This is a genomic window from Olivibacter sp. SDN3, assembly GCF_014334135.1.
In the GTDB taxonomy this organism is placed as follows: domain Bacteria; phylum Bacteroidota; class Bacteroidia; order Sphingobacteriales; family Sphingobacteriaceae; genus Olivibacter.
The window spans coordinates 5,190,433-5,248,103 of record NZ_CP060497.1 but is presented as its reverse complement, the minus strand read 5'-3'; the positions used below and the strand labels follow the sequence as shown (position 1 = coordinate 5,248,103).

Sequence of the window (57,671 nt, the reverse complement as noted above, 5' to 3'; positions counted from 1 at the left end):
TTCCGTATTTTCCACCTACCTCTAATTTACTATCCTTATTGAACGGATGGGTATAATCTATTTTAGCGGTTTGTATGTCGATAATAGAGGGCATATCGTTTAAGATAAATTCCGGATCGCGTAATTCATTGCCCGCTGCATTGTAAAAATAGTTATCATAATAGTGTACTGTTTTGTCGTTGAAGCGTGATATGTCAATTTCAGCAGCTAGCTTTCTACCATTAGTATCAATGTTAAAGGTATTGTTTAAATTAAACGATAGGTTATTGTACCGGTTAGTTCCACTATTATCGGTTATCAAAGAGGAATCAATCGGTCCGTTTAAGCCCGAGATGAGATTTGCGCTTTGCAGATCGTCTTTACCATCCAGGAAAAAACCAGAAGCCAGCGCGCTGATCGTATTTCGTTCACTGGTTTGATAATCGATACCCATACGTGCGTTATGGCTAGCTCTTCGATTATCCCAGTGTAAAGCCTGATCAAATACTCTTACTCCCGATTCCTGACCGATTGTTCTATAAAGATCTAGATCTCTAATGAAACGGTTGTTGGTGTATCCGTAAGAAGCGAAAAGATTGACCTTGCCTGTTTTATGATTGACTTGTAAGGACTGGTTGCTTTTATGCGTTTGTCCGTAGCCACCACTGAGGTTGACGGTACCATTGGTACCTTCCATTTTGTTTTTTTTGAGTTTAATATTAATGATGCCAGCTGTACCTGCCGCATCGTATTTGGCCGATGGGTTGGTGTTTAGTTCGATTGATTGTATATTGCTGCCATCCATGGAACGGAGTAAATTGGCTAGTTGCTCGGCGGAGAGATAAGTTTGTTTACCATCGATCATCACAATTACCCCTTGCCTACCCATTAAGCTAATGTTTCCATCTCGGTCAACCGTTACCCCGGGCGACCGTTGTAAAATATCCAATGCGGTGTTGCCAGCCGCTAAGGCGGAATTCTCGACGTTGACAACCAGTGCACCATCTTTCCGTTCAACAGGAGGAAGTTGAGCGGTTACGGTAACTTCACCGAGAGACTGTGCTTCCATGCTTAAGACCAAATCTGGTGCAGCTACTTGTTTTTGTTCTTTAGCAACCTCAATGTTTTGATAATTTTTACGGTATCCCATCATAGAAGCCATCAGGATATACTTGCCTTCTTTTTCTGCAGAAAGGGAATATAAACCCTTCTCATCTGCATATGCTGAACGGATATAGGAGGAGTCGGTTGCCTTTAATAAGGAAACGGTGGCGAAATCTATTGGATGTGACGTTTCGTCTTTTACTGTTCCGTTAATGGTTGCTGTTGTTTCCTGTGCAACTGTAGGACTGATGAAGAAAAGTAGAATACTGAACAGGCAACAGAAACCGGTAATTAAAGGATGTTTTGAGCAAATGGTAGGGCTTATTGTATGAATGGCTTTCATGATTTATATGTTTGTTTATAGCTCAAAGGTATTGCTAGCAAAACATCTACAGAATACGGTTTAGGTAAACTTGGTAGACTTCTCGGTAAACACAGCTTTTTTCTAGGTAAACGTTGTCCTTAATCATTATAATTAAGAGATGCCGCCTTTTACACAATGTTGCATGGTAAATACAAAAAAATCTCCAATGAGAATGGAGATAGTCAGTCTTCCAACTTGGTCTCTCTGAGACGTAAGGAATTGATTATAACCGATACGGAGCTGAAACTCATAGCTAATGCAGCGATCATGGGAGAAAGTAAGAGTCCAAACGATGGATACAGGATGCCGGCAGCTATCGGAATACCCAATACGTTATAGGCAAGTGCAAAGAACAGATTTTCTTTTATATTACGCATCACTTTAGTGCTCAATAATCGTGCTTTGACAATACCGATAAGATTTCCTTTTACTAGGGTTATTGCAGCGCTTTCAATAGCTACATCTGTTCCTGTGCCCATAGCGATGCCCACATCGGCTTGAGATAATGCTGGAGCATCGTTTATACCGTCTCCAGCCATAGCTACTTTTTTTCCTGTTTCCTGTAGACGTATAATCTCATTTAGCTTATCTTCCGGGAGCATCTGAGCTTTATACCCATCCAGATTTAGAGTTTTAGTTACCGATTTGGCGGTGTCTTCATTATCTCCGGTAAACATGAATACTTTTAAACCTTCTTGCTGTAATCTTTCTATAGCACTTTTGCTTGATTGCTTGATTTTATCTGAAATGACGATAAAACCAACAGCTTGGTTTTCAATGGCAAAATAGGAAACGGTTTTACCGGCTTTTTGTTCCTCTTCGACCTGTTTACGAAGGTTCGGCAACAATTTAGCCTTTACTTGTGTCATTAATTGTTCATTTCCTAAAGCAAGTGCCGTATCTTCTAATGTGCCTGTTACTCCTTTCCCGATAACAGCTTCAAAATTAGCAACAGGTTTTAGAACGATATTTCTTTCCTTACCGTAGCGCACCGTAGCCTGCGACAGGGGATGTTCACTATGGTTGTTCAAGGAAACAATACGTTGTAAAATGTCATTTTCCGAAAAATTTGCATCTACACTTATTACTTTTTCTACAGAAGGTTTTCCCTCTGTAATCGTACCTGTTTTGTCAATAACAATGACATCCACAGTATTCATTTTTTCCAGAGATGTGGCATTTTTTATAAGTACACCAGCCTGCGCTCCTTTTCCTACACCAACCATCACAGACATGGGAGTGGCCAGTCCTAGGGCACAGGGACAAGCTATTATCAATACGGCGATAGCGTTTACAAATGCATATACGTAGGAGGGGTCTGGCCCGTATACTCCCCATATTATAAATGTTAGGAGAGCGATCAATACAACAATAGGCACAAAGTACCCCGAAATTTTATCGGCCAGCTTTTGAATGGGTGCCTTAGAGCGACTGGCAACATTCACCATCTCGATGATCCGGGAGAGGAGGGTTTCCGATCCGACTTTTTCGGCAATCATGATGAATGATTTATTACCGTTAATAGTACCAGAGCTAACTTTATCACCCGCTTTTTTATCAATAGGAATGGGTTCGCCCGTAATCATCGACTCGTCAATATTAGCTGAACCTTCCTTAATACTACCATCGACGGGTATTTTTTCGCCGGGTTTTACCCGTAGCAAATCGTTTTCCTGTATGTCATCAACAGTTACTTCCCTTTCTTCACCATTAATAATTTTAGTGGCTTTATTTGGAGCCAACTTCAATAGTTCTTTTATAGCACTATTGGTTTTTCCGTGTGCACGTGCTTCTAAGAGTTGACCAAGCAGTACTAATGTGAGTATGACAGTAGCAGCTTCAAAATAGACGTATACTGTACCATGATGCGTTTTAAATTGGTCAGGAAATATATTGGGGAAAAACAAGGCAATCATACTAAAGAGCCACGCCATGCCAGCTCCCATTCCAATAAGTGTAAACATATTGAGATTCCAGCTTACGATTGAATGCCACGCCCGCTCAAAAAACATCCAAGTTGCATAAAAAATTACAGGTAAAGAAAGAATCAATTGCACCCAGTTCCAATAGTAGAGGTCCATTATATTAAATAAAGGGTTACCATGGATCATCTCTGACATAGCGATAATGAAAATGGGAACGGTGAAAATGGCAGCAATTTTAAATTTTCGAGTTAATAAGCTATAGTTTTTATCATCTTCTTCCTCTCCGTGAATGGGTACCAAGTCCATCCCACAAATCGGACATGCACCAGGTTGATCTCGCATGATTTCCGGATGCATGGGGCAAGTATATGAAGCGTCTTTTTGTACTGAAGGTTGTTGCACTAAATGCATACCGCAAACTGGGCAGTTTCCCGGTTTATCATATGTTTTTTCTCCTTCACAGTGCATCGGACAATAGTATTTACCGTCAGTTTTCTTTGAACTATTGTTGACAGGTCCCTCTTGTTTTTTATGTGATTGCTCTTTCTTATGGGAGCTTTTTTCATGGTGCGAGGGATGCGTCTCGATATTTGTTATAGTGTAATCACCTGCCTCAGATAAAACGTGTTGTAACTTTTGCAGGGAAACGTGTTGTTTCATGGTAATTTTTGCTTCGGGCGGGACCAACGTAACCACAGCAGAAATTTCTGGTATCCTATTTAATGCATTTTCAACTTTAATACGACAGCCATCACAGCTCATTCCTGTTATTTGATAAGTATGTATCATAAAGCCTAAATTTTCACATATAAGGATACTATACAAAGGTACTGTAACTTAAGCTTTTGTCGTCATATAATTTAGGGTATTCGTTATAATATTTATGGAACTGTTGAACGGTTCTGTTTTTTTACGTTTCTCCTTTACTTATTGGTGTGGTTGTTTTAGTGTTGTTTTTGAAATAATTGATTAAAAAATTATAATCGAGGTCTGTTCCGTTTGTTTTGATCAGTTGTATAATTTTTGGCTTAAGATCATTTAAGTGGAGAACAATCTGTTTTCTACAGAAACTTTCAAGGTCAGCCAATTCAGTTTCTCTATCACGTTCAAACTTAGAACTGTCTAAATCATTTTCTTTTAGCCATTGGCTGCGAAACTTTTGATATGTAGACGACTCGAGATCCATACGGGCGTACTCATCAAATTGTTCTTCCTCTTCAGCGATACACGTTGCTGCTAGATAAAGGTATTCGTCTTGTAAAAGCGCATCACAATAATTCTTGAATCCTGCTTCTTTATAGGAAACACCAATACTATCAAGTATATATTTTCTTATTCTTTTGATTGAATCTTTTTTGTCTTGTATATAAGTCGCTCTACGTATAGAATCATCTGTGGACGAAGCATGTTCTGTAGTGTTATTTTGGCACGACATCGCTAATACAAATATGGTTAGGTATAACAAGGATTTCAACATATTTCTCTCCGCTTTTTCTTTTAAAATGTTTCTTGAAGAATAAAAATAGTATTTTTCACCGGTATGCATGGCTTAATAGATGCCATCTCTCTGATCATTAAGAATAGTTCAAGGTTTTTATTGCGGACGCAGTAGGAGTTATCATAAAAATAACCGAGAGATAGGCGTGAACATCGACAATACGGTGCAGGGAAAATATTGGACGAAATAAAACTAAGAAAGTTTTGACATGTTCTGGTATTTATTTCTAAAATACCAAGCAGAAAATGCTGTTAATAAAATACCGAAGGTGGATAATATCAGAATACTATTGGAAAAAAAAGTTACCCAGTTAAGTTGAAGATGAAAAATCTCTTTTGAGAACAACACGCCTACACTGCCAGTGTATCCAAATGAGTCAGCCAGGTAGATTAAGAAGCCTACGTTTCCTGTATATTTAAAAGTGGCAATCAATCGTTCAAAGAAAATAGCATTGAATGGAATGTAAACCATATATAAACCTAAACCGGTATAGATCATCCACCATAAAGGTGATAGGTAAGTGTATAAATAGGCTACAGTTGCTAATCCAGCCAACAGGAAACCAATAGCTATTAAGAAATGCGTAACGATCAGTGCTCGATAGTTATTTCGAATCATTACCATACTACCTATAATGATTAGAATGATAAGCGTTATTGGTGTTTCTGTTTTGGAGAAAATCGCTGGCTGGTCAAAATATCCCAATTCTTTCCACATCTCGGCACCAAAATTATCACGTATGTCTCTGAAAATGGTGGCAAATGTATAAATGATAATACAAGCGGTAAGACCGGGATAAAAAGATCGTAGAAAAGTCTTACGTTGGGCGGCACTCATGGGTTTACGTTCCGTTCTGTCAGTAATGTCGTCAGCGTCTGGTGGAGGAATTTTTTCCATCAGATAAACAAAGGTAATAAGGGGAACAGCAAATAAAAGTCCCGTATAAAAAGGTACCCAAAATTGAGATAGGTGAAACTTTAACATTAGCCAACCACCCGCAGAACGAGCAAATCCTGAAGCAAAAATAAAACTAACGGCAAGAGCCGCACCAATAAAGTCTGTTCCTCTACGCCCTTCGATATATGAGAACACAACTCCCCATAACATACCTAATGGAAAACCATTTACAAAAAGAAAAACAATATTATAAGGTAGTGGTACAATGGCGAAGCATAACCAGCTAAGCCAAGCAATACCAGTTAGTATTAGTATGATGGTGCCCCTGCCGGTACGCTTCAGTTCAGAAATATACTTTACGCCATAAAACTTGGCAAGCATATAGCCTATCACTTGGCTGATAACCAATATGGTTTTATAGCTGTAACCAGCAACTGTAATGCCGTCAAATGTAGCAACAGTGAAAGATTTACGAAAGCCAAAAATCATGGTATAGGCAAGAAACACAATCACGGCCGCATAAATACTGGTTTGCCATTTGCTTCTAAGCATCGTTTATTCCAAATATTTATTGAAGATAAGCATTGGGATGGTCGGCTGAAAAGTGAGGTCTTCTGACAGACTGGACAAGAAAATCTTTTGAAAGAGGGAGCGGTGCTGGTCTGTAAATAAAATCAACATAGACGGCTTTTGTAATGCTATTTGTTTCTTCAAGTGATCAATCATTGGTGATACAATATCTTTTTCTTTGATCTGAAAATCCACTTTATAATTTACGGTTTCTTGCAGCATTTTGATAGTCTCTTCGTCAGGGGCTTGGGCTTGTAGGGACACCAGATGCAAGGCTTCTACCTTTGCTTGGAGTGGTTTGGCAAAAGCGACTACTTGTTTAATTTCATCTGAATAATTCTTAAGATCAGTAGCATATAAGAGTAAATTTATCGGTTGAGGTTGGTAGTTGGCAGGTGCAATTAAAATGGGAATCGGAGATTTTGAGATTAAATGGCTCGCAATGGTTCCCAAAAATTTCCCAAGACCACTGGCGCCGATGGTACTGATACAGATATAGGAGATGTCTTCTTGCTCCTCGCAATAATGCAAAAGGGAACTGTCTGCTTTTGCTCCTTCTATAACAACGTAATCTTCTTCCTGAAATGGTGCTATCTTCATCTCCTTATAAACTTCGGCCACAAATTGTTTTAATTTTTCAATTAGGTCATCATAAACGGCCTTATCTTTTTTCGGAGGTTTGCTAATCTTGGCAATTAACGGAGAAACGTATATAAACCGTAGTTTAAAATCAGTTAATTGCGCCAAATATATGGATAGGCGAATTCCTCCTTTGGAATTTTCAGAAAAATCTGTTGTAGCCAAGAGTGTTTTCATGTGATAAATATTAATATAAATCTTACCATTTATTTATTCAGCCATTTTCCAATGGAGTGAAATACTGCTTTCAAATAGATTTTTTATTGCACGCTATAACAAACTTAGATAAAATGCTTGACATTCACGAACACCGATAAAAACAAGATGGATAAACGCTGCGACTGTGTAAACGACTGGTTCAGTTCCCCGATGAAGGTGCGCTTAACTTTCGCATAATCGTTTTCTCTATTTCGATAATGATAAAAACTGCAATTCCTAGAATATAAGGATATACCCAGTCTGAAACTGCCAAGGGTACTGTTCCAAATATCCGATTCATAAAGGGCGAATACGTTATAAAAAATTGGAAAATAAATAACAATATGCCAACTATATATAATGCTTTATTAGTGAAAAACCAACGATTGATGGCGAAACCTCTAATGCTTCTACAATTGAACAGGTGGAACAATTGGGTTATGACAATGGTTTGCAGCGTAATCGTGCGAACAAGATCTTCGCTAAACCCTTTATTCAGCAGGATGACACTTAACCATAGCGTACCTCCGCCGATAAGGACTGATACCAATAATATGCGCCAGATGAAATAATTGCTGAGCAGTGGGGTGTTTACGGGGCGAGGAGATCTTTTCATCGTGCCTTTTTCTATATTTTCAAAAGCTAATGCCAGGGATACCGTTACAGAGGTTACCATATTAACCCAAAGGATCTGTACAGGTATGAGCGGCATCATGGTTCCGAATATAATGCTAGCCATGATCAGAAAACTTTCGGCGCCGTTGGTCGGTAGTACGAACAAAATGGTTTTCTTTAAATTGTCGTAAACCCTGCGACCTTCTTTTACAGCAGATACAATTGTACTGAAGTTGTCGTCAGCTAATACCATTTCTGAGGCATCTTTTGTAACCTCAGTGCCTTTGATTCCCATAGCAATGCCGACGTTTGCTTTCTTTAAAGCGGGTGCATCATTTACGCCGTCACCGGTCATTGCACAAATAAGGTTACTTGCCTGTAAAGCGTTCACTAGGCGAAGTTTATGTTCAGGGCTCGTCCGGGCAAAGATGTTATATTGTAATGCCGCTTTTTTGAGCGCTTCATCGTCCATTTGCTCGAGATCCTTGCCCTCGAGGGCATGCGCTCCGTCGCCAATACCCATGGTTTTGCCAATTGCCTTTGCGGTTTCTACGTGGTCTCCGGTAATCATTTTTACGGTAATGCCAGCCTCTTTGCATATTTTTATAGCATCAATAGCTTCTTCTCTTGGGGGATCGATGATGCCAGCTAATCCTAGAAACACGACATTTTTCTGAACATCCTCATGGTCAATCTGTGTGGTGTCTGGATCGACTATCTTATAGGCAGCACCAATTACGCGTTGTCCTTCATGTGCAAATTCAGAAATCTTATCCTGCCAATAGTTCCGGTTAAAAGGCTGTGTGGCTTCGCTACGCTGCTCTCTATCCGACATATCCAGCAGGCGATCTGGAGCACCTTTAATGTATATGAACTTTTTATTCATTCCTTCTACCGCTATTAGGGTAGCCATATACTTATATTCGGAATCAAAAGGAACGGTGGAAAGTCTTTCATATTTTGGAGTATGGGTATTTGCTTTATGGTATAAGGTAATTAGTGCGCCTTCGGTCGGATCGCCTTTTACCGTCCAATTATCCCGTTCGTCTTTCCCGAGGGTTGCTTCATTACAAATATAAAAACAATGTACCAGCCGTTCTAAGTCTGGAGTTGTTGTCGCATCAACCTCAGTTAAATCGCTCAGAATTTTTCCTTCCGGAGAATAGCCAATGCCGCTTACTGTAAAGTCAGTATCGTAAATGGCCAAAGACTGTACCGTCATTTCATTTTTAGTCAATGTTCCAGTTTTGTCTGAGCAGATCACCGAAACAGAACCCAGTGTTTCCACCGAGGGCAAGTTGCGGATAATAGCTTGTCTCTTGGCCATATTCTGTACGCCTATCGCCAATATGATGGAAAGAATTGCTGGTAATCCTTCCGGGATTGCAGCTACAGCCAGTCCAATTACAGACATAAGCAGTTCGTCCGTATCATAATTTCTTAAGAAATACCCGAAGAGAAAAGTCGCAAGAGCCACAAATACTGTGAAAAAAGAGACTGTCTGTCCAAACTTAGCTGTTTGCCTGAGTAGTGGTGTGGTAAGTTCTTCCACGCTCGTCATCATCTCATTAATCTTGCCTATTTCGGTGTCTTTTCCGATAGCGACGACAATACCTATCCCTGTACCACTGCTCACCGTGGTGCTGGTGAATGCCATATTTTTCTGGTCGCCCAATACAGTTTCCGCATTTAGTGTCGTTGTTATCTTTTCGGAAGGGACAGATTCACCGGTAAGCGGTGATTCTTCGATTTTGAGGTTATCGGCTCTGATAAGTCTAAGGTCGGCGGGTACTTTATCTCCAGGACTTAAAAGTACGATGTCGCCTAAAGTAAGATCGGTAGCAAGAATTTCTGTTCGTTCATTGTCCCGGATGACCTTTGCCTTAAGTGATAACATCTTTTTGATGTTTTCCAGGGCTTTTTCTGCCTTGTTTTCTTGAAAATATCCAATACAGGCATTAACTATAGCGACGATAACAATGACAATGGTGTCAATATAATGTCCCAAAACCGCTGTAATAATAGCAGCGGCAAAAAGAACGTAAATCAGTACATCATGAAAATGTTTAAGAAAACGAATGATTGGATGTTCTTGTTTTCTTTCTGGAAGTTTATTTGGGCCAAATTTTTCTAAACGGCTTGAAGCTTCTGGCTCCGATAGCCCTTGCACCGAATTCGTGTCGATGTCAGCGATAACTTCTTCTATATCTAAAGCAAACCATTGATGAACTGGGTGCGTATTATTATTTGTCATTTTTAATTCCTTAGTACTTTAAAAATAACTAGAGAATATAGAACAAACAACTCAGGTCTTAAATTCTAATGTAATTTTAATTGGAGGGGCCCGAAATTGTTAAAAGTCTGTTACTTTTGATGGATTGAAAACATGAATGGTTATGGCTAAGAATAAAACAGTAGAAGCTGAGCTAAGTGTCAACGAATTTATTGAAAAAATCAGTGATACCGAAAAGAGAGAGGATAGCTATCAGATTATCGATCTTATCAGCAGGCAATTGCTGGTTGAACCAAGGATATGGGGTACATCTATTATCGGGTTCGGTAGTTACCATTATAAATACGCTAGCGGAAGGGAGGGGGATGCTCCGCTGGTTGGTTTTTCTCCCCGTAGTAAGGCTATCTCTATTTACCTGTCATGCGATGACTACGAAAACCGCGAAGAGTTATTACAGCAGTTAGGAAAGTATAAGATGGGTAAGAACTGCATTTATATTAAAAGACTAAAAGATATTAATACGAATATTTTAATGAAAATGATTCATTATTCGATTTTGATACATAAAAAGTAAAATCGAGACGATTGACGCTTGTCGGCACATTATGCGCTACAATCCGTAGCTGCACGATCAATTCCAGTTAGATACCACTTACCACTAATCAAGGTTAATGTGAAAATTAACTCCTCGTCTCGATCTGCCGCTAAGATAATCCTCCTACTGTTATTTTTCAAGGCCTTCATCGACTCTATTTCCTGTTTCTCAATGGTGTCTCCACGATATGCTATCAAGTTTAAAGCTGTTTGCAACAGCTTTCCATCAGATTGTGCAGTGTCACTAAATAAGCCATGCTTATTCCATTGCAGACTGTCACAGGAAAAGATAGGTAGGTCTGAGTAGTTTAGTGCCGGAACCTGTTTTTTGATCGTTGGATAAGGTAAATAGTCTGGCACCGGTTGATTAAAATTAATGCTATCGGTTAAAAGGTAATGGTCAAACACGCCATTTCTAAAAATAACCGCTAAGCCCACGTCTTTATGAATTAATTTATTTAATGTATGCTCATTTTTATCCCCAAAGGCATTAATCGTCTGGATAACCGCATACTCAAAATCATCTGATACGGAAGTTTGACGGCCGCACGCCTGGATAAAGCTTGTGAAAGCAAAAAACACGATATAAGTTGACCGTTTGAGGAAGATTGTTAACATACCTATAGATATTTTCCTATTGAATTTGAACTCTTTTTATTTGTTCATCGAACAATTTCATCAACTTCCTGTTTACCTCACTAGTCTTTTTTATTGAATATAACAGATAAGACAAGCTATAAAATTAACAAAGAATATACCATATAATGATTATTTCGAATCTTTTTGACAAAGATTTAATAGCGGATGCAGTAAATTTGGCCATTAAAACAAGTCAGGCACCTATTAAAGATCAAACATATACCTTCACTACAAATTCGCCCTTACAGACCGCTGGTGTAAACAGGGTCTTACTTGCTATCAATACAGCACGGGTGTGGGATAATATCGGGAAAAAGCGGGAAGCGCTATCGTTAAATTTCACAACACTTAAATTTCTGATAAATGGAGGTAAGGAACCTTTCCAATATGGTCCAATGAGGTATGATTGTGCATCCACACATGGAAGGCTGCTACTAATTGATCGTTTGTTAAGCGCGGTCGATCATCTCTTGTCAAATAATGAGGAGCTTAGGCAAACAGGATTACATTATCTTACAGCTGCTATTAAGATGTTTAAGACAAATAATCGTGAATTACACCTCGTTTTGTGCTGGTTGACAGCCTACTTGGCGTTAATGAACATGGATTATTATGCTTTTTTAGAAAATGCGCCTCTGTTGTTTACTGATAAAAATGGCTTCTTGGGTGCATCCAAACGCGTAATGGCCTATCATTTTCTTTCTGTATTTCGCCCGAACTAACTATGCGATAAAGAATAATGTCGTAAATATTGTACGCTTTTCGTTAAATTGTCTGGGAAAATAATAAATATGCAAATACTGAATATATTGCAAGCGCCTGTACATTATAGTTTGCATTTCCTTTTTCCCGGCTTAATCGCTTGGTTGTTTTTTAGAAAAGAGTGGAAAAAAGCTTGGTTAGTTATGATAGCTACCATGTTGGTCGACCTAGACCATTTGCTGGCTGATCCGATATTTGATCCGAATAGGTGCAGTGTAGGGTTCCATTTACTGCATAGCTATCCGGCGATTGGCATATATATTATAGGCTTATTTTTCGCTAAAACACGTATTGTAGCGACCGGCTTGCTTTTTCATATGCTAACTGACTTTCAAGACTGCTTATGGTCGCGTTAGCTAACTTAGATCGATATTGTAGCGAATTTGGCCTTAATTCCGTTAATTGAAACAAATAAATCAATTATGTATAAATCAACACTTTACCTATTGTTTTTGGCCTTTATTTTTTATAAATGTAGTAAAGAAGCTACCGCACCGACCAGTATTTACGGGAGGTGGCAATTAACGGAAGAGTTAGCCGATCCGGGTGATGGTAGTGGTAGATGGCAGCCAGTTTCCAAAAACACCGATAAGTATATTATTTTTAATGAAGACGGAACTATAAAAAGTAACTTTTTTGGGGATATGGTGGCCTTTAGCATAAAAGGCGACAGTTATATGGAGATTACCAATTCAACGGATGAGCAAACTACGCTTTATTGGTATGAGCTAGTAGGTAAAACGTTAACTTTAAGTCCTCCTTGCATTGAGGCATGCGGTATGCGTTTTAAAAAAGGTAATCCATAACAACGTTTTTTCTGAGATCGCTATGTGTTTTGCCCCTTGGGAGTTTTTAAGTAAATTTCCTCTATAAAATAAATATTCAATGGCAGAGGAGAGACCGATAAATCACTTGTATATGCAACGCGATTATATTGCATATAAAAGGCAATTTAGCTAAGTTTGTAAAAGAAGGTTAGTGTTTAGAGGCATATGTATGCGTAAATTAAAGTTACCCCATATCAGTTTTAAAAAGATAAAAGGAAGATTCAATACCGGCGCCCATCAGTTTTCAGTCGATATTTTTCGACACATATTTGATAAAATTGATCAACTGGGTATAAAAAAAGGAGTTGATCAGTTAGGGCTCGATAAATTTATTAATCAGTGTGCCTTTTTGGCTGCTGGTTCAGGTGTTATAACAGGGGTAGGGGGGATTTCCACTATCGCTGTGGGTGTGCCGTTGGATATGGCGAATGTTATTGCGCAGCAATTTAGGGTTAATCTTGCTGTGACTTATAGCAAAACGGGAAATTATCAAATGCGATTTGATGAATTTTTCGCTATGCTGACCGATTCATTGAAGGGCAATACAGGTATAACCGTTACCAAAAAAGCGATGGAGGAAGTTGCAGAGAAATTGATGTTAAACATGGGAGCTAAAACGACAAGTAGGTTGGTGCCGATTGTGGGTGCAGTAATAGGAGGGTCTGCCAATTATCTGTTCATTAAGCGGGTTGCGGCATCGTTGAAGGCAGAAACTTAGTCGATATGTTGTGATAAACCTTTATTACGTACATAGTTCATTCGGTCTGTTGTTGGAAAACATTAGCTCTAAAAACATTCATTAAAGTTCCAAAACGGTTCCCTTCTAGCTATTTAACCTTAAAAAACCGTTTTGGAAGGGAGTCTAATGTATTAACACTGAAATAACCATTGTTTACATTGAATCGCCGATGTCTACAACCTCTATCTCAAAAACCAGGGGAGAATTTGCAGGAATTTTATCTCTTGCATCAGTATCATAACCCCAAGGGGATGGTGTAACGAAGCGAATTTTCGATTCTTTTTTTAATCCATGTTGAGACAAACCATTGACTGGGAAACTCTGGCCGTTATGATCTATACTCTGGGGTAGGAAGGCAAATTGCCACGCTAGAATAACCTGGGCTAAACTGATTTTTAGTGTTTCGTTTGTTGATGTTTCGTCTGTTTCGTCAAATACCGTTCCGTTAAGTAATTGCCCTTTGTATTTAACTTCTATGTTTGGTGCAATTAAACCATTAGCTCCTAATTTATAAGTATAAGAATCTTGTTGTCCGGGTTGAAGTACTTCAAACCAAATACCGGTTGTAGTATCTAATACGGGATTATTAAATTCATTTTGAGGATCTTCTACATACGCTTTAAGCAACGGTGCTTGCTCTTCGATTAATTTTTTTCTACGAGCATTTTCGATGGAGTCCTGACGTGCCTGTTCTTCTGCTATACGATCAAAATCATCATTCTTGTTACAGGCAGTTAATAGAATGATAGTACCAAAAATTAAAAAAAGGAGTTTGTTGATGTGTTTCATGTTTACTATTGTTTATTTTTTGCTGCATTTTATATATGGCATTGTCTAAACGAAACGAATGACGTTAATGCTACAGTGTTTTCAATTTATTTGAGCAATGTCTGGATATCTGCGAGATCTCTGATGTTTTGACCTTGATGTGTTGAAAGCATTGAAGACGCATTTGGGATAATAAAATCAAAAACATAGGCTTGCAATAATACGATCAGGCAGATAAGGAGTAAGAGAATAAAACTATGCTTTAGCGTGAATCGTAACAATTGAAATTCTTGCCCGATCAAACCTCCTCCTGCGGCTGCGACGGCGATGGACTGTGGCGATATCATCTTGCCTACAACGCCTCCCGACGCATTGGCCGCAACGGTGATGAGTGGATTGATCCCAATCTTTTGGGCAGTTTCGTACTGCAATTTTCCGAATAAGGCATTTGAAGACGTGTCAGAACCGGTAATAAAGACACCGAACCAACCCAAAATAGGGGCAAAAAAAGGAAACAAGACTCCTGTATTAGCCATGGCCATCGCTAAGGTTAGGGTGATGCCTGAATCATTCAACAAATAGGCAAATCCCATAATGAAGCTGATGGTCAGGAGGGCGTATTTTAGCTGTCGTAAGGTGGCCAGGTAAATGAAAATAGCTTTCCGGAATGATAGCTTGATTATGGGCAATGCGAGTAGCGAAGCAAATAAAATGGCAGTTCCGGGTGTGGAAAGGTAGTTAAACTGAATAATTTTGGCTACCGGTTGTCCTTGAGGGTCTTGCAGTACATGATGGATGCCGGGCATAGCTGCCGCTAAACTTCCCAATTGGTCAAGGTGTTCCCTCACCGCTGGAACACCCCATAACATGATGAATAAGGTGAGTAGTAAAAACGGACTAAAGGCCTTGAATACTAAAGATTTTGGAGTTCTATTAACCGGAGAAGCGAAAACGGTTTGGTTACCCGCTGTCTTCCAGCTTTTCTTTGGTTTCCAGTATTTCAAGAATAATAAAAGAGCTACTAATGAACCTATTCCGGCGATAATATCGGGTAAGGTAGGCCCTAAGTAATTGGACGAAAACCATTGTAGAACAGCAAATGAAATACCTGATACGAATAAGGCCGGAAATACACTTTTGATCTGTTTAGGTCCGGCCATGATGGCAATTAAATAAAAAGGTAACAGCAATGATAATAGCGGAAGTGTTCTACCTACCATTTGTGAAACAGCCATTTCGGGTAATCCGGAGATCTGGGATAACACGATAATAGGTATACCCACAGCACCATAGGCTACAGGTGCTGTGTTGGCTATCAGGCAAATGCCTGCTGCATATAGCGGTTTAAATCCCAGACCTGCCAGCATGGCTGCGGTAATAACCACCGGAGCGCCATAGCCTGCAGTACCTTCCAAAAAGGCTCCGAACGAAAAGGCAATTAATAATACCTGCAATCGCTGATCTGTAGTGATGCCTGAAATGAATTGTTTGATCAACTCAAATTGTCCACTTTTTACGATGATGTTAAACAGAAATAAGGCATTCACGACAATCCAACATACAGGGAAAAGACCATAAATGATACCGTAAGTCGTAGAAAAGACGGCCAATTTAAAAGGCATGTGGTATACCGTGCAAGCGACAATAAACGCTACGGCCATGGCCAACATGCTGGCCAGGTGTCCAGGCATTTTACGTATGATCAATGCCCAAAAAATAGCCAGTATCGGTAGCAGGGCCAATATAACTGACCAGAACATAGAAGAGGTCGGGTTCAATGACGGGCTCCAAGTCATGGTGTATTTGGTTGAGGGGATATGCGGATAAATTTCTTTTTACTTTCTCTTGGCAATTGAAACACCTCGCCGACTTCATTCAAATAATAGAGGTGTGATATAGATGGTTTGCGGGCATGTCCATCCGCCCAAATACCATAAAATTCGGGTTGGGCATGACGCGGTTGGCGTACATAACTGTGGTTCATTTCACTGTTTTTTGTAACTTGCTGTGCTAACGACCAGGTTTTACCTTCATCTTTGCTGGTCCATTTGGCTATTTCTCCACCAGGATTGAATGCCTGTGGCCCGTTTTGGGTGGGACCTATAATGCTGATGCTCCCGTCTTTTTCCGGATAGATGGATCCCATATCATAATTGCTGTCTGATTGGGTGACAACATGGTTAGCCCATTGTCCATCGATAAATTGGGATAATGTCCAGTTTCTTGGAGCATTTTGCGGCCCGGCCTCATACCCTTTACTGGTAATTGTTAAAATAAGCGGTTTGCCCGAAGCATCAAAATCGATGTCAAGCAGGTAGCTGTTAAGCTTATCCGCAGCATAGTCATTGATCAAGGCAGGGTTTTGCTTGTCTGTCAAGGGAAGATTAACCATTTCGCCCGAGGCTGTCTTCCAGGTTTTGCCGAAATCCGATGTTTCCAGATAATAGAGGTTTGTTCGATAATTTAAACCTTTACCTTTTGGGTGGTAATCGAATGCCACACCTATTTTGCCATTTTGCTCGGCACTGATCTGATAATGCCCTTCTTCAATATGTGCAAGCACCTGCCATTGGTTCCAGTCTACTCCATCCGCACTGGTATTGAAACCGATCACTCGCTGGCCCTTATTGTTATACTTGGTGAACAACGCGATGAAGCCTTGATCAGCAAGATGATAGACCTGAAAATAAGAAAAATTGTTAAAGGCCTTTGTTTGCCCGCTATCTATTTCTGTAGCCTGTACAAGCTCAAATTTTTTGATATTGTATGGTTTCTTCGACTTCGATATATAGGATGGCCTGGATGTGCCATGTGAGGTAGAAAAAATCCAGATATAACCTTCATTATCTAAAGAAATCACCGGGTTGTCATGCGCATCGGTCGTTTTTTTATCCAATAAAATCGTTGGATTGGCTATCCGGCCCTTTTTATGGTCATAATAGGATACATTGTGGTAAAGGGTTGTGTTTGCTTCGTCCGTTCCACCAAAGCAGAAGAACGTCTTTTTGGAATCCTCTGAGTAGATGGCAAATGGGCGATGATTGGCTGGATAGGTGCCCAGCCCCCCACTGTATTTATATGCGTATTCATCGTTGGAGGGCTGATTCATGTACCAGATACCTTTGAAGCCATTGGCTTTTTTTTGAATAAGCTCACCTACCGCATATTGTGCGTCGGGGTGAACCGCTTTTTGCCCAAAGCAATAATAAACGGATAGGAAGAGTAAAACGTTGAGCGTTGTTATGGTTTTGCTTAAATGATATGTTTTCATTAGTATCCGGGGTTTTGTCTGATCTGATCAGGGTTAATATCTATTTGTACTTGCGGTATAGGAAAAACGAGTTGGTGCTCCTGTATGGATTTACCTTGGGCACGAAGCGTCTCCAATGCCCGACCGGTCCTTACCAGATCGAACCAACGATGGTTTTCAAAAGCAAGCTCCACACGTCTTTCGTGGGCCAGTACCTCCCTGAAGCTGCTCTGATCGGGAAGTATAGCGCTTGTTATAGCTGCGAGACCTGCACGTTGCCGTATACGGTTTAATATTTCAAAAGCTTCGCCATCGGGCGCATATCCGAGTTCATTTAACGCTTCGGCCCGCATTAATAGTATATCCGCATAACGCAATATAGGCCAATTGTTATCGGCATCACCAGCGGCAAACAAGGCGGGATCTAAATATTTGGTCACATACCGGATGGCTACAAATTGATCGCCATCCTGGTACCCATCCGCCATGGAGGCGGCACGTCTTTGATCTCCTGTTTCATAAATGCTAGCCATTTCAGCTGTGGGATGATTTTGCCCTCCTCCGGCACCTATGGTCGTAACAATCTGGCCAGATAGACGGGGAGCAAAGGCATTATTAAAAGGGCTGCCGAGTCCGAAGCCACCCTTTATATATTGAACTTCAAATAAGGATTCGACGTTGTTCTTGTTTGGAATAGCAAATACAGCGGCATACGATGGCATTAAATCGTATACACCTAAATCCATCACTGCTTTTGCTTGGTTGGCGGCCTCCTGCCAGTTCTGCTGGGTGAGATAAACTTTTGTTAATAGGCCTCTTGCTGCGCCGGAGGTTGCTCTGCCGATATCGGCGGCGGCATATGTAACAGGTAAATTTTCAATGGCAAAGTTGAGGTCCGCAACAATTTGTGCATATACTTCTGCGCTGGGGTCACGGGTGTAGTCATAACCTTCCTGTACATCGGTTATTTCTCTTGTTACCAAAGGGATGTCTCCAAAAGTTCGAACCATGTTAAAATACATAAGCGCCCTTAAAAAAAAACATTCGGCTACATAACGGTTCTTGAGTGTCTCATCCATCTCTATGGCAGGAATACGATCGATTACCGCATTGCAGCGTAAAATGCCTTCGTAATGATGGTTCCACATATTGTTGAGGATACCGTTATTGGTTAAGGTGGTGAACGCATCGATCTGACTGTTATCTATACCTGCCTGTGCATCCAATATCTCGGTATTATCAGAGGCTACCTCGCCAACGGTATACATGGCGGCGTTATATTGTCCTCCAGTACGTAGTGAGGCATAGGCGGCATTCACCGCGTTCAGCATATCCTCCTCATTGCGGTAAAAATTCTCTGTATTGGTATCGGAGATCGGAGCGAGATTCAGAAAATCTTTCTGACAACCGCTAAATAAAGCGATTAACAGTATACTATATATTAATATCTTTCTCATCATATTTTTTTCTAAAAGCCTACATTTAATCCGAGGGTAAACACTTTGGATATGGGGTACCCGCCATAATCCACCCCCGGCAAGAGTGCGTTGATTCCACTTACGCTTACTTCTGGGTTGTAGCCGGTATAGTTGGTAATGGTAAAGAGGTTTTGCGCTTGCGCATATACCCTGATATTCCGCAATGCTAGTTTTTGTGTAAGCCGGTCTGGAATATTATAAGCCAGAGAAATATTCCTTAAACGAATAAAGGAGCCATCTTCTATATGGGTAGAGGATATGTTGGCGCTGGCATTGCTGCTGCTGTAACGCGATAGATCCCGATTTGCCCGCGGTGTGAAACCGTCTCCGGGGTTTGCTTCGGAGCGCCAGCGGTTATTCATTTCCTTTAAACCATTGGCTGTGCCGGCGAAATTGGCATAAAAACGTCTGCCGAGGTGCATGATTTCATTTCCCTGTACGCCCTGAATCAAAAAACTCAATTCCACACCTTTGTAAGAAAAGGTATTGGTAATACCGAAAATGTAGTCAGGTTGTGGGTTGCCCAATATGGTACGGTCGTCGATACTTAGCTGTCCGTCTCCGTTGATATCAGCAAAACGAAAATGCCCGGGTTGTGAGTCGGCAAAGCTTGGATTATCGGCTATTTCCTGTTGGTTTTGAAAGATGCCAATGACTTCATACCCGTAAAAACTACCCATGGGCTTGCCTACCTCCGTAATATGGCTGTTGGTAATCTGGTCATAATTGCCGAAAATAGGCTCTCCGCTGGGGCCGAGAGCAAGTACGGTGTTGCGGTTAAAGGATAGGTTGAGATCGGTACTCCACTTTAGATTGCCCGTGAGGTTCTGGGTGTTAAGGCCAAATTCCCACCCTTGATTCCTTACCCTGCCAATGTTCTGACGGGCAACAGTGTATCCTGTTAATGATGGTACGGGTACGTTCAGTAATAGATCAGAAGTTATTTTGCGGTAGTAGTCTGCCACAAAAAATAAACGCCCTCCCAGTAAGCCTACCTCAAGCCCCACATCTAACTGTTGGTTTTTTTCCCAGCTGAGGTTGGCATTACTAATGGTATTTGGTGCTATACCGTTTACAATGGCGCCACCACCGCCTCCAAAAACATAGTTTTGCATATTTAGTAAACCGATATGATCATAGTTACCAATAAAATTATTACCGGTAAAGCCATAACTGGCACGTAATTTCAGTTCTTGAATAAAATTTATATTGTCCATGAACCGCTCTTCGGTTAATCGCCAACCTCCGGAAAAGGACGGGAAAACTCCCCAACGGTTGTTTGCCCCAAAACGTGAGGAGCCGTCCCTTCTTACGGTAGCAGTGAATAGATACTTGCCCGCATAGTCATAATTGATCCGTGCAAGGTAAGAAAGCAACGACCATTCGATAGCCGTAGTAGAGGCTGATGATACTACACCCGCATTAATGGTTTGCACCAGATCGTTCGGGAAATTGGTAGCCGCAATACTGGAACTGTCCGAACGTGCCTTTTGAGCGGTAAATCCGGCAACGGCATCAATATGATGGTCATTAAAACTTTTAGCGTAACTTAAGGTATGTTCCATCAGCCAATTGTAGGAATCCTGTGCGCGGTGCTCGGCTCGCGGGATCACGGGTGGTGGATTGCCGTCCTGCCCGACGGTAGAAGGATGGAAAATGTTATGTTTGGAATTTTGTAGGTCTGTGCCTACCAGTAGTTTGTATTTTAATGATTCCGTAAAAGCGTACTCCCCAAATAATGTTCCCAACAGCCTTAACTGCGTACGGTGACTTACCCGTTCTCTTGCTACCTTTACAGGATTTTCCAGGCTGCTAAAACCGTTGCCCAAAGTGATGGCAGAGGTATAGCTTCCATCAGGATTATACACCGGTAGATGGGGAGCCATCATTAAGGAGGTCAGCACTACGGCCCCACTGCCAAAATGGCCCTCTGCGGATACGGGATTACTTACCGTATAGGTAGGACTTAAATTTAAACCTATCCGGAATTTTTGGGAAGTATTCGCATCTAAGTTTACCCGAAAGGCATAACGTTCAAAATCAGAGTTTAGAATGATACCGTCTTGTTTGAAATAACCGGCACTGGTCATGTAGTTGATGTTTTCATTGCCACCCGAAAAGGTGAGCTGTAAGTTGTGTGTAGGAGCTGTACGTAACACTTCGCGTTGCCAATCTGTACCGACACCCAGTGCCTGTGGATTTTGTAAGGCAGGCAAAATTTGGTATATGGCATCTCTTTCTTCATTCGGTGCATTGATATCACCACCTATATCCACCCATGCGTTATTTCTTGAATCAACGATATATTCGGCAAATTCCTGTGCATTCATGAGGTCCATGTATTTAGTTACCTGCTGTATACCCGAATAGGCATCTAGATCGATTTTCATTTTTCCTGATTGACCACTCTTGGTAGTAATCATAACAACGCCATTACTCCCCCGAGATCCATAAATTGCCGTTGATGACGCGTCTTTTAACACTTCAATTGATTGAATGTCGTTCGGATTGATAGAGTTAAGTGGATTGTCGCTTTGGTTGTAGTTGGCGGTGATTGGAAAACCATCTATCACATATAATGGTTCGTTGCCTGCGCCTATAGAGCCAATCCCCCTTACTTTTACGGCAATCCCTCCACCTGGCGCTCCAGTGGTTTGTGAAACCTGTACGCCGGGCATTTTGCCTACAATAGCGGCATCAAAACTCGGTGCAGGAACGTCTTGTATTTCTTGTGCACTGACGGATGATACAGCTCCCGTTATCGTGGTTCGTTTTTGCGTCCCATAGCCAACTACGACAACCTCCTCTAAGTCGGCGGCCTGTTCAAGCAAGATAACATCGACCTGATTTTCTGTTTGCACCGTGCGTTCTATGGTACCATAACCTATTAGACTGAAAACAAGAATAGCCGGTTGAGTTGAAAACCTAATTGTGTAGCTACCAGCGTCGTTAGTGCTAGCCTGTATTCGGGTGTCTTTTAGCCGAACAGTTACTCCCTCTAAAGGCTGATTGTTGGCATCTAACACGCTTCCCGTAATAGTTCTTTCCTGTGTAGAGAAAGTGTTTTTACTAGCCTTTTTTATGATAATATTTTTATCTACAATATCATAGGTGAGCTCTTGATTGTTCAGGCTTTCGTTCATGGCTTCTTGTATGGAAGCCTGATGGAGATCTAGTGTAACAGGTTGGCTGTTTTTAACCAGTTTTGTATCATAGAAAATATGATAACCACTCTGTTTCTGAATTTCTTTAAATATGGCAACGAGTGATGCATCCTTTTTTTTCATACTTACTTGCTGGGCATAGGTAGTGGCATGTAATTCAAAAAGGCTTACCATTAAAACAATCAATGCCAATTTCATAACAAGTATAGCTTTAAATAGGGCGCTTCTTTCCTGTCTACAGGAAAGTGCAGTATTTTTTTTATACATTTGAATTGGGTTTATAAAATGGATGTTACATTTATTAATCCGGGCATTTTTTTGCGAGGTCGGTCAGGGACGGCTCCAACGTTCCTGACCTTTCTGCTAAAACACCTTTTTTGTTTTAACCCAAAATCCGCATTAGCTCATAAAAACAATAAAAAACTCCTCCACATCCGTTTATTTGTGTAATTCTTATCTCTTAACGGCAGTCATGCTACTTCGTGGTCGCTTGAATCCCTAACGCGGAAATTGGGTTTAAGGTGATACCATAACCCTCCTTCCTTTAGTTTGGAAATGTACAGATTCTGTCAGTTCTATGACTTGTAATAATTTGTGAAAATCTTCATATCGCGAAATGGTGCCCCCAAAGGTTTTACCGTTCAGATCGCCTTGGTATTCAACTGTTATATCATACCACCTGGCAATCGTATTCATGACGGTTTTAATATCTTCATCATCAAAAAAGAAATAGCCATTGCGCCATGCTGTAGCTTCTTGTACATCGATATCATGCACCAATAGGTTTTCTGTTTCAGAAAAACTGATGGCTTGCTGACCAGGTTTTAATTTTTTTGATTTCACCAGAACAGATCCTTCTATCAGGGTAGTTTTAATGGTTTTTTCATCCAAATAGGCATTGACGTTAAACTGCGTGCCCAATACTTTGATCGCAGTACCGTTGGCTTCCACGATGAAGGGTCGGTCCTTATTTTTCGCCACGTCAAAATAGGCTTCGCCAACTAATTTTACCGCACGATTTTTTTGATGCGAGCTAAAGCTCGTAGGATAGGTAAGGGAAGATTGTGCATTTAGCCAAACTTTTGTGCCGTCGGGTAAGGTGAGGGCAAATTCGCCACCGGCAGGAGTATGGATGGTGTTTAACCTTTCTTGCTCATTTCCATTTTGCTGGTCGGTGTTCATATATATCAGTTGATTACCCTCTTTTTTGATATTTTCACCTGCTTGAAAAGATAGCATTCCTTCTTCCATAGATTCAAGCGCTACTGCTTTGCCATCTGCTAAAATGAGAGTAGCTTTGTTATTACCCGGTTGTATCGAATTGCTGTCGATATTTTTGGATAAGCTTGATATGTCAGAATCCAGCGGTTGCCTTGAGCTATGCTGTATAAATAAAAATATACCAATACAAATTAATGCCGCGGCACCTATCGTTGGCATCCAGAATATGTACTTGTTTTTTTTCCGTTGTTTGGAAACACTTGGCTTAATACGATCGTCAGCCAAAATCTTACTATAAACCTTATCGGCGTTTATCCTAATGGGCTGATCTTGGTCATAGCATTTCCAGGCCCTATCGATTGCCGAAGCCAAAGTGCTTTCATCGATATCGCCCTGGTTTTCTTGCATAAGTTGAATAAGTTGCTCGAATTCGGCTTCGGTGATCTTTTCTGTCATGTAAGCACACAACAATGTATATAATTGGTCTGAACGGTCTTTCATAATTGGTCTTTTATGGGAACCATATTTCTACAGCCCTTTATATAGAAACGGATGAAAGTAGCAACAGAACTAGTGCAGTAAGAAAAAAATAACAAAAAAGTAGGTGATGTCGTGCTTAACAAAATGTGTTTTCAAAGTTTTCAGCGCACAGACGAGATGATTGCGTACGGTATTGCGCGACAAGTGTAGTTTCTCAGCAATTTCATCGTACGATAAACCATCTATCCGGCTGAGCTGGAAAACGATCTTTTGTTGCCGGGGTAGGCTGTCGATAAGTTCGTCGGTAATTCTTTGTAAATCGGCGGCCATGATCTTGTCCTCTGTATCATTGGCGCTTACGCCCTGTAAAAACTGTAGCCGTTCTTTTAAGCGGTGTTCGTTGCTCGCTTTGCGAAAAGCATCTATGGTCAATCGTCGTGCCGTTAAATATAGGTAAGGGTAGAGGGGAAGCTGAGTATCAATTTTATGTTTGTTGAGCCATAAATTGATAAATGTTTCCTGTAATATCTCCTCACTTTGATTGTTGTCTTTTAATAGCGAAAAGATAAAGCGGTAAATTTTTGGATGCAATTGGTCGTATATCTTCCTAAAAGCGATCTCGCTTCCTGATTGAAGTTCCTCAATTAAATAAGCTGCTATAGCTCCCCTGGCTGTCATCATTTAGGTAATTGGTTTAAGAAAGAAATTATAACATAATTTCTTTCTTAAACAAACTTAAAGATTTTGACTTATATATACAATATCCTCGTTATCTCACTTATCTATGGTGTGTCATCCAAATAGAAAATTGAGTGATAAGTCCTTGGGTGTTGTGGGGTAGCTAGATGTTGTCTGTTTATGCAACAGTTGGACAAACACATCAGAAACAATAAGGTGTTTAATTTAACTTTATTATGATTCGGTTTGTTGGAGACATAGCACGCTTACATAAATGGGAAATATATGTACACTTTATTTTCGATAGATATTTGGGGTAAATCCTTCCGATCTTTTAAATAAGCGGATAAAATAATTTGGATTATTGAATCCTGAACGATAACAGATGTCGCTAATACTCAGCGATTCATCTGCCATAAGACGTTTGGCTAGTTCCATGCGTTCCCGGATGATATAGTCGGTGGGGGAAAGACCCAATTCTTGCTTGAATATCTCAAAAAAAGCTGATCTACTCATGCAGGATTCTTTAGCCAACTTTTCAATTGTTATTTTTTCGGTCAGGTGCTCATTTATATATCGGATGGCAGGAGTGAGGCGATGACCCTGAATTTTATTTTCTTCAAGAGCTACCAAATTTTGTGTTTGTATAACCCGTAATAATAAGTATTTCAAAGCGAGATCTGCGAGGGCATCTTTAGCTTTATCCTCTTCCATACTGATTTTTATCAATCGATTAAGACTGGCAGCTAGTTCCTTATTATTAGTAAAGTGATAGTGGTTGAAATTTAATTTCCATTCATGGGGAGCTGCCGAATTAGGGTAGTATTCATTGAGAAATTCAATGTTTTTATTAACCATATCCCAATCTAATGCTAAAGTAGCACATTGTACAGGATGTCTTTCGTCTGCATCAGGAAAATCTACTTTCATGGTGACTCCTTCCGGAATAATAATACTTTCTCCGGGCATAAAGTCGAATGCTTTTTGCCCTGCCAAAGTCATTATTTTTTTTCCTCGCATCATACTCGAAATCACCAAGCCCTGATAGGAAAGCGCCACATCATGGCAACGGTGAAAGGTTTCAAAAATATTTAATTCGCACTGCTGCAGGGTGAAAACGCGACGATGTTCCACCAGTGAGTCCAAGTGTTTACTATCACTAAGATTTATTTGTTCAATATGGCATATATGGTTATTAGTCATGGTATTAATCTTCTTTAAGAAACAGCTATTTCAAGTGAAGGTTTGTAACATATTTGCCAAATATGTAAATCTTCTGTGTTCTAAACAACTATGGATGATCGTTCTATCACTATGGATGATCGTGACATTGATATAGACATAACATTTATATAATTGTTCTATAACAAAATAAACTAGAGGAGATTATGAAAAACATCACATTAAAACAGGCAGAAACAATTATAACAGCAGCGCACAACAAAGCGAAAGAGACAAATACATTAATGAATATCGCCGTAGTAGATGCAGGAGGGAATTTAATTGCGTTTGCGCATATGGATAACGCTTGGCTGGGTTCCATAGATATTGCGCAGAAAAAGGCGCGAACAGCTAGATATTTTGATATGGCAACCGGCGAGATAGGAAAATTATCACAACCGGGTGGCGCTTTATATAATATAGAGCATTCTAATGGTGGACTAATTACTTTTCCCGGGGGGTTGCCAATAAAGAATGAGGAAGGCGAAATTATCGGAGCAATAGGTGTTTCTGGTGATACGGTAGAGAACGATCACATTGTTGCACAGGCGGGAGTAGAAGCGATAAGTTAACCATTAATAACATTTTTATATGTGTAAGAATCATGGTGTGTCGTATGTGAAGCCGGGAGTGGTAGAAGTACGTGAGATCGACTATCCTAAACTCGCTTTAGGTAACAGAAAATGCGATCATGGAGTTATCTTAAAAATTGTGTCCACGAATATATGTGGAAGTGATCAGCATATGGTAAGGGGGCGAACGACAGCGGAATCGGGCTTGATATTGGGACATGAAATTACAGGCGTGGTAATAGAAGCAGGTCGAGATGTCGAATTTATAAAGTTAGGCGATTTGGTGTCTGTTCCTTTCAATATAGCTTGCGGCAGGTGCCGGAATTGCAAAGCTGGTCAAACGGGAATCTGTCTAAACGTCAACCCCGAAAGGCCCGGAGCCGCCTATGGTTATGTAGATATGGGTGGATGGGTAGGAGGTCAAGCCGAGTATGTGATGGTACCTTATGCTGATTTTAATTTGTTGAAATTTCCAGATAAGGATCAGGCGATGTCAAAGATTAAGGATTTGACCTTGTTATCGGATATTTTTCCTACCGGTTTTCATGGAGCGGTTACCGCTGGTGTAGCCCCCGGTAGTATTGTTTACGTTGCTGGTGCCGGGCTAGTAGGCTTAGCTTGCGCTGCGTCTTGTCATTTATTAGGAGCAGCTGTAGTGATTGTTGGAGACATGATTGATGAACGCTTAAAACAAGCTAAAAGTTTTGGTTGCGAAGTTATCGATCTTAAGGGGGATGGAAGCTTAGCTGACCAGATTGAAGCAATTATCGGGTTGCCCGAAGTAGACTGTGCAATAGATTGCGTAGGTTTTGAAGCGAGGGGACATGGTCAGGATAGTAAAGTAGAGCGGCCGGCAACGGTGCTTAATTCCATTATGGAAGTCACTCGTGCAGGTGGGCAGTTAGGTATTCCGGGTTTATATGTAACCGGTGATCCGGGAGCCTCGGATGACGCGGCGAAAAAAGGAAGTCTGCGTATCCGGATTGGTCTGGGGTGGGCAAAGTCACATTCTTTGCACACAGGGCAGTGTCCGGTGATGAAATACCATCGATCGCTGATGAATACTATTCTGTACGACAGGATTGAAATCGCCAAAGCAGTAAATGTGCAGGTAATTTCACTTAATGACGCCGCAAAAGGATATCAGGATTTCGATAAGGGTGCAGCTAAAAAGTTTGTGATAGATCCACATAGTATGATTGCCAATTAAAAAGGAAAAAATATTGCAATAGTGTGTTATATACACTATCTTTGTGTCATCATAATTTAGGTTTATAATTGGTTAGTTAGCGAAAGCCTTTGATCTCCCCGGTCGAAGGCTTTTTTGTAAGCACCAATTGAAGCAGATGTTGCTTGACAGACTATTTGTTATCTGAAAAGTATCTTTTACAACGTTCTATTCTTCCTCATATATTGGAACAATACTGTTCAACGTGTGTTTTAGTAATTCAATCATCTTAAATAGGTATTATAAAAATAAGTAGAAACTAATAAAAACAGAATTTTTAATCAATTTGTATAAATACTTGTTGTATCTATAACGTAGAAAATAGATTGTAGGAGGAAAAATCATGGTAATTACAGTGAGAGAACCAGGCACAAAAACTTTTATTGATATTCACGCATATCCTGAGGATTATAAAGATTCAACCGCTTGGCGTATACAGTACCCGGGCATTGATCCTTTTTTGATGGTGAAAGAGCAGGGTGAGTGGCTAGTTGCGGATAATGAAACGATTAATATAGATGTTGCCGACGCTGTTATAGAAGGGTTGGCGCATGCAGTTGATAAAAAATAAGACAATACGTAAATTCTTTTATTTACCACTGACATAACGCTGTCAGTAGTAGGTGTTCTTTTGTTTCATAAACCAAAAGAATAATAAAATGGAAAACAAAACATTCGAAGAAAATCTAGAGCAGGCAGCGGATGCAGTGCTGACCCCGGCGCAGTTACTGGAACATTGGCAAGGACACCGTTCATTGACTCGTAAGGTCATTGATACATTTCCTGAGAAAGAACTGTTTGCTTATAGCGTTGGAGGCATGCGCCCTTTCGGTAAGCTGGCACAAGAACTCTTACAGATGGGAGCTCCGGGTGCCCATGGGGTAGTTACAGGAGAATGGAAGGAGTTAAAAAACGAGATACAAGCGTCCGGACTATCGGGGTCTCCAACAACTAAAGAAGATGTTTTAAAATTATGGGACTGGAGTACTGCTTATATAAACCGTATTTGGCAAGAACTACAACCCGGCCGTTTTCAGCAAAAAGATATTGCCTTTGGACAATTTGACGGAATTGTGTATGGGCATTGCCTTTATTTTATTGATAACGAAATCCATCATCGTGGACAAGGTTACGTGTATCTTCGGTCTTTAGGTATTGAACCTCCCCCTTTTTGGGAACGATAATAGCTTGTTAAATTATGTTAATTTTTTGTGGATGTGTATGGGGTACACTATATTTGTATCATTCATAATTTAGGTTTATAATTGGTTAGTAAAGGTTCTCGACCTCCCCGGTTGAGAACCTTTCTTTTTTATGGACTAAAACCAATGCATGATAAACCATAACAAGGTTAACCTTCCTCTTTTGATCAGGTAATCTTTTATGAAGGCTGTACCTTTATAAAATTGCTTCTTCACTACATTCTTTGATATTTGCAATTGATCAGCAATTTCATCCAGACTTAAGTTTTGTTTTGTACGGAGTTCTACAATTAACTTTCTTTTGGGAGAAAGCTTGGAAATTGCTTCTTCCGCTAAAAGCATACTTTCTTTATATATAAATTGATCTTCCGGATTCTCTTCACCGCTATTTTCCACCGTTAAATGAGTAACTGACTTTTTAATTATTTGCTGTTTTTTGAGATCATTTAGAATAAGGTTTTTTGTAACACGAAATAAGTAGGCTTTTATATTATCGATGCGGTTTAATATAACACGCTTTTCCCATACGTTAACAAATACACATTGAACAATTTCTTCAGAGGCGTCACTATCTTTCAATATACTATAGCTGAAATGATATACCAAGGGAATGTACTGTTGATACAACACACGGAAAGCCTCACGATCATCTTTACTAATCCGATTTAGTAAACCTCGTTCAAACACTATTGCTTTCATTGATAATATAGGCTATGGTTACTCAAACCTAAGAGTAAAAATTGATATTTACTAATTTTAGTATAAAATTTATAACACTTCTGATAAAAAAGCTATTCATTATCCGGAAGCTTGGCTAAAGTTTCCGGATAATGAATAGCTCGCGAATACCGACTTTTATTGTGCTGAAAGTCGAGCTGCCGCCTCAATAAGCATCACACCACTTAATTGTGTTGATAGATCGACCGTTTCGTCTGGTTGTGCTTCCCAATTTGGGCCGAAGAGCAATGCGGGCCTTGACAGTGCTTTTGTATAAGCTGTTTCAGCATTAAATTTGATAAAATCCTGAAATCTTATTCTGTCGGCATCAGTAAGTGTTTGCTCCTCTGCCAATAAAGCAAGGTAGCGGATCATAATTCCCTTAAAAAGGCCTCCGTCCCCTTGATTTTCATTTTTAAGAATACCGCCAACTGTAATATCAGGATGACTGATAGCAGTGTTTGCTGTGCGTACGGCATCATTGAGATAGGTGCGATCACCCGTGACCTTATATAATTCGTGGGCAGCACCAATAAATACACCTTGATTATAGGTAAACAGCCAATTTTTGTCAATTTCTCCATCACCGTTACGGTTGATGCCATCCCACACAATACCGTTGGCCGGATCTACCAACGTACTCTTAAGCCATTCATATAATGTTTGTGCTAAGGTTAAATCCTGCTCGTTGTTTAAATCCGTATAGAGCCTACAGGCAAGAATGATGGCAGGTGCATTGGCGGGTGTGTTTTTATAGTCCAGCTGATCCTTTTTCCAGGCTATCCCACCACCTTGATAGTCGTTTAATCCTGTTTGGATGTCATCCCACAAAATACTAGTGGCTTGTAGAAAAGCTTCGTCATTACTTACTTGATAAGCTCTCAAAGACGATAGAGCCAACCATTCCATATCATCATAAAAATGATTAGGGTATGTGTTATCGTTCGTCTCTTTCATTCCATCTAATAAAGCTCGCATGCGTTGGATGTAATTTTCATTTTCCGTACGCTGATATCCATCAACTAAAACGTCTAACATATGGGCATTCCACCAATAATGAAAGGTATTATTTTCTTCATTCTGCTTGTAGTACCTTCCATCAGTTGAGCGGTAAATCTCATTGGTTGTTTGCTGCAATGAATCAGCTATTTCTTCCCAAGGGTATACAACCTCCGGATTAACCGTGTCATCTGGCGGATACAATATAATAGCTTCCTCTTTACAGCTGTAAAATAGCACTAATATAAACACCAAATAGTTGATTAGTAGGTTGACTGGTTTCCTAGTATGTGTCATAATTGAATGATTAAGTAAAACGATTAATTTATTGACTGGTAACCTGGTGTGTGTACTCTTCTACGCTTGAATTGAAGTCTATCTTAATATCTGCTTTGCTATTATCGACGTCACCGTCAAACTTAAAGCAATTTTGCCACCTGTCATTGTCTACCAATACCATGTGCCAGTAAGACGCAGGCGTACTACTTGTAGGTCTGCTATTATCAGCATTACTACTACCATACCATTCTTCGGAATCTTCTCCAGTCGCATTTTTTACCATGAATCTAAATTTATATCGTTCGTCTCGCCCCCAATCTTCTTGCTTAAATATAATGTCTGCACCTTTAATTTCCCAAGTTCCATTTTGTGTATATGGTAAGTCGAACCAAAATCTATCGTCTGGAGCAAACCATAAACTGACATTCGTGATTTCTGTCATAGAGGAGGTTGCGTTGTTAAAGTTTAATCGGATACGGTAAACGTGCTCTCCTGCATGGCTGTTTTCTCCCCCCGCCTGAATAATGCCTGTATTGTCAATAAAATAACTGTTGGCATTTTCATTTTGGGCATCGATAAATTGGTAAGTTCCATCTCCTAATTTTGTGTATATTTCGTATATGCCGTTGGATATTTGTTTGAATTCGGGAGCGTTATCCAGATTTCCTCCTCCTTCTGCGGCAGATCCGGTGAGGTAAAGTTCAGTGGGAACCGAGGTAAATCCCGCTGGACGCTCTATAACCAATGTGTGAACGGCTACGGGTGCCTGCACATTGACGCCTTTGGAGGATACTACGCTCCATTTAATAGCGCCTGTTTCAAGGGGGCCAATGCCGGCGGTTTCAGCAATACGATTGATAACACCATGATCGAGCGTGAGTATTCGCTGCATACCATTCCCTTCGGAAGGAGAACTATATAAGGGCTCAGAGAAATCCCCATCTTCTCTATCAAAAAGCACTTCGTATATTACCAAACCATTATCTGCAGCACGGGCCATTTCCCACTCAAATTGAATACTCCCTTGCCCAAGCTTAATAAAGGCATCATTTTTTGGAGCAAAGAGTGTTGTTACTTCACTTACTTCAGTATTTAAGCTTTTTTCCTTACTGCAGGCTGTCAAAAGCAATGCTAAGATCGCTAAAAGGTATGCCGGATGTTTTATAAATAGGTTCATATCTTATATTGGTTGAAATTTTACATTGTTAATTTTCCCATCCTGGGTTTTGCGTCAAATTATTGTTCAAATTGCGCTCATCACGTGGAATTGGCCACAGATAATGTCTATTGGGATCGAATGTTCGGAAATTGGCTCTGATGTAACCATTGTCTTCATTTGTTGGGCCAAACTTTGCACCATGTACCCATCCGTTTAAAACTTCTTCGGCTGTTTGCCAACGACGGATATCGAAAATCCGAAGGCCTTCCATAGCCAGTTCAACTCGTCGCTCGTTACGGATGATCTGACGGATATCTTCTTGGGTCCAATTCGGTTGGTAGGCGAGCGCTTCCTCGGCGGTGAAACCTGATCTCGTACGAAGCGCTCTGATACTTTGATCCCATTCGTCCTGGTTAAGTTGAGCAAGCTCATTTCTTGCTTCTGCGTACATCAATAGGATATCAGCATAACGTATTAATATGAGATTCAATCCGGCCCTGAAATTGGGGCCGTGTGTAGGGTCATAATATTTACGTAGGTAATAACCCGTGGGTGAGCTGACGGTACCTGGTGCGTATTCATCGGATGAATTGGCTCCTGTCGGGGTGCTGCCTGGTTTGGTATAAATAGTCTGGGTAGAACCATCAGGCCTTCTCCATTCGTGAAGATGGTGGACGATGGTGAACGCCATTCTCGGATCCCGGTTAGTATAGGGGTCATCTTCATTATACCCGGATTCATTTTCATTGATGGCCTTGCCATTGAGCATCCGATAGCTATCTACCAATTCTTGGGTTGGTGCCAGATTGTTTAAACGTGCGCCTACCGATATGGGTGCCAGATCAAACATATTTGTCCAAACGCGAAATTCCGGCACATATTGAATGTCTAAAATGACCTCACTATTATTTTGATTTTGTGGCAAAAATAACCCTTCGTAGTTCGGAAAAAGTTGATAACTTCCATTTTCATCGGTCTGAATAAGCCGCTCACAGGTGGTTGCCACATCTTGCCAGCGGTTTTCATAGAGATAAACTCTTGCTTTAAGGGCAATGACCGCCCCTCTGGTAATCCGACCTTTATCCGCGTCCGCATACGACGTATTCGTTGGTAACATCGGGACTATCTCCTCCAACTCCCCTAATATAAAATCTAATGCCTCCGCTTTAGGGCTTCTGCTTACCTCCAAGGCTTCCTCTCGTGTAGGGTCCGTTCTCAGTAAAGGGATATCTCCGAACCAAGTCATCAATTGGAAATGTTTCAGCGCACGAATGAATCGTGCTTCTGCCCGCATTCTATTTTTTATGCCTTCATCCATAGGAACCTGATCAATATTTTCAATTATCAGGTTGCAGGTTTTAATCCCTTCATAGTGGAATTGCCATTCTGATTTTATCCGACCTAAAGCAGGATCATAGGTGCCTGCGGCAATAGACGTGGAACCGTTAAAATCACCTCTACCACTAAAAGCATTGTCAGACAACCCTTCATTTGAGAAAAAGTAATCGCTGTTGCTCATCTGAGAATATGCAGTATTTAGGATGCTATTGACTTTGGCTTCTGAGGTCCAGTAGTTAAGCTCTGTAAAACTATTTTCGGGTAGCAAATCGAGCTTTTTGCATCCGGATAAAGCCGCAAGCAATAGAAGAGCCGTTATTCCGGTTTTATATGTTTTTGTCACTTTCATTGTTCTTCTTTTTGGTGTACGTTCATGATGGGTAAATAAACATTAAAAGGTGATGTCAAGACCGAAACCATAATAGATTAGGGTAGGATAGGCACGACCACTGTTTGCGCCGCTATTGTCCATGCTGCTGTTAAATTCGGTGATTTCCGGATCGAGAAACTTCATTCCAGACAGCGTGAAAAGATTTTGTCCGGACAGGTAAGCTCTTAGTTTTTGCATACCCAATTTTCTCGACACATCCTGGGGCAACGTATAGCCCACCTGGAGGTTTTTTAATCGGAGATAAGCAGCATTATACAAGTACATATCAGATCCTCTGCGAAAATTATTAATGTTTGAGTTGCTGTTGTTCGCTGAAAGCTGTGGGTAACGAGCGTCTGGATTGACGGGAGTCCAATAATCCAGTTGATGTTCATACATTGTCAATCCGTAGTTGAAATGAAAAGGTTCTACCAATTCGCCCCGTACCATCATCGTTCGCTTGCCTACACCCTGTAGGAGCACATTAAGGTCAAAACCCTTAAAAGTGACATTGTACTGTAAACCATAATTTAGGCGCGGAAATGGGTTGCCAAATACGAATAGGTCATTATTGTCGATAACGCCGTCGCCATTTACATCTACATAGCGATTATCGCCAGGTTGTACATTGAGACCGGGAGGGGTCGCGGCATTGGCAATTTCGTCAATATTCTGAAAGTAACCGTCTCTTTTTAAACCTACATAGGAATTAAAAGGGAAGCCTTCTTTTAACAAGATTTGGAGTTCTTCAACGCCTGTTAGGCGTTCATTTCCTTCAAAATAAAGCACCTTATTTTTTGAGTCACCCACGTTTGCCGTAATAAAATGACCAAACTTTTCACCTTGGTGGTTATAGGAAACAGTAAGCTCCCAGCCCTGATTACGTACTCTACCGGCATTAAAATCTGGGAGTCCTGTGCCAAAAACCAAAGGCACTTGTGGAGGGACTAAAATATCACGGGTCACTTTACTGAAATAGTCGGCCGATACGGTTAACTTGTTGTTTAGGAAACTTAAATCAGCACCAAAGTTAAAGGTCGCAGCTCTTTCCCAGCGCAGATCGGGATTGGCAAAGTTATAACCTGTGCCACTAACGCCTATATTGTTGAACCCGTAAGCATTCTCAAAGGTAAAATAGGTGGTTTGGTATTGAAAATTACCTACGTTCTGATTACCTACTATACCATAAGATGCTCTTAATTTGATGTCTCCAAATTGTTCCCTATAGGCTTCCATAAATGATTCATTACTTAAACGATAACCTGCTGACAGCGATGGGAAAAATCCCCATCGGTTGGTTTTGCTGAATTTCGAAGAGCCGTCGTAACGGAAATTGAATTCTGCGTAATAGCGGTCTAGATAAGAGTAAGAGGCCCGTCCAAAAAGTGAGTTCAAACTATTTTCCGTCGCGGTCTGATTGGAATTTTCCGAATCGGTACTAATTACGGTTTCGGAAATGGGTGTCCCTAGTTCATTATCTGTATAACGACGGAATATAGCGGATTGCCTGCTGCCGAAATTTTCATTTGATACGCCAACTAAAGCATTTACACTATGTTGTTGGAACTGTTTGCTAAACTCTGCTATAAATTGTGTGTTTAGTTCCAAGCTTTTGTAGGCAATATCGTTCGTATTGCGATCAGGGCCCGAGACCCCTGATGGGTAGTAGTCTACTTGCATCGTGCGGGCGTATTGATTGTTTGCTTTTAGGCTACCGCCAAAAACACCTCTTAATTTCAGAAAGTCATTTACCTGAAATGTGGCTTGGATATTCCCAAACAGGTTGTCGTCTGTATATTGTCTGAATCCTCCTTGCTCAAGTATACCCAAAGGATTAAATTCTGATAATACGTCATTAGTTAAATAGCGGCCTTGTTCATCTTTAATGGGATAGATAACAGGTACTCTAGCGGCATCAACCATCAGTGTTTGTGTAGACCCCGAATGATCTTTATTGTCATTACGGGCGTAAGCCAGCTGTGTAGATAAATTCAGACGACCATAGTCGTTACTGAGATTGATGCGGAAATTGTAGCGTCTGGCCCCATAATCTGGTCCTACAAAATTACTACGCTGGTCAAATAAGCCGGCGGAAACGTGATACGTAGAATTACTACTTCCTCCGGATAGACTGAGGTTATGATTCTGTTGCCAAGCATTTTGAATGATGCTATTCACGAACCATTCTTCGTCTCCATCATTTTGAAATGTTCTGATTTGTTCAGGGCTGAATACAGGCTGCAGTCCGGCATTTAGTGCCGACTGGTTACGAAGAATAGCGTTTTCATAACCTCTAACGGGGTTGAAAAACATTTTTGGAGTATTGATCCCTGCCAGCCCGTTGTAAGTTAGGACGTTTCTTCCGTCCTTATTACCTTGTTTAGTTGTGATTAGTACAACGCCGTTGTTTGCCCTAGACCCGTAAATGGCAGCGCTTCCTGCATCTTTTAATACCGACACCGATGCAATATCAGCGGGATTCAAAAGATTAATATCACCGCCAACGATGCCGTCTATCACAACGAGCGGACTGTTATTGCCTAACGTACTGATTCCTCGAATATTGAGATTTAGCCCGCCACCTGGCTCAGAATTTGGCTGCTGGATGACTAAACTTGGAGAGGCGCCCTGTAACGCTTGCGTCACGTTGGTTACAGGCCGGCCTTCCAGCGCTCTTGAACTAACTTGATCAACGGCACCTACAACGTCCTTGCGGAGTTGGGTGCCATAACCTACGACAATCACTTCTTCCAAATCAGACGACTCAAAGTCAAGTGTTATATTGATTACACTTCTTCCATTGATTGAAACTTGTTGTGCTTTGTATCCAAGATAGCTAAACGTTAAGGTCTTACTGTTATTGCTGATCGTAATACTGAAATCTCCCTGCTGATTAGTGGTGACTGTTTGACCGTTATCTACCCGAACAGTTACCCCTACCAGAGGTTCTCCTGCATCGTCTAACACCCTACCTGTTATGGCTTGTTGAATAGGTTGCTTATTGTTAAGCTTTATAGGTGATGGTTTTTCTTTAATGATAATGGTATTATTACTATTCAGTTGATGGCCATACGGTGTATCTCCCAAATAAGCGTTTAATGCCTCAAGAATAGGTGTGTCTTCAAAATCAACTTTACGTGCAGGTATTTGTTTCAATACGGTTGCATCACAAAGTACGTGGTAAGGGCTTTGTTTCTGTATTTCAAGAAAAAATTGCTCAGCAGTTATCAGTGGCTTATGGATGGTGATGGTTTGAGCACTACTTTTAGCATTTGCCTGTATGATAAAGGTGAGTAGTATTAACATTACCATTTTTATCACCATTCGTTCATGCCGATAACATATAATGCTATTTTTTAATAGCGTAAGAATATTAGGTAAATTCATAGATTTACATATTGGTGTATGAGTATGGTTTGTTTGGTTAGCTTTACTATATTTTTTGAATGACTAAGCCTGATCATCTAGATCTATAGTGAGGCTTAGATATTTACTTAAAGTTTGTTTTCTCTACATAAACTTTCCTCCCTTCTATTTTAAATTGTACACTGCCCAAGGCTTGTAATGTCTTCAAAACATCATTGAAACTATCAGATCGTGAAGTGGTTCCCCATATTTTATTCACTGGTTTCTCTCCTCGGTAAAAAACCTCAATATCATACCAAAGGGCAATCTGTTCCATAACCTCAGTGATAGGCTGCTGATTGAACATAAAATAGCCGTTCTTCCAGGCAGTGGCATAGGTGGTTTCAACTTGCTGTAGGATGATGTCCTCTTTTTCCTTATGAGTGGCTTGATCCCCAGGTTTCAATAGTGCACTTTGGTACTTATTTGAAACTTTTACAGACCCTTCCAATAGTGTGGTGGTCGCCTTTTCCTCGCTACCATATGCTCTAATGTTAAAATGTGTTCCTAAAACGTTAACTTCGCCTTTGGTAGTTTTAACGGTAAAAGGAGCTGTTGGATGCTGTGCAACTTCTAGATAGGCTTCGCCATCTAAGAAAACTTCGCGCTTGTCGGCAGCAAAACTTGTTGGAAAAGATAAAGTGCTAGCTGCATTCAACCATATTTTAGTACCATCAGGCAACAATAATTTGTACTGACCTCCGCGGGGTACCGCTAGTGTATGAACCTGTCTTTTTTCCGAAGATTGTCTAGAAACTTCATAACTTAAGAGGCCTGCTTTTTTGCTGAAACCAGTGATTCCTTCCTTTGTTGAGCCTTGAATAGTGCCGTCGGCGGCTTTATTAAGGTCAATTTTTGAACCATCGGCAAGTATAAGTGTGGCTTGCTCTTTCCCTGGGTGTATAGACAGATGACTTTGTGTATTCTGGGTATTGATAGACTGATTCTGGAAGATATAATATCCTGAGATAATCAACAGTACGCTAGCAGCGATTTTAATGAACAGAGGCAGATGTCTGGCTGCATTTTTCTGTTTCCAATCCAACTTCTGTTCAATTTCTTGGGAAATGCGTGATAGTCTATCGGTATCGACAGTTTCAGTCAATTGAACGACCTCAATATAACGATTTAAGGCATCATTGGCTTCCGGTTTTGGTGTATACGACAACCATTTCCTAAAGCGTTCAAGATCTTTGTCAGAGTGCTCATTTGCGGCAACTTTAGTTAAAAATTGGTCAATTTCTTTTCGGTTCATATAAAGAGGAGACAATTTGCAGAAGCAAAAAGACCCCTCCTCTTTTATTTTTTTCCGTAAAGTATGCTACCTCATGATATCAATTGTCAGACGATATCATGCATTGCTATTCCCTTACTGACCATTATACCAATCGTGTGTGTAGACGGTAATTGTGCTATCTGTTTGGTTGACTAACTGTTTAAATTGATTAACATCGCTTTTTCCGTCTTGTCCACGATAATGGTATGGAAAGACAATTTTCGGCCTGAAGTCCAACACTGCTTCTGCAGCTTGCTCTACACTCATTGTGTAGGGCTGGTTCATGCATATAAAAGCCATCCATATATTCTCCAGATCACGCATTTCAGGAGTGTCTTCCGTATCTCCGCTTATATATATGCGACGATTATCTAAAGTTAATACGTAACCGTTTCCCCTACCTTTGACGTGATAGGCGCTGTCGGATTCTGGAAGATTGTACATAGGTATGGCTTCAATGTTAATGTCTGCAAGCTTAATACTTTGCCCGTTGTTGAGTACGTGGGTTTTGTTTAAGAGCTCGGCGGGAAGAGAGTCTGCTACTGCCTGTGATGCCACTATGGTAGCTTTATCAAGGTTCAGACCTTTCAACGTAGTTAAATTGAGATGATCACCATGTATATCGGTGATGAAAATTAACTGGGGTGGAGGTATATCACGTAATTTTTCTGCAGGTACGCTAGGGTCAAAAAGAAACGTTTTACCCTTCCAGTTTATTTCAAATGTAGCATGTTCAATAGGTTTGATGGTAATATTTTCAATCTTATAGTCTGTTTGACTGAAGGCACTAAGCGTAGCCAAACATGAGGTTAGCATTAATATTATATTTTTCATATCCTAGCTTTGTTTGAAACTGTAAATTTATAAAACTTAATATTATTTATGAAAGTTCGTTGTCGAGAATTTAATGCAGTGTTTTAAACAGCAAACTGTCTAATTTTTTATCCCATAGCCGTTGTTGATTGCGGTCCATCATATGTTGGGTTTCTTGGTCATACTGGAGCTGTAATAACTCGTATTTTTGTGAAATACGATCAAATATTGTAGCGGCCTCCTGTTTATAATGTTTGGTATATTTCTTATTGTTTAATTTCTGGGTAAGCTCTTTTTGCATCAAGGCACCTAACTTGAAGTGCCCTTGTTCATGTTTCAATAAAGCTGTTAATGTGCGTTGATCGTTAATTTTGTCGAATTTTATCCATGATTCATTTTGGTTGATATCTAAATATACTTCAAACTTTATCTGAAAGATGTTTTCTTTCTGTACGGTGGAAGAACGGTAGCCGATGCGTAATTTGGTGTTGGATAGATAGGGGTTTTTGTTATCTGGTGTTCCACGGAAATCTTTTTCTGTTAATTGACGATAGCCTTGAGCGAAAGTGATAACTGCCGATAGCAGTAGCCACAATAAACAAACGATTATACGATAGTGCTGATATATTACCATTATGTTAAATTTTCTGATCATACAGATCATCGGTTCCGAAAATGTGATTTTTAAATATCTTATTGTGCTCAGCTGTTCTTTGAATTAATTGCCTGTTAACGTTTTGTTTGAATTGTATTAACAACTTCCTCATCTATTTGTGGTTATTTTTGGAATAAAGAATCATAAACCAAGAAACTTACATTATGAAAAACAAACTTTTATTACTTATTACCGCATGTATAATTCTGGCTTGCGATAAGAAAATGGCACCAGTGATAGATGAATCACAGGTACCTGATAATGTTCCAACTACTTGGCAGGAGCATTGGTTTGAACACAACCAACTATTAAAGTTGGCTAGTTTTGATGACCATGTTGCTCTTTATTACGATGATGACATGGATAGCAATATTTCCTGGCCTTTAAGAGCGTCATCAAGTATGTGGGAGTATGTGAAAAATATCTACGGGACCTTCGGTACAGAAGAGCACCTTTTTGTTGTGTTACATGCAGATAAATATTACGGAGGCCATCCGTCTACATTTTTTGATGAGAGTCACGATTTTCGGAACGTCATAGATATTGGACAAGCTAACTCTTGGGCCGATAGCAGTAACTGGAATTTAGATGTGATAGCGCATGAAATAGGACATATTGTTGAAGGTGCTTCAAAAGGTGTGCACCGGTCTCCAGCCTTTCCTATTTGGCATGATAGTAAATGGATGGAAATTTTTCAGTACGATCTGTATAAAAAATTGGGTTGGCAAAGCGAAGCGCAAAGATGGTATGATGCGATGGAAAGTGTAACAGATAACTATCCTAAGGAAGGAACGAGATGGTTTAAAGACTGGTTTTATCCAATATATAGGGACTATGGTGAAACAGTAGTATTAAATGACTTCTTTTCGTTATTGGCGGTTCATTTTGCCAAGGCATCAATTGAAGACGGTTACTTTCGTTATACAAGAGATTTGAATTTTGGTGAGTTTATACATTTTTGGAGTGGTGCTGCTCAGGCGGACTTGAAAGATCTAGCATTAACGGCTTTTGGAGAGAAAGATGAACATGGAAATAATTGGATAGATCAATTTGAACAGGCCAAAGATGATTTTGCCGGTATTTCATATTAGCGCTAAGGATGCTTATTGCCATTAATTTCTGTTTGTCGATCACTTGTTAGTTGTCAATAAACCGTTATATTTAGCAATTGTAAACAGCTAACTTATGATGAGATTTTTCTATTCGATATTATTATGTGTCTATGCTTCTGTAACTTTAGGGCAGGATAAAGTAATCAATATGATTACTGAGTTGGAAAAGCTAACAAATATCCATCAGCTTCCAACTTATATGGAGAACGCAACCGTCAAGCAATTCTCTTCTTATGATACAACAGGAGGTAATGATGATGGTTTCAGCGGGAAATATTCTTTTATAAGTAGAAATCCCGACAGTAGTTTGGTGCTTTTCGAAGTAAAGGAAGCAGGTGCTATTAATAGAATCTGGACACCTACTCCTAATAGTGATACACTAGATTTTTACTTTGATGATGAGAAAGAGCCAAGCTTTTCCATTCGTTTTGAAGATCTTTTTTCAGGAAAAGTGTATCCTTTTGTAGCTCCTTTGACGGGGAATGAGATTGGAGGTTATTACAGTTACGTGCCAATCCCTTTTAAAAAAGGATGTAAAATTGTATCAAGGGGAAAAGCCATGCAGTTTTATCAAATTCAATATAGCACCTTTGGACAAGATAAAGTAGAAACTTTCCGCGCGGAGTTAAGTGAACGGGAAAAGTTAGGTATAGACGCAGTTGGTAACCAATGGAATGAAATCGAACAACTATCTACTGATGCGCAGGTAATTCATACAGATACAGCATTAACTCCTGGACAAAGTATTACTTTGGCCAATATGCAGGAAGGAGGAAGGATTGTGGCAGTGAAGATTTGGCCGGCGCAAAATTTTACAGGCTTGCAAAAGCAAATTGATCTCAAAATAACTTGGGATGATGAAAAGATTCCAGCGGTTTATATGCCAATGGCTGATTTCTTTGGCTATGCATTTGGTACTGTTTCCATGCAAAGCTTATTATTAGGAACAGCCAATAATGTAAATTATTCATATTTTCCAATGCCATATGATAGCAATGCACGTATTGAGTTGATTTACCGATTACCCAATGAAGGAGAAGGCGTTATAGAGCCAATTAACGTTAAAGCGGACATACTGGTGGACAATAAAAGGCGCGATAAAGAGAAAGAGGGTAAATTTTATACCTATTGGAACCGTAATAAAGACGCACCTCTTGGCGAACCACACATTTTCTTAAAGGGAAAAGGTAAGGGGCATTATGTGGGTACCTTGCAACAGGCACAAGGGCTTAACCCCGGAATGACCCTTTTTTTTGAAGGAGACGATGTAACGGTTATTGATGGAGAACAAAGAATACATGGGACGGGTTCCGAAGATTATTATAATGGTGGGTGGTATGCTCTGCTCGACCGTTGGGACAGAAAAATGAGTCTTCCTCTCCATGGTTCACTTGATTATTCGTTGCCTTTTGCGAGAACAGGAGGGTATCGATTGTTTCTTTCCGACAAGATGCCATTTAATAAAGAAATTTTACACACTATTGAGCACGGGCCAGAAGAAAATAATATTCCGGTAGACTACACATCTGTTGCACTTTATTATGCAGATGCACCTGTTCATTCGCAAATAACAGCGCCAGGCAATGCGTTGACGAATGTTTACATACCTGATACTATGATGGTTTATCCACAACTTATGCGCTATAGTGTTGCAGGCCGGGTAAAAATTGATGGAAACCTATTGCAGACAACTACAGGCGGACAAGTAAAAATCGACCTTAGTGAACTACCTAAAGGAAGTTATAAGTTATATGCAGATATCGAGAAAGTACCGGAGGGAGCGGAAATCACGGTCTGGCAGAGGCAGAAACAAGTAAGTCAACCTATTTCATTTTATTCGGAGATGAAAAATACAGAACAGCATAGTTATTTTTGTGAAATAGAATTAGATGACTTTAAAGACGCTATTACCTTACATTTTAAAAAGGAAGAATCAAGGTCTAGGGCTATAGTGGAACGACTTATCTTGGTTAGAAATAGATAACCAGTATTTTTAGTATAGGGAAAAATCAGCGTTGCTCATTTTGGTGACTTCCGTTCGATAAAATAGCCAAAAAAAAGTCTATAATATTAGTAGAATATTATGTAGTTTTACTTCGTAATTGTGGAAACTCCAATCTCCACAGCTATTTCGGTAATGGAAACAGTCACAATAGAATCTTGTTTGTGGCTGGTAAAGTATAATTAAAATACAAAATGACACAAAAAAAACTTTTAAGCTTAGCTATTCTGCTGCTTACACAAATCTCTTTAGTATTTGGACAACAAAAACAGACGTTACAGTTGAAAGGGCAAGTAAAAGGCGTAAATACTGGAACGGTTTATCTTCAGAAATTCGAGAATAAGATGTTTACTGCTGTAGATTCTGCTAATATTTCGGATGGTAAATTTTCATTTGACACTTCACTGGTGCTACCTGAGCTATATGGGTTAACGCTTGATATCACTAAAAGTCCATACTATATATTCTTGGAAGAAGGCCCGATAGATGTAGTTTTGGATCCCATTAAATATTACTATAATTCACAAACTAAAGGATCGGAAACCCAAAAGCTCTTCACAGATTACCGCAAACGGAAAAATGTAGATATCACAAAATTTATTAAAGAAAATCCATCTTCGATAGTATCTGCATATATACTTTATCGTGATTTTTCTTATCGACTAACCCCTGAAGAAATTGAGGCTAATTTGAAAGAGCTAGATCCAGTCTTACACCAAACGGAATACGTACAGGTACTCACCGAGTTAGCCAAGGTATTAAAGACGGTGCAGATTGGGAGTATAGCCCCTGATTTTCAATTGCCAGATCTTCAGGGGACCACCGTGTCATTAAGTGATCAGTTAGGTAAGGGCTATGTACTGCTCGATTTTTGGGCCGCATGGTGTGGTCCTTGCCGGAAAGAAAATCCCAATGTAGTAGCTGCTTATCAGAAATATAAAGATAAGGGGTTTTCTGTGTATGGGGTGAGTCTAGATAAGAAAAAAGACGCCTGGATAAAGGCTGTAGCAGATGATAAATTAGACTGGCCGCAGGTATCTGATTTGGCTTTCTGGAACAGTGCCCCGGCGAAGCTTTATGGGGTGAGAGCAATTCCTTCTAATTTTCTTATCGGTCCGGATGGAACTATTGTGGCTAGAAACCTCAAAGGTGAAGAGCTTCATGATACTTTGGAAAGATTGTTAAACAACTAATTAACCGTATATGAATGTACATTTAAAACGGCTTCTGCCACTCTTATGTTTAATGCTGAGAACCTTTGCGCATTTAAATGCGCAACAGGAGAATCAACTCGAGCAGCGTTTCGATACTTTATTGGAAAAAGAGAGCATAGGCACCAATATAAAAAACTTATCTGCTTACCCACATCATCTAGGATCAGCTAGAGGTAAGGAGGTGGCTGAAGAAATTTATCAATGGTTCAATAATTATGGATGGGATGTTGAAATAGAAACTTTCCACGTGCTTTTTCCGACCCCATTGGAAAGAAAATTAGAGTTAATCGAACCAACAACTTATACAGCTATTTTAAAAGAACCCGCTGTAGACGGAGATGCTTCCTCAAGCCAAGAGGGGCAATTGCCAACCTATAATGCATGGGGGGCGGATGGCGACGTGACAGCTCCGTTAGTATTTGTTAATTATGGCTTACCCGCTGATTACGAGCAATTAGAACGTTTAGGGGTAGATGTAAAGGGTAAAATTGTAATCGCCAAGTATGGCAATAGTTGGAGGGGGATAAAACCTAAGGTGGCTTATGAACACGGGGCAGTAGGATGCATTATCTATTCTGACCCCAAAGAAGATGGTTACTATCAGGGAGATGGCTACCCTGAGGGGCCTTTTAAAAACGAACATACGGTGCAGCGGGGATCTGTAATGGATATGGTACTTTATCCCGGTGATCCATTAACACCTGGAATAGGTGCAACCAAAGAAGCTAAACGTTTGAGAAGGGAAGAGGCTACTACAATTCTGAAAATTCCGGTACTGCCTATTAGCTACCATGATGCCCAACCTTTGTTAGCGGCTTTAGATGGCCCTGTAGCTCCAGACTCTTGGCGGGGAGCTTTACCTATTACCTATAGATTGGGTGGTGGAAAAGCAAAGGTACATCTCAAGATTAAACAAAGTTGGGATATTGTGCCCGCTTATAATGTAATTGCAAAAATCACAGGTGACGTATATCCTGATCAATGGGTTATAAGAGGTAATCATCACGATGCATGGGTAAACGGGACAGATGATCCCGTGAGTGGATTGGCGGCGTTACTTGAAGAAGCTAAAGCGATCGGATCTTTGGTGAAACAAGGGTTTAGGCCCAAACGCACTTTGATATATTGTGCGTGGGATGGAGAAGAACAGTCGCTATTAGGCTCAACCGAATGGGTGGAGCATCATGCGGATGAATTGCGGCAAAAGGCTGTTGCTTACATCAACAGTGATGGTAATAGCAGGGGGTTCTTTAACGCTGGTGGTTCGCATGCATTCAAAGCTTTGGTTACCGACATTTCAAAAGAAGTGAGGGATCCGTTAACTGATAGACCTGTCTATGATCGCAAATTGGCAAGCACGGTATTATCTACCTCCTCACGCCATAAAAAACAAGAGCTGTTACAGCAAGACCAGTATGCCTTACAAGCTTTGGGTACTGGATCTGACTATTCCGCATTTTTACAACATCTTGGTATTCCCAGTCTTAATTTTGCTTTTGGCGGTGAAAGTTCCGCTGGAGATTACCATAGCATTTATGACTCGTACGATCATTATATTCGCTTTAAAGATCCTGATTTTAGTTATGGCGTAGCTTTATCGCAAGCTGCTGGTCGTGCCGTGTTGCGTATTTCGGAAGCAAATATTTTACCCTTCGATTTTCGAGGATTACATGAGGCGATCAAAACGTATGCAAAAGAAATAAAAACGCAAGCTGACGAACTACGTCAGGCATATGAATCTGAAAATAAACTCATCAGTGATTCTATTTATCTGATGGCGGCCGATCCCAAGAAAGAGTTTGTGACACCGAAATCTAAACTGCCGGTACCACCCCTTTCGTTTGAGAACTTATTCGTAGCGATAGATAGTTTAGGGATGGCTGCATCTCAATTAGCGGAAAGACAAAGTAACTTTAAAGGAGATGAACAAGCATTGTCTGTTGAGAATGCAAAACTTTTTCAGGCGGAGAAAGCCCTACTATTACCAAACGGTCTTCCAAGGCGACCGTGGTATAAACACAGTATTTATGCTCCCGGTTTTTATACTGGCTATGGAGTGAAAACACTTCCTGGTGTAAAAGAGGCATTGGAAGAAGGGCATTATGAAGAACTGGAGCAGCAGATGGAGGCACTTATAGGTACGATACAAAACCTCACAAAAAGACTCCATGATATCTTCGTTTAGCAGGCTAAGCTTTTGTTGAAATGGCTGTGACTTTGTAACAAAGGTATGTGATTTTTGTGTCTATGTATAAATGACTACTATTTTTATAGACTAAGTATTCTTTTTTTAAAATTTAATTTTACCTTTGCCATATCCGTCATCCTGACATTTTTTGCGATTCAAAAGCTTATACATATTTATTACGACATGAAATCACAATAAATAATAGAGCAAGCGAAAATATTGGGTAAGAAAAACCGGATATTTTCAAGGATTTATAAAGGATGATTGGTGTCTGTCGACAGGGCAACAATCAATAAATTTAGTAACTAAACCCTACAACATATGCAAATACAGGTAACGGTGTGGCAAAGATTAGCTTACATTTTTCTTTTTATGGCAGTTTATTACGCAGACGATCAAGCGCTATCCGCCCAAACCAAACCTCTAATCAATTCCACTTTAAATGGTGTTGTGCTGGATTCTTTAACAAGAGAACCGCTACCAGGAGCTTTGGTACATATTGAAGGTACAACCCATAACGCCTCTACCGACGAAGATGGTAAATTTAATTTTGTGACAGGGCAGAAATTTCCCTACACATTGATCATCAGTTATGTTGGCTATGATCAAAAAAAGCTTGTTGTTGATGATGAAAAAGTAGAAATCTTATTGAAACCCGGGTTCAATCAATTGAATGACGTAGTCGTGGTAGGTTATACTACACAACAAAGACGCAATTTGATTGGTTCAATTACAAAAATTGATCCAGCGGAAACAAAAGATATTCCGGTAGGAGGTATCGATGCCCAGCTACAAGGAAAAGTGGCAGGTGTTCAGATTTCAAGTAATACGGGTGTGCCAGGAGAAGCTGTAAATGTGCGCTTGAGAGGAGCTACGTCCATTAATGCCAGCAATGACCCATTATATGTAGTGGATGGTGTTTTCTTGAATACCACCAGTTTACAGACCCTAAATACCGGAGGGAAGGCAACTTCTCCAATCGCCGACATTAATCCAGCGGATATAGAAAGTGTTGAAGTGTTGAAGGATGCAGAGGCAACTTCACTTTATGGTTCCAGAGGCGCTAATGGGGTGATTATTATTACGACTAAGCGTGGAAACTATAATCAAAAACCAAGAATCAATGTGAATGCTTCCCAAGGGATTGCAAAAGCCGTAAAATTATGGGATCTGACTACTGGACCGGAACATGCCGAACTGGTTAATGAGTATAATCGTAATATTGGACAACCAGAGCCTTTTAGACCAATTGATGACGTAATTAATGGCGTTGCCGGCAGAGGTCTGCAGGAGGAGCAGCAAACGTACGATCGTTTAGGTGAAGCTTTTCGTACCGCTTCACTTACCAATGCGGATATTGCTGTAAGTGGCGGTTCAAGTGCTACACGATACTATGTGGGGGGAGGTTTTAATAAGCAAGAATCTATACTCAAGCCGATAAGTTTTGACCGGGTTAGTTTTAAAGTGAATCTTGATCAAAAAATAAATGATCGGGTGCAGATCGGAACCAGTAATAGCTTATCACGTACGGGCAGAAATCAAGCCCGCGCAGGTGACGGTCCGCAGGGCGGTTTGTTGCAAGCAGCTTTGCACACACCGACTTACCTTTCTCCCTATAATGAAGAGGGGGTGTTGGTGGGGCGTGCAGGCTTCGATAACTTAAGCTTACTGCTGGAAAATTATGACGTGAATACCACCAGTTTGCGCTATATTGGTAACATATATGCGGATATTGAGTTATTGCCCGATCTAAAATTTCGTTCTACCTTTAGCATTGACTATAACAATTATAACGAATCCGAATATTGGAACAATCAATTAATCGCGGGAAGTCCTGACGGTCTGGCAACCTCTGCGATCGGCCAGGCTACTACCTGGATCAACGAACAGACTTTGACCTACCGCAAGACATGGAATGAAAAGCATGCATTTGGTGTGTTATTGGGCAATACCTTACAGGGGTCGACGCTTGAACGTACTTCGGCAACGGGAAGAGGCTTTGCTAGCAATGATTTTAAGTTGATTTCCTCTGCTGCCAATAGCACCAGCAGTCAGGATTGGGAAAAGTATAACCTTGCTTCTTTTTTTGGGCGAATTGATTATGGCTTTGCAGATAAATACTTAATTGACTTCTCTATCAGGGCAGATGGATCCTCCCGCTTTGGTTCGGCAGATCCTTGGGGCTTTTTCCCAGCAGTAGGTGCTGCTTGGCGTGTCAAGCAAGAAAATTTTTTAAAGGATGTATCAGCGATAAATGACCTGAAGATTCGTGTTAGTTATGGAAGCACGGGTAATCAAAATGGTATTGACGCCTTTGCAGCCCGCCGATTATGGTCGGGAATTGACGCATCTTATCAAGGTATTCCAGGCATTTCACCATTACAATTACCTAATACTGCTTTACGTTGGGAACGTACTGACCAATTGAATATCGGAATAGACGCGGCCTTATTCAATGAGGCTTTGGATGTATCATTTAATGTATATGATAAGTATACCAAAGATGGCTTATTACCGGTTACTTTGGCTGCAACAACAGGCTTTAACAGTTATACCGCTAATGCCGCGGAAATCAGCAATAGGGGTTTTGAATTGGCGATAAATAGCTGGAATATCCGTAAACAGGATTTTACCTGGCAAACAAATTTTAATATTTCCCGAAATGTCAACAAAATTGAAAAGTTGGATAACCCATTGTATTATGGCAGCCGTGATCTGATCTTATTTCAGCAGGGACATCCTTTGTATTCTTTTTGGGTATACAACCAATTATATGTTGATCCACAAACGGGCGATGCGGTATATGAAGATGTAAATGAAGATGGACGTATTACAACTGACGACCGAAAGATTATGGGTGATATTTGGCCGGATTTTTTTGGTGGTCTAACCAACACTTTGACGTATAAAAATTTCGACCTTTCCGCTTTTCTTGTTTTTTCATATGGTAATGAAATTTACAACCACAATCGTTTTTTTGGAGAAGGAGGTGGAGCTCGGGATGACGCTCGGGTGATATTTGCTTCCAATTTAGACAGATGGCAGCAGCCCGGTGACATTACCGATGTGCCGCGTTCGGATGGAGTGAATGTGAACAATTATCGTGACGGGGGGAGCAGATGGCTGGAAGATGGTTCTTATTTGCGTTTACGTTCGTTGACCATAGGATATACGGTACCAGAACATATCGCCGACCGCTTACACATAGAACGTTTACGTTTCTATTTACAAGCGAATAATTTGTTTACATGGACAAATTACTCAGGTCTTGATCCTGAAGCAGCTGCTAGCAGTTCGCCGAATGAACAGGGAATTGACTTAGGTACCCCCCCGCAACCGAGGAGTTTTCAATTAGGTATCAATTTAACGCTTTAAAAACATTGATAGATGAGAGCAATAAAGAATATAGTTTGTTTATGTCTTATTACATTTTTGGCGAGTTGTAATAAATTTTTAGATGTGGAACCCAGAGCATCTATTTCAGGCGAAAATATTATTGTGGATGAAGTTTCGGCAAATGCAGCATTGAATGGGGTATACAGTGCTCTACGCGATTATTATAGTGTCGATTTCCAGTCTATTGCCTATCTTTCTGGGGATAATATCCAATGGACAGGATCACAGTCGCAAGTACAGGAGTTCATCAATCATCGGGTAAATGCAGAAAATCCTACTGTTTCTAGTTCCTGGAATGGCATTTATGTAGCGATTAACCGCGCTAATCAAGTCATTTATGACGTATCCGTGTTGGCCGATGATGTGATATCGGAAAACGTTAAGAACAGAATAGCTGGCGAAGCCTATTTCATTCGAGCGCTTGCTTATTTCGACTTAGCCCGAACTTGGGGCGGTGTCCCGCTTATTACAACGCCTACACAATCGGTTGAGGACAATTCCGGGATTCCACGTAGTACACAAGCGGAAACATATGCACAGGCCTTAGCTGATTTAGAAATAGCAGAGACCTTACTTCCTGAAAACACAAACCGTTTTCAGGCGACACGTAAAACGGCATGGGCTTTGAAGGCCAGATATTATCTCTACAATCAAGATTGGCAACAGACAATAGATTATGCTAGCCGCCTGATAGATGACAGGGCAAATTATGAGTTATTAGAACCTTATTATGCATTCTTTGCGGAAGGTGTTACCGGGACTCGCGAATCTGTTTTTGAAATTTTTTATAATGCCAATGAATTGAACCCCCATCGTGGCCAATGGCAACCACAGCAAAATGGAGGTACTCGCCAATGGGCGCCTAACGATACTTTCGCGTCTTTATTGAATGATCCCTTAACGGGCGGAACACGGAGCGCATTGGTGGCCAGAGATAACCAAAATCGATGGTATGGCAATCTCTATTATCGTAGCCCTGCTACAGATCCAACCTATGTCATTCGCATAGCGGAACTCTATCTGATTCGTGCAGAAGCTTATGCAGGGCTTGGGCAATTAGAAAACGCTCTGACAGACTTAAATGCTATCCGGCATCGGGCAAATTTAGCGGATAGCGAAGCTGCCACGGCAAATGAAATATTATTAGCTATCGAAAATGAAAGGCGTTTAGAATTCGGCTTAGAAGCACATAGATGGTTTGATCTGGTGCGTACCGGACGGGCTGCAGCGGTATTAGGAGTCACCGATTCCGACCGGTACTTGATGCCCATTCCAGCGGAGCAATTATTAACAGATCAAGCACTTGAACAGAATCCGGGTTATTAAAAATGCTGATTCCATAAATAAAAATAGGTATTAAATTAAGAGACTATGGACATTTTAAATAATCAAGACAAGATAAATTGGAAGCCGTATGAACGGGTGCTTTTCCGTTTTTTCTTTATCTATTTTATACTGCAGGCAGTTCCCTTGGATTGGAAATATTATGTCAGACTTTTTCAGTTGAATTGGTTTAATCTGCAATTTCAGGATATTTTTAACATCAGCCGATATACCCCTCAACTATTAGAAACAGAACGAAGTATCGATTTTTGGGGGATTCATACGTTTGGCGACTGGGGAATTTTGACCGCTATTGCCTTACTGGGGGGCTTAATATGGTCTCTATTTAAAAAAAAACAAGATAACTATGTTGGACTATATTATGTGCTTCGTGTCATTCTCCGCTATCGTTTAGCAATTGGTGTGATTGCCTATGGTTTTATTAAATTGTTTCCGTTACAGTCGCCCTATCCTTCCCTAAGTGACCTGAACACAAATTATGGGGATCTTTCAGCTTGGAGATTGTTTTCGCTGAGTTTGGGTGTTGCCCCTTCTTTTGAATATTTCTTGGGTGCTGTAGAAATTTTTGCAGGTCTGCTACTTTTTTACCGCAAAACTGTTTTTATCGGGTCGTTCATTATTTTATGCTTTACAGGAAACGTGTTTTTGTCCAACTTGGCATATGAGGGAGGGGAAACCGTTTATAGTCTTTATCTTATTCAGTTTGCACTGTTTCTACTGTGTTACGATGCGCCACGTTTATTCCGCTTACTTTCGTTGGAACGGCCAACTTATCCCAGTATTTACCGGCCAGTTTATCCAAAAGTATGGCAAGCTAAAGCGCAACTTATATTGAAAAGTGTATTTATTCTTTTCTTCGTTGTACTGTATGGTTTTAAAACTTATGCAGCTTATCAAAAAGGGCCCTATCATTATCCCGAACAGCAGGATGCCGATTTAGCAGGTTTTTATGACGTATCCCGTTTTGTTTTCAATGGTACGTCGTTGCCTTATAATAGAACCGACAGTATACGGTGGGAAAATGTTGTTATAGAACGGTGGCCTACTTTGAGTATAAAAACCGGAAAGCAGGCCCAACCGGTAATCAGCAATGTGGAACTTATTCATCCGCTAAGTGAGGCCAGGAATTTCGAATATGCCGGAACTGTGGGCAGACATTATTATCGTTATCAATTGGATACAATGGCTAAGACCTTTGTAATGAATAGTTTGGGGAATAATAACGAACAAGAGAGCTATAAGCTAACCTTTGATCGGCATAACGATCGTACCATTTTACTGCATGGAACAACCGGTAAAGGAGATTCTTTAACGATTACACTCAACAAAATTGAGAAAAAATACCTGTTGGAGGAAGCGGGCAAAGTTGGCAGAAGAAGTCGTTTGGTATTATAAAAAATAAGATTATGGAAACACAATTGAACCCAGACACAACTACGGCAGAAGATATTCGTCAAAAGCAAGCTGAAGAAAAAAGAAATAGTCAAGTAACAGTTGAAAGTGACTGGAAAGGTTATCAGAAAATACTGTTTCGAGTCGTTTTCATATTTTTTATGCTGATGTCGATTCCTTGGCGTTGGAGCTGGTACACTGATTTTTTTTCTATTGATTGGCTGAGTTTACATTATCGGGATCTTTATGATATTGCGCGTTTTCAGCCTTCTTTCCCCTTATTAAATCAGTGGCTACCACGAATGTATGGTTATTCCGACTGGATAGTAGTGTTAGTAATAGCGATCATTGGCGGTGGAATCTGGTCGCTATTGGACAAAAATACAAGAAATTATACTAAATGGCATTACTGGTTGTTGGTTGCGGCGCGATATCGCGCTGGAATTGGTATTATAGGTTTTGCGTTTACAAAAGTTCTTCCAGTACAAATGCCCTATCCTTCAGAAGGTCTGCTGAATACCAACTTCGGTGATCTTACACAGCAAAAAATATATTGGTTATCTATTGGCATTGTACCTTGGTATCAGGTATTCACAGGGGTAGTAGAATTGTTAGCAGGAACCATGCTTTTCTTTAGAAAAACAACAGTCTTTGGTGCTGCATTATTAGTAGGAGCCTTGGGAAGTATTACTTACGTAAATTTCGCCTATGAAGGGGGAGTGCACGTGTATGCATCATATTTCGTACTTTTTGGTTTGTTTATCCTTTCCTATTATGTGCCGAGAATATATCGTTTAATGATCTTAGAACAATATACGGTACCTTTCAATTATTACCCCCGCTTTGATAAAACCTGGCAACATGTGCTACGCTTTGGGCTTAAAGCAGTAGTCATTATTGTTTTCTTGGGAATACTTTTTTATGTACAACTACTTAACTTTTGGTATGACCCCTATAAACAACCCTCATCGCCTGGCTTGTCTAAATTAAGAGGTTATTATGAAGTAAAAGAATTTTTGCTGAATAATGAGGCAATAGCCTATAATCCAAATGATACGGTACGTTGGCAGGATCTTACTTTTGAAAAATGGACAACGATGACCTTTAAAGTAAATAACCCCCAACCACTGGATCTCTCCAATGGCGGAGGAAATCCTATTCGGGATATAGATAGAACTTTTGAAGTCGCTGGTGTGGGAGGCGGAAGGCGGGTTTTTCACTATTATGCCGATACCGTTGAGCGGACACTATATTTACAAGATAAAAATATCGCTACTGCCCGTTTCATAGGTGGGAGCCACCGCAGGCAAGGGGATTATCCCAATAGGCAAGAGGCTTCCGAAGAAGAAGTAAACGATATTTATCCGGAAAACTGGATCAGTGAGCAGGCGTGGCAAACTATCGGAGAAGAACTTAACTTTATCGACCACCGTGGCGCCACTGCTCGAAGAACTCGAGACTTTGCACAGAAACCTCGTCCGGTGATTCGGAAAAAAATGATTTTGCGTTATGATGCAAATGAGGATGGATCGCAGGTCATATTGGAAGGTCTAAATGAAAACAGGGATTCTATTAAGGTCGTGCTTGAACGGAGAGAACGGAACTATATTTTAACAAGAAGTACATTGGATGCTGGAAAATATGGAGGCGGAAGTTGAGGTGAGATCAGTCTTGATTTATATATTATTTATTGGCTTATTAACGGCATGCCAAGGAAACCATCCGAAGGAACAAGCGTCTTCATCTTATGCCATTCCTGCAGAAAATATAGTGGTTCGCCCAGACGAAAACGGCTGGCCGGCAAGCTTTGACTTCGGTTCCAGAGCGACGAAAGCACAAATTGAGCGATTAGACATCAGCATTACGCCAGACGGAAAAGGATTGCCTGACGGCATGGGATACGCAAAGGACGGAGCACTTTTATTTCAAAAGAAGTGTGCTTCCTGCCATGGTGAGACGGGAAGAGAAGGTCCCTTTGACGTACTTGTTGCGGATAGTGCATCCCGGGCTGCAACCATTGGCAACTATTGGCCTTATGCGACAACGATATTTGATTATATCAGACGTACAATGCCTTACAATGAACCAGGATCACTGACGAACGAAGAGGTGTATCAGGTTACGGCCTTTTTATTGTACGCGAATGGTGTTATAAACCGAGATGATGAAATTAACCGGCAAACCTTGCCTGCCGTTGAAATGCCCGCGAAGAAGCACTTCGTGGCAGATGATCGTCGTGGCGGACCCGAAGTACGTTAACTAGTGTACACATGAACAAGGATAAAAAGATATTAGATACGCAGTTCCCCGATCATATACCCGCAGTAAAAATAAGCAGACGTCGGATGTTGGGAGGCGCAGCGGCGCTTGGTCTGGCACTAGTGCCAGACGCCTTCGGCAAGGTAATCCAGGAAGCAAAACCAATATTTGTGCCGAAGGATCCGACAAAAGTACCTGGCGTTCCACCGGGGCCTTTAGGTACACGTTCTCCTTTCGAAAAACTGAAAAAGCTGCCATCCTTTACTTCCTCCCGAACACCTTTACAGAATCTTTTCGGCACCATTACCCCTTCAGATCTACATTTTGAGCGTAACCATGGTGGAGTGCCTACGATGGATCCAAAACGGTATGAACTGGTTATTCATGGAATGGTCAATAAACCCATGTCTTTTACATTGCGCGATTTAATGCGATTCCCATCGTTTACACGTATATGTTTCATCGAATGTTCCGGTAATTTTCGTTCTGGTAAGGCCGAATTAACGCCGCAGGAAATTTGCGGTCTAACCAGTCAGAGCGAATGGACTGGTGTAATGTTGTCCACACTTTTCCGTGAGGTGGGGGTGAAACCCCAAGCAAGTTGGTTCTTGGCAGAAGGAAACGATGCTGCAGTCATGACGCGCAGTATCCCTTTAGAGAAAGCGTATGAGGACGCCATGATTGTTTATGCGCAGAATGGAGAAGCTTTGCGTCCCGAACAAGGGTATCCGGCGCGACTACTATTGCCCGGATGGGAGGGAAATACACAGATCAAATGGATTAGGCGTATCGAGATTGCCAACCAGCCTTTTATGACAAGAGAAGAGACCTCGAAATATACAGAGAAAATTGCCGATGGAAAAATCCGACAATTTAGCTTTCTTATGGACGCCCGATCGATTATAACGTTTCCTTCTTACCCACTACGTATAGAAAAAGGATGGGTGGAAATCCGCGGGATTGCATGGAGTGGCTGGGGGAAAATTATACAAGTGGAGATTAGCGTAGACGAAGGGAAAACGTGGCAAGCAGCGATATTGCAGGAACCAGTGCTCAGCAAAGCGCATACCGCTTTCCACTATTTATGGAGATGGAATGGCAGGGGAACAATTGTGATGAGCAGGGCAATAGATGAAACGGGTTATGTTCAACCAAGCTATCGAATGTTGTCTTCCGTAAGAGAGAGCCGAGGCGGATATCATTTTAACCCGATAACTGCTTGGGAGATCAAAACAGACGGCACCGTCTGGTTAGCAGATAATGACGTTCTTTAAAAGAATTTTTTACCTTTATTTGTTCCCTGGATATTTTTTAATCTTACGTTTTTGATGGTTTTTTGAATTATGGGTAATTTTGAATACGATGCGATAGTGGTTGGTTCGGGACCGAACGGTCTTGCTGCGGCTATTTTGCTACGCCAATATGGGCTCTCGGTGTTGCTATTGGAAGCAAAAGGAACCGTTGGTGGCGGTATGCGCAGTGCGGAATTGACTTTGCCCGGTTTTGTGCATGATGTCTGTTCAGCGGTTCACCCGATGGCGGCTGCATCTCCCTTTTTTAATAGTCTGCCGTTGGAATATCATGGTTTGACCTATATCAATCCGGAAGTTTTGGCAGCACATCCATTCGACGATGGGACCGCCGGTGCGCTAAGGAGGGATATATTGGAAACTGCTTCATCTTTTGGTAAAGATAAAGAATCCTATCTTTCGCTTTTTGGCCCACTTGTAGAAAAATGGCCAACAATTGCTAAGGACTTGTTAGGTCCATTGGGATTTCCAAAGTATCCGTTGAACTTTGCCCAATTCGGTTTAAGAGCGTTATTACCTGCGACAATTCTGGCCCGTCGGTTTAAAACTAAACAGTTGAAAGGTCTGTGGGCGGGAATGGTTGCCCATAGCATGCTCCCTTTTCAGAAACTTACCACATCCGCTATTGCTCTGGTGCTTACCATCAATGGACATATTACGGGATGGCCGATTGTAAAAGGCGGTACACAAAACATGGCCAATGCTTTGGCCAGCTACTTTCTTTCATTAGGTGGTAAAATAGAAACTAATGTTTATGTTCGTTCGCTAAAAGATATTCCTAGCAGTAGAGCTGTTGTTTTTGATACTTCACCGAGACAGTTATTGCAGATTGCCGGGCACAAATTTCCGTACATCTATAAAAGGCAGATGGAGCGATACCGATATGGTATGGGTTTGTTTAAGGTTGATTGGGCACTTGATGGGCCAATTCCTTTCACGGCACCTGAATGTCAGGAGGCTGGAACGGTCCATATTGGGAATTCCTTTGAGGAAGTTGCCTTATCAGAATCGCTTATAGCTAACGGGAAACACCCCGAAAAACCTTTTGTACTCCTTGCGCAGCAAAGCTTAATCGATGTCGATCGTGCACCTAGAGGTAAGCATACCGCTTATGCTTACTGCCACGTGCCCAATGGGTCGGGTAAAGATATGACGGCGACTATAGAGCAGCAGATTGAAAGGTTTGCTCCGGGCTTTCATGATTTGATTTTAGCAAAACATGCCACCTCAACAGCGCAATTGGAAGAGTATAACCCGAATTTTCATGGAGGGGATGTCAATGGCGGTGCGCTAGATATTGACCAATTGTTTACACGTCCGGCTTTGCGGTTTTCTCCTTATCGAACCGCTGGAAAAGGGCTGTATATCTGTTCAGCTTCTACACCACCTGGAGGTGGTGTGCATGGTATGGGCGGGTATCATGCGGCCAAGCAAGTATTGGCCGATATTTTTAAAATTCAGGTCGTCTAAAATTGGTGTCGGCAAATGATGCAGCAAATGTTATTTGTACCTTCCGTTGTAATAATAGTTTTTTAATGTTTAATGATGTTTAATGAGATAATAGTACTGGTATGTTGGATTTTTTCTAACGATTTTAA

At 40.7% G+C, this 57,671-nt stretch carries 43 protein-coding genes (1 of these 43 running past the window's edge); 20 read left to right on the top strand and 23 right to left on the bottom strand.

Annotation, left to right across the window (positions count from 1 at the left end; genetic code table 11):
* From H8S90_RS22135 to H8S90_RS22110, 6 genes are all read right to left on the bottom strand, one after another.
* Nucleotides 1-1,426: the 5' portion of a TonB-dependent receptor domain-containing protein gene (locus H8S90_RS22135; RefSeq protein WP_187339963.1), read on the bottom strand. It extends 1,049 nt beyond the left edge of the window; only the first 1,426 of its 2,475 coding nucleotides appear in the window; it begins with the start codon at nucleotides 1,424-1,426; its stop codon lies beyond the left edge, outside the window.
* Between the two features lie 203 nt (nucleotides 1,427-1,629).
* Complete coding sequence (locus H8S90_RS22130) at nucleotides 1,630-4,161, bottom strand: heavy metal translocating P-type ATPase (protein WP_187339962.1); 2,532 nt, start codon at nucleotides 4,159-4,161, stop codon at nucleotides 1,630-1,632.
* Between the two features lie 121 nt (nucleotides 4,162-4,282).
* Nucleotides 4,283-4,918: a hypothetical protein gene (locus H8S90_RS22125; protein ID WP_187339961.1), complete on the bottom strand. Its 636-nt coding sequence runs from the start codon at nucleotides 4,916-4,918 to the stop codon at nucleotides 4,283-4,285.
* Between the two features lie 144 nt (nucleotides 4,919-5,062).
* Nucleotides 5,063-6,319, bottom strand: a complete 1,257-nt coding sequence (locus H8S90_RS22120) for a DUF5690 family protein (RefSeq protein ID WP_187339960.1) — start codon at nucleotides 6,317-6,319, stop codon at nucleotides 5,063-5,065.
* A 3-nt stretch (nucleotides 6,320-6,322) separates the two neighbouring features.
* Nucleotides 6,323-7,153: a universal stress protein gene (locus H8S90_RS22115; protein WP_187339959.1), complete on the bottom strand. Its 831-nt coding sequence runs from the start codon at nucleotides 7,151-7,153 to the stop codon at nucleotides 6,323-6,325.
* 181 nt (nucleotides 7,154-7,334) lie between these two features.
* Nucleotides 7,335-10,043 (bottom strand): cation-transporting P-type ATPase, encoded by a 2,709-nt coding sequence (locus tag H8S90_RS22110; RefSeq protein WP_187339958.1) that lies wholly within the window; start codon nucleotides 10,041-10,043, stop codon nucleotides 7,335-7,337.
* Nucleotides 10,044-10,185: 142 nt separating this feature from the next.
* On the opposite strand from H8S90_RS22110, the gene H8S90_RS22105 reads away from it, so the two are divergent.
* Nucleotides 10,186-10,596 (top strand): DUF1801 domain-containing protein, encoded by a 411-nt coding sequence (locus tag H8S90_RS22105; protein WP_187339957.1) that lies wholly within the window; start codon nucleotides 10,186-10,188, stop codon nucleotides 10,594-10,596.
* 29 nt (nucleotides 10,597-10,625) lie between these two features.
* Here the strand turns inward: H8S90_RS22105 and H8S90_RS22100 are convergent, their stop codons facing one another.
* Nucleotides 10,626-11,234, bottom strand: coding sequence for a hypothetical protein (locus H8S90_RS22100; RefSeq protein WP_187339956.1), 609 nt, complete (start codon nucleotides 11,232-11,234; stop codon nucleotides 10,626-10,628).
* A 146-nt stretch (nucleotides 11,235-11,380) separates the two neighbouring features.
* On the opposite strand from H8S90_RS22100, the gene H8S90_RS22095 reads away from it, so the two are divergent.
* The 4 genes from H8S90_RS22095 (at nucleotide 11,381) to H8S90_RS22080 (ending at nucleotide 13,562) form a co-directional block, all read left to right on the top strand.
* Nucleotides 11,381-11,977, top strand: a complete 597-nt coding sequence (locus H8S90_RS22095) for a hypothetical protein (protein WP_187339955.1) — start codon at nucleotides 11,381-11,383, stop codon at nucleotides 11,975-11,977.
* Nucleotides 11,978-12,046: 69 nt separating this feature from the next.
* Entirely contained in the window at nucleotides 12,047-12,373 is a 327-nt protein-coding gene (locus H8S90_RS22090; protein ID WP_187339954.1) for a DUF6122 family protein, read from the top strand.
* A gap of 66 nt (nucleotides 12,374-12,439) precedes the next feature.
* Nucleotides 12,440-12,823, top strand: coding sequence for a hypothetical protein (locus H8S90_RS22085; protein ID WP_187339953.1), 384 nt, complete (start codon nucleotides 12,440-12,442; stop codon nucleotides 12,821-12,823).
* Nucleotides 12,824-13,013: 190 nt separating this feature from the next.
* On the top strand, nucleotides 13,014-13,562 hold the full coding sequence (locus tag H8S90_RS22080; protein WP_187339952.1) for a hypothetical protein: 549 nt from the start codon (nucleotides 13,014-13,016) through the stop codon (nucleotides 13,560-13,562).
* A 174-nt stretch (nucleotides 13,563-13,736) separates the two neighbouring features.
* Here H8S90_RS22080 and H8S90_RS22075 read toward each other — a convergent pair whose 3' ends face one another.
* The 8 genes from H8S90_RS22075 to H8S90_RS22040 all read right to left on the bottom strand — a co-directional run bounded on the left by H8S90_RS22075 (nucleotide 13,737) and on the right by H8S90_RS22040 (nucleotide 25,825).
* Nucleotides 13,737-14,372, bottom strand: coding sequence for an FKBP-type peptidyl-prolyl cis-trans isomerase (locus H8S90_RS22075; RefSeq protein WP_187339951.1), 636 nt, complete (start codon nucleotides 14,370-14,372; stop codon nucleotides 13,737-13,739).
* A gap of 86 nt (nucleotides 14,373-14,458) precedes the next feature.
* Nucleotides 14,459-16,147 (bottom strand): L-lactate permease, encoded by a 1,689-nt coding sequence (locus tag H8S90_RS22070; protein ID WP_187339950.1) that lies wholly within the window; start codon nucleotides 16,145-16,147, stop codon nucleotides 14,459-14,461.
* Complete coding sequence (locus H8S90_RS22065) at nucleotides 16,144-17,622, bottom strand: BNR-4 repeat-containing protein (RefSeq protein ID WP_187339949.1); 1,479 nt, start codon at nucleotides 17,620-17,622, stop codon at nucleotides 16,144-16,146. Before H8S90_RS22065 ends, H8S90_RS22070 begins: the two co-directional genes overlap by 4 nt.
* The gene (locus H8S90_RS22060) at nucleotides 17,622-19,061 is read right to left on the bottom strand and encodes a RagB/SusD family nutrient uptake outer membrane protein (protein ID WP_222852165.1); all 1,440 of its coding nucleotides are present in this window, start codon (nucleotides 19,059-19,061) and stop codon (nucleotides 17,622-17,624) included. The genes H8S90_RS22065 and H8S90_RS22060 overlap by 1 nt, the downstream gene beginning before the upstream one ends.
* An 8-nt stretch (nucleotides 19,062-19,069) precedes the next feature.
* Complete coding sequence (locus tag H8S90_RS22055) at nucleotides 19,070-22,510, bottom strand: TonB-dependent receptor (protein ID WP_187339948.1); 3,441 nt, start codon at nucleotides 22,508-22,510, stop codon at nucleotides 19,070-19,072.
* Nucleotides 22,511-22,759: 249 nt separating this feature from the next.
* Nucleotides 22,760-23,965 (bottom strand): FecR family protein, encoded by a 1,206-nt coding sequence (locus H8S90_RS22050; RefSeq protein WP_187339947.1) that lies wholly within the window; start codon nucleotides 23,963-23,965, stop codon nucleotides 22,760-22,762.
* Between the two features lie 69 nt (nucleotides 23,966-24,034).
* Entirely contained in the window at nucleotides 24,035-24,625 is a 591-nt protein-coding gene (locus tag H8S90_RS22045; protein WP_187339946.1) for an RNA polymerase sigma factor, read from the bottom strand.
* 291 nt (nucleotides 24,626-24,916) lie between these two features.
* Complete coding sequence (locus tag H8S90_RS22040) at nucleotides 24,917-25,825, bottom strand: helix-turn-helix domain-containing protein (RefSeq protein WP_187339945.1); 909 nt, start codon at nucleotides 25,823-25,825, stop codon at nucleotides 24,917-24,919.
* 185 nt (nucleotides 25,826-26,010) lie between these two features.
* On the opposite strand from H8S90_RS22040, the gene H8S90_RS22035 reads away from it, so the two are divergent.
* The 4 genes from H8S90_RS22035 to H8S90_RS22020 all read left to right on the top strand — a co-directional run bounded on the left by H8S90_RS22035 (nucleotide 26,011) and on the right by H8S90_RS22020 (nucleotide 28,827).
* Nucleotides 26,011-26,415 carry a heme-binding protein gene (locus H8S90_RS22035; protein ID WP_187339944.1) on the top strand — a complete coding sequence of 135 codons (405 nt, stop codon included), beginning with the start codon at nucleotides 26,011-26,013 and terminating at the stop codon, nucleotides 26,413-26,415.
* A gap of 19 nt (nucleotides 26,416-26,434) precedes the next feature.
* Nucleotides 26,435-27,625 (top strand): formaldehyde dehydrogenase, glutathione-independent, encoded by a 1,191-nt coding sequence (gene fdhA, locus H8S90_RS22030; RefSeq protein ID WP_187339943.1) that lies wholly within the window; start codon nucleotides 26,435-26,437, stop codon nucleotides 27,623-27,625.
* 361 nt (nucleotides 27,626-27,986) lie between these two features.
* Nucleotides 27,987-28,214, top strand: coding sequence for a hypothetical protein (locus tag H8S90_RS22025; protein ID WP_187339942.1), 228 nt, complete (start codon nucleotides 27,987-27,989; stop codon nucleotides 28,212-28,214).
* Nucleotides 28,215-28,302: 88 nt separating this feature from the next.
* Complete coding sequence (locus tag H8S90_RS22020; protein ID WP_187339941.1) at nucleotides 28,303-28,827, top strand: DinB family protein; 525 nt, start codon at nucleotides 28,303-28,305, stop codon at nucleotides 28,825-28,827.
* 135 nt (nucleotides 28,828-28,962) lie between these two features.
* Here the strand turns inward: H8S90_RS22020 and H8S90_RS22015 are convergent, their stop codons facing one another.
* The 8 genes from H8S90_RS22015 to H8S90_RS21980 form a co-directional block, all read right to left on the bottom strand.
* Complete coding sequence (locus H8S90_RS22015; protein WP_187339940.1) at nucleotides 28,963-29,544, bottom strand: RNA polymerase sigma-70 factor; 582 nt, start codon at nucleotides 29,542-29,544, stop codon at nucleotides 28,963-28,965.
* A 156-nt stretch (nucleotides 29,545-29,700) separates the two neighbouring features.
* Nucleotides 29,701-30,858: a glycoside hydrolase family 76 protein gene (locus H8S90_RS22010; protein ID WP_187339939.1), complete on the bottom strand. Its 1,158-nt coding sequence runs from the start codon at nucleotides 30,856-30,858 to the stop codon at nucleotides 29,701-29,703.
* 28 nt (nucleotides 30,859-30,886) lie between these two features.
* Nucleotides 30,887-32,017: a SusE domain-containing protein gene (locus H8S90_RS22005; RefSeq protein ID WP_187339938.1), complete on the bottom strand. Its 1,131-nt coding sequence runs from the start codon at nucleotides 32,015-32,017 to the stop codon at nucleotides 30,887-30,889.
* A 28-nt stretch (nucleotides 32,018-32,045) separates the two neighbouring features.
* On the bottom strand, nucleotides 32,046-33,686 hold the full coding sequence (locus H8S90_RS22000) for a RagB/SusD family nutrient uptake outer membrane protein (protein WP_187339937.1): 1,641 nt from the start codon (nucleotides 33,684-33,686) through the stop codon (nucleotides 32,046-32,048).
* Nucleotides 33,687-33,728: 42 nt separating this feature from the next.
* Nucleotides 33,729-37,013 carry a TonB-dependent receptor gene (locus H8S90_RS21995; protein WP_222852164.1) on the bottom strand — a complete coding sequence of 1,095 codons (3,285 nt, stop codon included), beginning with the start codon at nucleotides 37,011-37,013 and terminating at the stop codon, nucleotides 33,729-33,731.
* Nucleotides 37,014-37,197: 184 nt separating this feature from the next.
* Nucleotides 37,198-38,367: a FecR family protein gene (locus H8S90_RS21990; protein ID WP_187339936.1), complete on the bottom strand. Its 1,170-nt coding sequence runs from the start codon at nucleotides 38,365-38,367 to the stop codon at nucleotides 37,198-37,200.
* 114 nt (nucleotides 38,368-38,481) lie between these two features.
* A complete protein-coding gene (locus H8S90_RS21985; protein ID WP_187339935.1) occupies nucleotides 38,482-39,222 on the bottom strand; it encodes an MBL fold metallo-hydrolase in 741 nt (246 codons plus the stop codon).
* 70 nt (nucleotides 39,223-39,292) lie between these two features.
* A complete protein-coding gene (locus H8S90_RS21980) occupies nucleotides 39,293-39,835 on the bottom strand; it encodes a DUF922 domain-containing protein (protein ID WP_187339934.1) in 543 nt (180 codons plus the stop codon).
* A 185-nt stretch (nucleotides 39,836-40,020) separates the two neighbouring features.
* On the opposite strand from H8S90_RS21980, the gene H8S90_RS21975 reads away from it, so the two are divergent.
* The 11 genes from H8S90_RS21975 (at nucleotide 40,021) to H8S90_RS21925 (ending at nucleotide 57,543) form a co-directional block, all read left to right on the top strand.
* The gene (locus H8S90_RS21975; RefSeq protein ID WP_187339933.1) at nucleotides 40,021-40,947 is read left to right on the top strand and encodes a hypothetical protein; all 927 of its coding nucleotides are present in this window, start codon (nucleotides 40,021-40,023) and stop codon (nucleotides 40,945-40,947) included.
* A 94-nt stretch (nucleotides 40,948-41,041) separates the two neighbouring features.
* Nucleotides 41,042-42,952 (top strand): glycoside hydrolase family 172 protein, encoded by a 1,911-nt coding sequence (locus H8S90_RS21970; RefSeq protein ID WP_187339932.1) that lies wholly within the window; start codon nucleotides 41,042-41,044, stop codon nucleotides 42,950-42,952.
* Between the two features lie 212 nt (nucleotides 42,953-43,164).
* On the top strand, nucleotides 43,165-44,163 hold the full coding sequence (locus H8S90_RS21965) for a TlpA disulfide reductase family protein (RefSeq protein ID WP_187339931.1): 999 nt from the start codon (nucleotides 43,165-43,167) through the stop codon (nucleotides 44,161-44,163).
* A 10-nt stretch (nucleotides 44,164-44,173) separates the two neighbouring features.
* Entirely contained in the window at nucleotides 44,174-46,369 is a 2,196-nt protein-coding gene (locus tag H8S90_RS21960; protein WP_187339930.1) for a transferrin receptor-like dimerization domain-containing protein, read from the top strand.
* Between the two features lie 324 nt (nucleotides 46,370-46,693).
* Nucleotides 46,694-49,747 (top strand): TonB-dependent receptor, encoded by a 3,054-nt coding sequence (locus H8S90_RS21955; RefSeq protein ID WP_222852163.1) that lies wholly within the window; start codon nucleotides 46,694-46,696, stop codon nucleotides 49,745-49,747.
* Nucleotides 49,748-49,831: 84 nt separating this feature from the next.
* Nucleotides 49,832-51,094 carry a RagB/SusD family nutrient uptake outer membrane protein gene (locus H8S90_RS21950; RefSeq protein ID WP_255501696.1) on the top strand — a complete coding sequence of 421 codons (1,263 nt, stop codon included), beginning with the start codon at nucleotides 49,832-49,834 and terminating at the stop codon, nucleotides 51,092-51,094.
* 45 nt (nucleotides 51,095-51,139) lie between these two features.
* Nucleotides 51,140-52,507, top strand: a complete 1,368-nt coding sequence (locus tag H8S90_RS21945) for a DoxX family protein (RefSeq protein ID WP_187339928.1) — start codon at nucleotides 51,140-51,142, stop codon at nucleotides 52,505-52,507.
* 11 nt (nucleotides 52,508-52,518) lie between these two features.
* Entirely contained in the window at nucleotides 52,519-54,162 is a 1,644-nt protein-coding gene (locus H8S90_RS21940; RefSeq protein ID WP_255501695.1) for a hypothetical protein, read from the top strand.
* Complete coding sequence (locus H8S90_RS21935) at nucleotides 54,134-54,763, top strand: c-type cytochrome (RefSeq protein ID WP_255501694.1); 630 nt, start codon at nucleotides 54,134-54,136, stop codon at nucleotides 54,761-54,763. The genes H8S90_RS21940 and H8S90_RS21935 overlap by 29 nt, the downstream gene beginning before the upstream one ends.
* A gap of 11 nt (nucleotides 54,764-54,774) precedes the next feature.
* Complete coding sequence (gene soxC / locus H8S90_RS21930) at nucleotides 54,775-56,037, top strand: sulfite dehydrogenase (protein WP_187339927.1); 1,263 nt, start codon at nucleotides 54,775-54,777, stop codon at nucleotides 56,035-56,037.
* Between the two features lie 69 nt (nucleotides 56,038-56,106).
* Nucleotides 56,107-57,543, top strand: a complete 1,437-nt coding sequence (locus H8S90_RS21925) for an NAD(P)/FAD-dependent oxidoreductase (protein WP_187339926.1) — start codon at nucleotides 56,107-56,109, stop codon at nucleotides 57,541-57,543.
* Nucleotides 57,544-57,671: the final 128 nt, after the last annotated feature.

What these genes read in the sequence shown, in the direction of transcription:
- H8S90_RS22035 (WP_187339944.1), top strand. Translation starts at nt 26,011, where the DNA reads ATGAAAAACATCACATTAAAACAGGCAGAAACAATTATAACAGCAGCG.
- H8S90_RS22060 (WP_222852165.1), bottom strand. Translation starts at nt 19,061, where the DNA reads ATGATGAGAAAGATATTAATATATAGTATACTGTTAATCGCTTTATTT.
- H8S90_RS22115 (WP_187339959.1), bottom strand. Translation starts at nt 7,153, where the DNA reads ATGAAAACACTCTTGGCTACAACAGATTTTTCTGAAAATTCCAAAGGA.
- H8S90_RS21945 (WP_187339928.1), top strand. Translation starts at nt 51,140, where the DNA reads ATGGACATTTTAAATAATCAAGACAAGATAAATTGGAAGCCGTATGAA.
- H8S90_RS21960 (WP_187339930.1), top strand. Translation starts at nt 44,174, where the DNA reads ATGAATGTACATTTAAAACGGCTTCTGCCACTCTTATGTTTAATGCTG.
- H8S90_RS21935 (WP_255501694.1), top strand. Translation starts at nt 54,134, where the DNA reads ATGCTGGAAAATATGGAGGCGGAAGTTGAGGTGAGATCAGTCTTGATT.
- H8S90_RS21940 (WP_255501695.1), top strand. Translation starts at nt 52,519, where the DNA reads ATGGAAACACAATTGAACCCAGACACAACTACGGCAGAAGATATTCGT.
- H8S90_RS22090 (WP_187339954.1), top strand. Translation starts at nt 12,047, where the DNA reads ATGCAAATACTGAATATATTGCAAGCGCCTGTACATTATAGTTTGCAT.
- H8S90_RS22040 (WP_187339945.1), bottom strand. Translation starts at nt 25,825, where the DNA reads ATGACTAATAACCATATATGCCATATTGAACAAATAAATCTTAGTGAT.
- H8S90_RS21970 (WP_187339932.1), top strand. Translation starts at nt 41,042, where the DNA reads ATGATGAGATTTTTCTATTCGATATTATTATGTGTCTATGCTTCTGTA.
- H8S90_RS22100 (WP_187339956.1), bottom strand. Translation starts at nt 11,234, where the DNA reads ATGTTAACAATCTTCCTCAAACGGTCAACTTATATCGTGTTTTTTGCT.
- fdhA (WP_187339943.1), top strand. Translation starts at nt 26,435, where the DNA reads ATGTGTAAGAATCATGGTGTGTCGTATGTGAAGCCGGGAGTGGTAGAA.
- H8S90_RS21955 (WP_222852163.1), top strand. Translation starts at nt 46,694, where the DNA reads ATGCAAATACAGGTAACGGTGTGGCAAAGATTAGCTTACATTTTTCTT.
- H8S90_RS22045 (WP_187339946.1), bottom strand. Translation starts at nt 24,625, where the DNA reads ATGATGACAGCCAGGGGAGCTATAGCAGCTTATTTAATTGAGGAACTT.
- H8S90_RS22005 (WP_187339938.1), bottom strand. Translation starts at nt 32,017, where the DNA reads ATGAACCTATTTATAAAACATCCGGCATACCTTTTAGCGATCTTAGCA.
- H8S90_RS22110 (WP_187339958.1), bottom strand. Translation starts at nt 10,043, where the DNA reads ATGACAAATAATAATACGCACCCAGTTCATCAATGGTTTGCTTTAGAT.
- H8S90_RS22085 (WP_187339953.1), top strand. Translation starts at nt 12,440, where the DNA reads ATGTATAAATCAACACTTTACCTATTGTTTTTGGCCTTTATTTTTTAT.
- H8S90_RS22105 (WP_187339957.1), top strand. Translation starts at nt 10,186, where the DNA reads ATGGCTAAGAATAAAACAGTAGAAGCTGAGCTAAGTGTCAACGAATTT.
- H8S90_RS22025 (WP_187339942.1), top strand. Translation starts at nt 27,987, where the DNA reads ATGGTAATTACAGTGAGAGAACCAGGCACAAAAACTTTTATTGATATT.
- H8S90_RS22015 (WP_187339940.1), bottom strand. Translation starts at nt 29,544, where the DNA reads ATGAAAGCAATAGTGTTTGAACGAGGTTTACTAAATCGGATTAGTAAA.
- H8S90_RS22050 (WP_187339947.1), bottom strand. Translation starts at nt 23,965, where the DNA reads ATGAAAGACCGTTCAGACCAATTATATACATTGTTGTGTGCTTACATG.
- H8S90_RS22075 (WP_187339951.1), bottom strand. Translation starts at nt 14,372, where the DNA reads ATGAAACACATCAACAAACTCCTTTTTTTAATTTTTGGTACTATCATT.
- H8S90_RS22065 (WP_187339949.1), bottom strand. Translation starts at nt 17,622, where the DNA reads ATGAAAACATATCATTTAAGCAAAACCATAACAACGCTCAACGTTTTA.
- H8S90_RS22130 (WP_187339962.1), bottom strand. Translation starts at nt 4,161, where the DNA reads ATGATACATACTTATCAAATAACAGGAATGAGCTGTGATGGCTGTCGT.
- H8S90_RS21965 (WP_187339931.1), top strand. Translation starts at nt 43,165, where the DNA reads ATGACACAAAAAAAACTTTTAAGCTTAGCTATTCTGCTGCTTACACAA.
- H8S90_RS22125 (WP_187339961.1), bottom strand. Translation starts at nt 4,918, where the DNA reads ATGCATACCGGTGAAAAATACTATTTTTATTCTTCAAGAAACATTTTA.
- H8S90_RS22120 (WP_187339960.1), bottom strand. Translation starts at nt 6,319, where the DNA reads ATGCTTAGAAGCAAATGGCAAACCAGTATTTATGCGGCCGTGATTGTG.
- H8S90_RS22070 (WP_187339950.1), bottom strand. Translation starts at nt 16,147, where the DNA reads ATGACTTGGAGCCCGTCATTGAACCCGACCTCTTCTATGTTCTGGTCA.
- H8S90_RS21990 (WP_187339936.1), bottom strand. Translation starts at nt 38,367, where the DNA reads ATGAACCGAAAAGAAATTGACCAATTTTTAACTAAAGTTGCCGCAAAT.
- H8S90_RS21925 (WP_187339926.1), top strand. Translation starts at nt 56,107, where the DNA reads ATGGGTAATTTTGAATACGATGCGATAGTGGTTGGTTCGGGACCGAAC.
- H8S90_RS21980 (WP_187339934.1), bottom strand. Translation starts at nt 39,835, where the DNA reads ATGGTAATATATCAGCACTATCGTATAATCGTTTGTTTATTGTGGCTA.
- H8S90_RS21985 (WP_187339935.1), bottom strand. Translation starts at nt 39,222, where the DNA reads ATGAAAAATATAATATTAATGCTAACCTCATGTTTGGCTACGCTTAGT.
- H8S90_RS22020 (WP_187339941.1), top strand. Translation starts at nt 28,303, where the DNA reads ATGGAAAACAAAACATTCGAAGAAAATCTAGAGCAGGCAGCGGATGCA.
- H8S90_RS22095 (WP_187339955.1), top strand. Translation starts at nt 11,381, where the DNA reads ATGATTATTTCGAATCTTTTTGACAAAGATTTAATAGCGGATGCAGTA.
- H8S90_RS22055 (WP_187339948.1), bottom strand. Translation starts at nt 22,510, where the DNA reads ATGTATAAAAAAAATACTGCACTTTCCTGTAGACAGGAAAGAAGCGCC.
- H8S90_RS22000 (WP_187339937.1), bottom strand. Translation starts at nt 33,686, where the DNA reads ATGAAAGTGACAAAAACATATAAAACCGGAATAACGGCTCTTCTATTG.
- H8S90_RS22010 (WP_187339939.1), bottom strand. Translation starts at nt 30,858, where the DNA reads ATGACACATACTAGGAAACCAGTCAACCTACTAATCAACTATTTGGTG.
- soxC (WP_187339927.1), top strand. Translation starts at nt 54,775, where the DNA reads ATGAACAAGGATAAAAAGATATTAGATACGCAGTTCCCCGATCATATA.
- H8S90_RS21975 (WP_187339933.1), top strand. Translation starts at nt 40,021, where the DNA reads ATGAAAAACAAACTTTTATTACTTATTACCGCATGTATAATTCTGGCT.
- H8S90_RS22080 (WP_187339952.1), top strand. Translation starts at nt 13,014, where the DNA reads ATGCGTAAATTAAAGTTACCCCATATCAGTTTTAAAAAGATAAAAGGA.
- H8S90_RS21995 (WP_222852164.1), bottom strand. Translation starts at nt 37,013, where the DNA reads ATGTTAATACTACTCACCTTTATCATACAGGCAAATGCTAAAAGTAGT.